Origin of the sequence: Streptomyces sp. NPDC006711, assembly GCF_042869775.1 — a bacterium.
GTDB lineage: Bacteria > Actinomycetota > Actinomycetes > Streptomycetales > Streptomycetaceae > Streptomyces.
Map to the genome: position 1 here is coordinate 201,832 of NZ_JBIAGO010000003.1, position 55,648 is coordinate 257,479.

General features: G+C 71.0%; 52 protein-coding genes, 1 tRNA gene and 1 pseudogene. 25 read left to right on the plus strand and 29 right to left on the minus strand.

Annotated elements, in window-relative coordinates:
• Positions 1–411: 411 nt before the first annotated feature.
• A complete protein-coding gene (locus ACFYM2_RS08600) occupies positions 412–1,209 on the minus strand; it encodes a SigB/SigF/SigG family RNA polymerase sigma factor (protein ID WP_388834529.1) in 798 nt (265 codons plus the stop codon).
• A gap of 265 nt (positions 1,210–1,474) precedes the next feature.
• On the opposite strand from ACFYM2_RS08600, the gene ACFYM2_RS08605 reads away from it, so the two are divergent.
• The gene (locus ACFYM2_RS08605; protein WP_358994283.1) at positions 1,475–1,813 is read left to right on the plus strand and encodes a hypothetical protein; all 339 of its coding nucleotides are present in this window, start codon (positions 1,475–1,477) and stop codon (positions 1,811–1,813) included.
• Positions 1,814–1,884: 71 nt separating this feature from the next.
• Here the strand turns inward: ACFYM2_RS08605 and ACFYM2_RS08610 are convergent, their stop codons facing one another.
• Positions 1,885–3,075 carry a fused response regulator/phosphatase gene (locus tag ACFYM2_RS08610; RefSeq protein WP_358994286.1) on the minus strand — a complete coding sequence of 397 codons (1,191 nt, stop codon included), beginning with the start codon at positions 3,073–3,075 and terminating at the stop codon, positions 1,885–1,887.
• Positions 3,072–4,676 carry a CHASE3 domain-containing protein gene (locus ACFYM2_RS08615; protein ID WP_388834533.1) on the minus strand — a complete coding sequence of 535 codons (1,605 nt, stop codon included), beginning with the start codon at positions 4,674–4,676 and terminating at the stop codon, positions 3,072–3,074. The genes ACFYM2_RS08610 and ACFYM2_RS08615 overlap by 4 nt, the downstream gene beginning before the upstream one ends.
• A 113-nt stretch (positions 4,677–4,789) precedes the next feature.
• Here ACFYM2_RS08615 and ACFYM2_RS08620 point away from each other — a divergent pair, with 113 nt between their 5' ends.
• The gene (locus ACFYM2_RS08620) at positions 4,790–5,566 is read left to right on the plus strand and encodes a response regulator (RefSeq protein WP_358994291.1); all 777 of its coding nucleotides are present in this window, start codon (positions 4,790–4,792) and stop codon (positions 5,564–5,566) included.
• Between the two features lie 119 nt (positions 5,567–5,685).
• Positions 5,686–5,958, plus strand: coding sequence for a DUF3253 domain-containing protein (locus tag ACFYM2_RS08625; RefSeq protein WP_358994294.1), 273 nt, complete (start codon positions 5,686–5,688; stop codon positions 5,956–5,958).
• A 70-nt stretch (positions 5,959–6,028) separates the two neighbouring features.
• Here the strand turns inward: ACFYM2_RS08625 and ACFYM2_RS08630 are convergent, their stop codons facing one another.
• The 6 genes from ACFYM2_RS08630 to ACFYM2_RS08655 form a co-directional block, all read right to left on the minus strand.
• Positions 6,029–6,655: a DUF6629 family protein gene (locus tag ACFYM2_RS08630; RefSeq protein ID WP_388834535.1), complete on the minus strand. Its 627-nt coding sequence runs from the start codon at positions 6,653–6,655 to the stop codon at positions 6,029–6,031.
• Positions 6,656–6,918: 263 nt separating this feature from the next.
• Positions 6,919–8,523, minus strand: a complete 1,605-nt coding sequence (locus tag ACFYM2_RS08635; protein ID WP_358994299.1) for a diacylglycerol kinase family protein — start codon at positions 8,521–8,523, stop codon at positions 6,919–6,921.
• A gap of 190 nt (positions 8,524–8,713) precedes the next feature.
• Complete coding sequence (locus tag ACFYM2_RS08640) at positions 8,714–9,145, minus strand: STAS domain-containing protein (protein WP_358994301.1); 432 nt, start codon at positions 9,143–9,145, stop codon at positions 8,714–8,716.
• On the minus strand, positions 9,142–10,266 hold the full coding sequence (locus tag ACFYM2_RS08645; RefSeq protein ID WP_388834538.1) for a B12-binding domain-containing protein: 1,125 nt from the start codon (positions 10,264–10,266) through the stop codon (positions 9,142–9,144). Before ACFYM2_RS08645 ends, ACFYM2_RS08640 begins: the two co-directional genes overlap by 4 nt.
• Positions 10,263–11,867, minus strand: coding sequence for a PP2C family protein-serine/threonine phosphatase (locus ACFYM2_RS08650; RefSeq protein WP_388835106.1), 1,605 nt, complete (start codon positions 11,865–11,867; stop codon positions 10,263–10,265). The genes ACFYM2_RS08645 and ACFYM2_RS08650 overlap by 4 nt, the downstream gene beginning before the upstream one ends.
• A 384-nt stretch (positions 11,868–12,251) precedes the next feature.
• Positions 12,252–13,016: a polysaccharide deacetylase family protein gene (locus ACFYM2_RS08655; protein WP_388459117.1), complete on the minus strand. Its 765-nt coding sequence runs from the start codon at positions 13,014–13,016 to the stop codon at positions 12,252–12,254.
• Between the two features lie 490 nt (positions 13,017–13,506).
• On the opposite strand from ACFYM2_RS08655, the gene ACFYM2_RS08660 reads away from it, so the two are divergent.
• A complete protein-coding gene (locus ACFYM2_RS08660; protein ID WP_388834540.1) occupies positions 13,507–14,874 on the plus strand; it encodes a lipase family protein in 1,368 nt (455 codons plus the stop codon).
• A gap of 84 nt (positions 14,875–14,958) precedes the next feature.
• Here the strand turns inward: ACFYM2_RS08660 and ACFYM2_RS08665 are convergent, their stop codons facing one another.
• Positions 14,959–15,819, minus strand: a complete 861-nt coding sequence (locus tag ACFYM2_RS08665; RefSeq protein ID WP_388834542.1) for a Rieske 2Fe-2S domain-containing protein — start codon at positions 15,817–15,819, stop codon at positions 14,959–14,961.
• Between the two features lie 265 nt (positions 15,820–16,084).
• Here ACFYM2_RS08665 and ACFYM2_RS08670 point away from each other — a divergent pair, with 265 nt between their 5' ends.
• On the plus strand, positions 16,085–16,690 hold the full coding sequence (locus tag ACFYM2_RS08670; RefSeq protein WP_358994314.1) for a phosphoribosylanthranilate isomerase: 606 nt from the start codon (positions 16,085–16,087) through the stop codon (positions 16,688–16,690).
• A gap of 174 nt (positions 16,691–16,864) precedes the next feature.
• A complete protein-coding gene (locus ACFYM2_RS08675; protein WP_388834545.1) occupies positions 16,865–18,409 on the plus strand; it encodes an arabinofuranosidase catalytic domain-containing protein in 1,545 nt (514 codons plus the stop codon).
• A gap of 5 nt (positions 18,410–18,414) precedes the next feature.
• On the opposite strand, the gene ACFYM2_RS08680 is transcribed toward ACFYM2_RS08675, so the two are convergent.
• Positions 18,415–19,194, minus strand: coding sequence for an endonuclease/exonuclease/phosphatase family protein (locus ACFYM2_RS08680; protein WP_388834547.1), 780 nt, complete (start codon positions 19,192–19,194; stop codon positions 18,415–18,417).
• 31 nt (positions 19,195–19,225) lie between these two features.
• Complete coding sequence (locus ACFYM2_RS08685) at positions 19,226–19,639, minus strand: ATP-binding protein (RefSeq protein WP_358994319.1); 414 nt, start codon at positions 19,637–19,639, stop codon at positions 19,226–19,228.
• 310 nt (positions 19,640–19,949) lie between these two features.
• On the opposite strand from ACFYM2_RS08685, the gene ACFYM2_RS08690 reads away from it, so the two are divergent.
• Both ACFYM2_RS08690 and ACFYM2_RS08695 read left to right on the plus strand, forming a co-directional pair.
• Positions 19,950–21,185 carry an aromatic acid exporter family protein gene (locus ACFYM2_RS08690; RefSeq protein WP_388834549.1) on the plus strand — a complete coding sequence of 412 codons (1,236 nt, stop codon included), beginning with the start codon at positions 19,950–19,952 and terminating at the stop codon, positions 21,183–21,185.
• 106 nt (positions 21,186–21,291) lie between these two features.
• Positions 21,292–21,738: a hypothetical protein gene (locus ACFYM2_RS08695; RefSeq protein ID WP_388834552.1), complete on the plus strand. Its 447-nt coding sequence runs from the start codon at positions 21,292–21,294 to the stop codon at positions 21,736–21,738.
• A 1-nt stretch (position 21,739) separates the two neighbouring features.
• Here the strand turns inward: ACFYM2_RS08695 and ACFYM2_RS08700 are convergent, their stop codons facing one another.
• The 3 genes and pseudogenes from ACFYM2_RS08700 to ACFYM2_RS08710 all read right to left on the minus strand — a co-directional run.
• Positions 21,740–22,381: a beta-glucanase gene (locus tag ACFYM2_RS08700; RefSeq protein ID WP_358994429.1), complete on the minus strand. Its 642-nt coding sequence runs from the start codon at positions 22,379–22,381 to the stop codon at positions 21,740–21,742.
• A 605-nt stretch (positions 22,382–22,986) separates the two neighbouring features.
• Positions 22,987–23,060, minus strand: a tRNA-Met gene (locus ACFYM2_RS08705).
• A gap of 530 nt (positions 23,061–23,590) precedes the next feature.
• Positions 23,591–24,352, minus strand: a pseudogene (locus ACFYM2_RS08710) (aminoglycoside phosphotransferase family protein); the annotation flags it as partial.
• Positions 24,353–24,585: 233 nt separating this feature from the next.
• Between ACFYM2_RS08710 and ACFYM2_RS08715 the strand changes: the two are divergent.
• Complete coding sequence (locus ACFYM2_RS08715; RefSeq protein WP_388834553.1) at positions 24,586–25,626, plus strand: vWA domain-containing protein; 1,041 nt, start codon at positions 24,586–24,588, stop codon at positions 25,624–25,626.
• Positions 25,627–25,689: 63 nt separating this feature from the next.
• On the opposite strand, the gene ACFYM2_RS08720 is transcribed toward ACFYM2_RS08715, so the two are convergent.
• Positions 25,690–26,496, minus strand: coding sequence for a haloacid dehalogenase type II (locus ACFYM2_RS08720; RefSeq protein WP_388459129.1), 807 nt, complete (start codon positions 26,494–26,496; stop codon positions 25,690–25,692).
• Between the two features lie 317 nt (positions 26,497–26,813).
• Here ACFYM2_RS08720 and ACFYM2_RS08725 point away from each other — a divergent pair, with 317 nt between their 5' ends.
• The gene (locus ACFYM2_RS08725) at positions 26,814–28,067 is read left to right on the plus strand and encodes an MFS transporter (RefSeq protein WP_388459131.1); all 1,254 of its coding nucleotides are present in this window, start codon (positions 26,814–26,816) and stop codon (positions 28,065–28,067) included.
• Positions 28,068–28,088: 21 nt separating this feature from the next.
• On the opposite strand, the gene ACFYM2_RS08730 is transcribed toward ACFYM2_RS08725, so the two are convergent.
• Together ACFYM2_RS08730 and ACFYM2_RS08735 are read right to left on the minus strand one after the other, a co-directional pair.
• Positions 28,089–29,672: a PH domain-containing protein gene (locus tag ACFYM2_RS08730; protein WP_388834555.1), complete on the minus strand. Its 1,584-nt coding sequence runs from the start codon at positions 29,670–29,672 to the stop codon at positions 28,089–28,091.
• The gene (locus tag ACFYM2_RS08735; RefSeq protein WP_388834557.1) at positions 29,669–30,190 is read right to left on the minus strand and encodes a PH domain-containing protein; all 522 of its coding nucleotides are present in this window, start codon (positions 30,188–30,190) and stop codon (positions 29,669–29,671) included. The genes ACFYM2_RS08730 and ACFYM2_RS08735 overlap by 4 nt, the downstream gene beginning before the upstream one ends.
• A gap of 177 nt (positions 30,191–30,367) precedes the next feature.
• Between ACFYM2_RS08735 and ACFYM2_RS08740 the strand changes: the two genes are divergently transcribed.
• Positions 30,368–31,000 (plus strand): TetR/AcrR family transcriptional regulator, encoded by a 633-nt coding sequence (locus ACFYM2_RS08740; RefSeq protein ID WP_358994345.1) that lies wholly within the window; start codon positions 30,368–30,370, stop codon positions 30,998–31,000.
• A gap of 63 nt (positions 31,001–31,063) precedes the next feature.
• Here ACFYM2_RS08740 and ACFYM2_RS08745 read toward each other — a convergent pair whose 3' ends face one another.
• A complete protein-coding gene (locus ACFYM2_RS08745) occupies positions 31,064–32,608 on the minus strand; it encodes an ArnT family glycosyltransferase (RefSeq protein WP_388834559.1) in 1,545 nt (514 codons plus the stop codon).
• 421 nt (positions 32,609–33,029) lie between these two features.
• Between ACFYM2_RS08745 and ACFYM2_RS08750 the strand changes: the two genes are divergently transcribed.
• Complete coding sequence (locus ACFYM2_RS08750) at positions 33,030–33,371, plus strand: beta/gamma crystallin domain-containing protein (RefSeq protein WP_388459139.1); 342 nt, start codon at positions 33,030–33,032, stop codon at positions 33,369–33,371.
• A 258-nt stretch (positions 33,372–33,629) separates the two neighbouring features.
• On the opposite strand, the gene ACFYM2_RS08755 is transcribed toward ACFYM2_RS08750, so the two are convergent.
• Positions 33,630–33,935 carry a hypothetical protein gene (locus ACFYM2_RS08755; RefSeq protein WP_358994353.1) on the minus strand — a complete coding sequence of 102 codons (306 nt, stop codon included), beginning with the start codon at positions 33,933–33,935 and terminating at the stop codon, positions 33,630–33,632.
• Between the two features lie 73 nt (positions 33,936–34,008).
• Between ACFYM2_RS08755 and ACFYM2_RS08760 the strand changes: the two genes are divergently transcribed.
• Both ACFYM2_RS08760 and ACFYM2_RS08765 read left to right on the plus strand, forming a co-directional pair.
• The gene (locus tag ACFYM2_RS08760; RefSeq protein ID WP_388834563.1) at positions 34,009–34,650 is read left to right on the plus strand and encodes a hypothetical protein; all 642 of its coding nucleotides are present in this window, start codon (positions 34,009–34,011) and stop codon (positions 34,648–34,650) included.
• A 231-nt stretch (positions 34,651–34,881) separates the two neighbouring features.
• Positions 34,882–35,139 carry a hypothetical protein gene (locus tag ACFYM2_RS08765; RefSeq protein ID WP_388834566.1) on the plus strand — a complete coding sequence of 86 codons (258 nt, stop codon included), beginning with the start codon at positions 34,882–34,884 and terminating at the stop codon, positions 35,137–35,139.
• 14 nt (positions 35,140–35,153) lie between these two features.
• Here ACFYM2_RS08765 and ACFYM2_RS08770 read toward each other — a convergent pair whose 3' ends face one another.
• On the minus strand, positions 35,154–35,651 hold the full coding sequence (locus ACFYM2_RS08770; RefSeq protein WP_388834568.1) for a hypothetical protein: 498 nt from the start codon (positions 35,649–35,651) through the stop codon (positions 35,154–35,156).
• 509 nt (positions 35,652–36,160) lie between these two features.
• Between ACFYM2_RS08770 and ACFYM2_RS08775 the strand changes: the two genes are divergently transcribed.
• From ACFYM2_RS08775 to ACFYM2_RS08790, 4 genes are all read left to right on the plus strand, one after another.
• A complete protein-coding gene (locus ACFYM2_RS08775) occupies positions 36,161–36,415 on the plus strand; it encodes a hypothetical protein (RefSeq protein ID WP_358994363.1) in 255 nt (84 codons plus the stop codon).
• A complete protein-coding gene (locus ACFYM2_RS08780) occupies positions 36,402–36,878 on the plus strand; it encodes a Clp protease N-terminal domain-containing protein (RefSeq protein ID WP_358994366.1) in 477 nt (158 codons plus the stop codon). Before ACFYM2_RS08775 ends, ACFYM2_RS08780 begins: the two co-directional genes overlap by 14 nt.
• A 212-nt stretch (positions 36,879–37,090) precedes the next feature.
• Complete coding sequence (locus ACFYM2_RS08785) at positions 37,091–38,251, plus strand: serine hydrolase domain-containing protein (protein ID WP_388459158.1); 1,161 nt, start codon at positions 37,091–37,093, stop codon at positions 38,249–38,251.
• A gap of 308 nt (positions 38,252–38,559) precedes the next feature.
• A complete protein-coding gene (locus tag ACFYM2_RS08790; protein WP_388834571.1) occupies positions 38,560–39,564 on the plus strand; it encodes a hypothetical protein in 1,005 nt (334 codons plus the stop codon).
• 68 nt (positions 39,565–39,632) lie between these two features.
• On the opposite strand, the gene ACFYM2_RS08795 is transcribed toward ACFYM2_RS08790, so the two are convergent.
• On the minus strand, positions 39,633–40,445 hold the full coding sequence (locus ACFYM2_RS08795) for a TioE family transcriptional regulator (protein ID WP_388834574.1): 813 nt from the start codon (positions 40,443–40,445) through the stop codon (positions 39,633–39,635).
• A 58-nt stretch (positions 40,446–40,503) separates the two neighbouring features.
• Here ACFYM2_RS08795 and ACFYM2_RS08800 point away from each other — a divergent pair, with 58 nt between their 5' ends.
• Positions 40,504–41,709, plus strand: a complete 1,206-nt coding sequence (locus tag ACFYM2_RS08800) for an erythromycin esterase family protein (RefSeq protein ID WP_388834577.1) — start codon at positions 40,504–40,506, stop codon at positions 41,707–41,709.
• 98 nt (positions 41,710–41,807) lie between these two features.
• Here ACFYM2_RS08800 and ACFYM2_RS08805 read toward each other — a convergent pair whose 3' ends face one another.
• The 4 genes from ACFYM2_RS08805 to ACFYM2_RS08820 all read right to left on the minus strand — a co-directional run bounded on the left by ACFYM2_RS08805 (position 41,808) and on the right by ACFYM2_RS08820 (position 45,520).
• Complete coding sequence (locus tag ACFYM2_RS08805) at positions 41,808–42,146, minus strand: STAS domain-containing protein (protein WP_358994380.1); 339 nt, start codon at positions 42,144–42,146, stop codon at positions 41,808–41,810.
• Positions 42,143–43,435 carry a PP2C family protein-serine/threonine phosphatase gene (locus ACFYM2_RS08810; RefSeq protein WP_388459165.1) on the minus strand — a complete coding sequence of 431 codons (1,293 nt, stop codon included), beginning with the start codon at positions 43,433–43,435 and terminating at the stop codon, positions 42,143–42,145. The genes ACFYM2_RS08805 and ACFYM2_RS08810 overlap by 4 nt, the downstream gene beginning before the upstream one ends.
• A complete protein-coding gene (locus tag ACFYM2_RS08815; protein ID WP_358994385.1) occupies positions 43,432–44,235 on the minus strand; it encodes an alpha/beta hydrolase in 804 nt (267 codons plus the stop codon). Before ACFYM2_RS08815 ends, ACFYM2_RS08810 begins: the two co-directional genes overlap by 4 nt.
• 157 nt (positions 44,236–44,392) lie before the next feature.
• The gene (locus tag ACFYM2_RS08820) at positions 44,393–45,520 is read right to left on the minus strand and encodes an ABC transporter permease (RefSeq protein WP_388459381.1); all 1,128 of its coding nucleotides are present in this window, start codon (positions 45,518–45,520) and stop codon (positions 44,393–44,395) included.
• Between the two features lie 240 nt (positions 45,521–45,760).
• Here ACFYM2_RS08820 and ACFYM2_RS08825 point away from each other — a divergent pair, with 240 nt between their 5' ends.
• Positions 45,761–46,024, plus strand: coding sequence for a GlsB/YeaQ/YmgE family stress response membrane protein (locus ACFYM2_RS08825; protein WP_358994388.1), 264 nt, complete (start codon positions 45,761–45,763; stop codon positions 46,022–46,024).
• Between the two features lie 962 nt (positions 46,025–46,986).
• On the opposite strand, the gene ACFYM2_RS08830 is transcribed toward ACFYM2_RS08825, so the two are convergent.
• From ACFYM2_RS08830 to ACFYM2_RS08840, 3 genes are all read right to left on the minus strand, one after another.
• Positions 46,987–48,231: an FUSC family protein gene (locus ACFYM2_RS08830; protein ID WP_358994390.1), complete on the minus strand. Its 1,245-nt coding sequence runs from the start codon at positions 48,229–48,231 to the stop codon at positions 46,987–46,989.
• A gap of 80 nt (positions 48,232–48,311) precedes the next feature.
• A complete protein-coding gene (locus ACFYM2_RS08835) occupies positions 48,312–49,199 on the minus strand; it encodes an SDR family oxidoreductase (protein WP_388834581.1) in 888 nt (295 codons plus the stop codon).
• Positions 49,200–49,616: 417 nt separating this feature from the next.
• Positions 49,617–49,847 (minus strand): DUF6479 family protein, encoded by a 231-nt coding sequence (locus ACFYM2_RS08840; protein ID WP_358994395.1) that lies wholly within the window; start codon positions 49,845–49,847, stop codon positions 49,617–49,619.
• 324 nt (positions 49,848–50,171) lie between these two features.
• On the opposite strand from ACFYM2_RS08840, the gene ACFYM2_RS08845 reads away from it, so the two are divergent.
• From ACFYM2_RS08845 to ACFYM2_RS08865, 5 genes are all read left to right on the plus strand, one after another.
• Positions 50,172–51,800 (plus strand): cytochrome bc complex cytochrome b subunit, encoded by a 1,629-nt coding sequence (locus tag ACFYM2_RS08845; protein ID WP_388835108.1) that lies wholly within the window; start codon positions 50,172–50,174, stop codon positions 51,798–51,800.
• Positions 51,797–53,500: a cytochrome c oxidase subunit I gene (gene ctaD / locus ACFYM2_RS08850; protein ID WP_388834584.1), complete on the plus strand. Its 1,704-nt coding sequence runs from the start codon at positions 51,797–51,799 to the stop codon at positions 53,498–53,500. Before ACFYM2_RS08845 ends, ctaD begins: the two co-directional genes overlap by 4 nt.
• Positions 53,501–53,512: 12 nt before the next feature.
• Positions 53,513–53,905, plus strand: coding sequence for a cytochrome c oxidase subunit 4 (locus tag ACFYM2_RS08855; RefSeq protein ID WP_358994400.1), 393 nt, complete (start codon positions 53,513–53,515; stop codon positions 53,903–53,905).
• A gap of 207 nt (positions 53,906–54,112) precedes the next feature.
• Entirely contained in the window at positions 54,113–54,301 is a 189-nt protein-coding gene (locus ACFYM2_RS08860; RefSeq protein WP_358994403.1) for a DUF6381 family protein, read from the plus strand.
• A 197-nt stretch (positions 54,302–54,498) separates the two neighbouring features.
• Complete coding sequence (locus tag ACFYM2_RS08865; protein WP_388834587.1) at positions 54,499–55,602, plus strand: glutamate--cysteine ligase; 1,104 nt, start codon at positions 54,499–54,501, stop codon at positions 55,600–55,602.
• The last annotated feature ends 46 nt before the right edge of the window (positions 55,603–55,648 follow it).

Here is a 55,648-nt window from a genome sequence, read left to right on the forward strand (position 1 = left end):
TTCTTGTTTTGCGCCCCCCGCGGGGGGGGGGGGGGGGCCGGGGGTTGGGGGTGCACCCCCCCCCCCCCCCCCGGGGTCACCGGGGGGGGGCCCCCCCCCGGGGGGGGGCCCCCGCCCCTGTTTCCGTCTCGGCCGTCGCGGCTTCTGTCGCGGCATCTCGGCCTGTGCCACTCCCCCGCGGGTGTCCGATTTCATTCCCCTGGAGACACCGCCGCGAAAAGACGCCCATGATTTCCGGAATGCCGGGTAGGGGCCAGGTGTGGCCAGGGTCGCTCCTGCGAGCGCAGGGAACCGCGCACCTCCATCGCCAGGTAGGGCCCTGGCCCGCCCCCTCCTTTTGGCGTCCCGATCGCATTTACCCGCGACGCACTGCCCCTGAGTACTGTCCCCACGGGGCGGACGGCGCGGAGTTCAGGCCGCCTTCGCGGCATTGTCGGTCATCGCCCCGAGCATGCCCGCACGGAGTTTGGCGACCGTTCGCGTCAGCAGGCGCGATACCTGCATCTGGGAAATGCCCAACTCTTCGCCGATCTGGCTCTGAGTGAGTTCGGCGCCGAAGCGCAGCCGGATCAAAAGGCGTTCGCGGTCGGTGAGTTCGGCCAGCAGCGGAGCGAGCGTCGACACATCATCGACCAGTTCCATCGCGGGGTCCTCGGCCCCGATGACGTCGGCGAGGGCGGCCTCGCCGTCCTGGGCCTCGCTGGTGAGTGCGGCGTCGAGGGAGGAGGAGTTGTAGCCGTTGGCCGCGATCTGCGCCTCGACCACCTCGTCCTCGCCGATCCCCATCAGAGCGGCCAGCTCCTTGACGGTGGGCGAGCGGTCGAGGCGGCTCTCCAGCTCTTCGCGTGCGCGGATCAGCTCACTGCGGCGCTCCTGAAGTCGCCGTGGCACATGGACGGCCCAGGTGGTGTCGCGGAAGAACCGCTTCATCTCGCCGACGATGTACGGCACGGCGAATGTCGTGAACTCGGTTTCGCGGGACAGCTCGAATCGGTCGATCGCCTTGATCAGCCCGATCATGCCGACCTGGGTCACGTCTTCCATCTCGTCCGCGAACTGCCGGAAGCGGCGGGCGGCGAACCGTACGAGCGACATGTTCATCTCGATCAGCGTGTTCCGCGCGTACTGGTACTCCGGCGTACCCTCCTGCACCTGCGCCAGGCGCTCGAAGAACTGCCGTGACAGCTCCCTGGCGTCGGCGGGCGCCATCCGCGCGGGCTCCTCGACCAAGGGAAGTACGCGCGCTCCCGCCGCGCCGTCCTCCCGCGTGGTCCCGGTACCAGTCGCTACGCCCTTCACAGCCACTCCCCTTTCTCCTCGACCGGCGCGGCGCGTGGTCCCCACCCGGCCAGCAGGAAACCTATCATGACGACAGTAGAAATCAGGTCTCCACTGGCTCAGTGTTTCTGTCATGGCCAGTGGGCTCGGGCGTGTACGCGTCGCCGTCCCCAGACCCGGCGTTACGTTGCGTCCCATGACCACAGAGACGGAACACGGCGGATCCGAATCGGCCGATGCCCAAGAGGCGCGCGCCGCGATCGACGCCTATCTGAGCCGTACGTCGGCGCGCCCGGCCGGGGCGGAGGCCGACGACCATGTCGCCGAGAGCGTCGCACGGGAAGCGTGGGACGCCGTGCAGGATGCCACTCCGCCCCCGCCCGACCCCGGGGCGGGCCCGGTCGAGAAGACGGAGCCCTCCCCGCAACGCGCGGAGCTGCACCGCAAGGCGGTGGCCATCGCGCGCGGCCTTCGGGAACTCGGCTATCACCTCGACGAGACCCTGCTTCCCGGGCCGGACATGGCCGCCGGGTGAACAAGCCGGAGTGCGCACCGGCGTGACGGCCGGCTTAGCGCTCCCCCGCTCATCGGCCGGCCGCCGGTTCCTCAGCCGGCCCCCCAGTCGAGACGGAGCACGGCGAGGTCGTCGGAGTGGCGTCCCGCGTTGAGCGCGTGGGTCTCCTTGATGAGCCGGTCCACGTGCGCGGCGGGGTCGGTCGGCGGGAGCTGGTCTATCAGGCTGAGCAGCCCCTCGACGCCCAGGCGTCCGTCCGCCGTACCGTTGTGCCCTTCGGTGAGGCCGTCGGTGTAAAGCGTCAGGGCACCGGACTCAGGAAGCGGGATGACCGTGGCCGCCCAGCTGCGTACCTCCGGGGCGATGCCCAGGGCGATGCCGAGCTCGGCGGCCACCTCGCGGGTGCCTTCCGGCGTGGTGAGCAGCGGCTCGTGGTGTCCGGCGAGGTGCAGGGTGGCGGTGCGCGCCTTTTCGTCGAGGGTGAGCAGGGCGCAGGTGGCGAACAGGGTGTGGCTGCCGCGCTCGGCGATCAGGATGCGCTCCATCAGGTGCAGCAGATCCGGGCCCCGGTGCCCGCCGAGCACCAGCGAGCGCCAGGCGATGCGCAGGCAGACGCCGAGGGCGGCCGCGTCGGGGCCGTGGCCGCTGACGTCGCCGACGACGGCGCGCAAGAGCCCGTCGTCGCACTCCACGACGTCCAGGAAGTCGCCGCCGAGCAGGGTCAGCTCGCCGCCCGGCAGATAGCGGGAGGTGACCGTGACGGTGGAGGTGTCCAGGATCGGCTGGGGCAGCAGACCGCGCTCCAGGCGGGCGTTCTCCTCGGCGCGCAGCCGGGCGGCCTGCGCCTCGGCGCTGGCGCGTTCGGTCTGGCTCCGGTAGACGGCGTACCGCAGGGTGCGGCGCAGCAGGTCCGCTTCGACCTTTCCCTTGACGAGGTAGTCCTGGGCGCCGGCGGCCATGGCCTCGGGGCCCGCCTGGGACTCGGAAAGGCCGGTCAGGACGATCACCGCGGTGTGCGGGGCGAGGCCGCGGACGGCGGTGACCGCGTTGGTGCCCGAGACGTCCGGCAGGTGCAGGTCGAGCAGGATGCAGTCGATGAGCGCCGAGGCGAGTTGGGTGCGGGCCTCGGCGAGACTGCTACAGGTGGTGAGTTCGAAACGCAGCCCGGTGTCGTGGAGCAACTCCTCCACCAGCAGGGCGTCGCCCTCGTCGTCCTCGATCAACAGGACGCGGTAGACCGTTTCGGCCGGTCTCGTGTGCGGGGTCCCCGACGCTGTGATCATGTCGTGGGCTCCGCGTGGTCGAGATCTGTCACGGCGGCCGCCGCGTCCTCGCTCCCCTCGGGCGCGTCGGCCAGGGTGAAGGTGATGCGGGTGCCACCGGTGTATTCCGGGTCGACCGCGATCGTACCCCCGTGGAACTCGACGATCTTCTTGCACATCGCGAGGCCGATGCCACTGCCGCTGTAGACGTCCTTGGTGTGCAGCCGCTGGAAGATGACGAACACCTTCTCCGCGTACTCGGGCTCGATGCCGATGCCGTCGTCGGTGACCGTGAAGCGCCACAGCGGCCCCTCATGGTCCGCCGTCACATGGATGTGCGGCTGCTGGTCCGGGCGGCGGAACTTGACGGCGTTGCCGATCAAGTTCTGCCACAGCATGCCCATCTGCGTGGGATCGGCGACCAGGCTCGGCAGGTCGTCGCTCGTGATCTGCGCGCCCGTCTCCTCGATGCTCACGCTCAGGGCGGACAGGGTCTGTTCCATGACGGCGTCGAGGTCGACGCTCTGGTGGGCGTGGTGGACCCGGCCCACGCGGGAGAAGTCGAGGAGGTCGTTGATGAGGACCTGCATGCGGTTCGCGCCGTCGACCGCGAAGGCGATGTACTGGTCCGCCTTGTCGTCCAGCTGACCCGCGTACCTGCGCTGGAGCAGCTGGGTGAAGCTGGAGACCTTGCGCAGCGGCTCCTGGAGATCGTGCGAGGCGACGTACGCGAACTGTTCGAGCTCGGAGTTGGAACGCTGAAGGTCCGCGGTCTGCGCGTCGAGGAGGCGGCGTGATTCCTCGCTGACGTCGAGTTCCTGGACGAGCCGTCGGCGCATGACGTCGATCTCCCCGCTCAGGCGCCGAAGGTCAGCGGGGCCCGTCGGGGTGATGGGACGGTTGAAGTCGCCCTCGGAGATCGCGCGGGCGTCGGCCCCGAGCCGGCTGAGCGGTTGGGTGATGCCGCGGCGCAGGCCCTCGAAGACCAGACCCGCGAGCGCCAGGATGACCACCGCGATCGCGGCGAACACCCAGTTGCGCAGCCGCATCGTGGCCGCCAGGCTGTCGCGTGCCTGGCTCTGCTCGCTCCGCAGCCGCTCCTGCTGGTGGGTCAGGGCGCTCCGCAGCTGGTCGAAGGAGGCCTTGCCCTCCGTCGCGCGCTCGGCGGCCAGCGGCGACGGCGCCCCCGCAGGGGCCGCCGCGATCGGCCGGGCGATCCTGGCCTGCCACTTCTCCACCGCGTCCCGCACCCTGCGCAGATCGGCGAGGCCTTCGGGGTCCTTCTCGAGCATCTGCGACAGGCGCGTGGTGTCGGCCGCCTGCTCGGTGAGACCCTGCTGGTAGGGCGTGAGGAATTCGGGGTTTCCGGTGAGTCCGTACCCGCGGATGCCGGTCTCCTGGTTGAGCAGGGCCGACTCCAGGCGGACCGCGGTGGTCACCGCCTGGGACTTCGCGTCCACGAGGTCGTCGCTGAGGGACGCGGTACGCCCCAGAACCCAGGCTCCGGTCACGCCCAGCACGGTGAGAACCGCCAAGGACACGGCCACGCCCACGCGCAGCCATCGCGAAGTCGTCCACGCGGAAAACCCTCGCGCGCGCGACAGCGTCTCTTCGCCGGCCATCTCCGAACCTCCGCCTCCGCCCTGTGACACTTGGAATAGCGCCGCGCATACTGTAGAGGCTCTTCGACAACGAATGTTGTCGCGGGGTCGGGTGGGGGCCTAGGCTGCCGGGTATGCCTGGCAAGAACTTCGCACTGCGGAACACTCCGCAGGAGATGGCCGAGGCCACGGACGTGGCGGTCGGCGACCTCGCGCGGCGCATCGCCCAGCGGCTGCTGGAGGACCCCGGGCATCCGGACACCGACGGTTCGGTGCCCGCGCTGACACTGCTGCACGTCCTCGTCCAGCTCCAGCGCTCGGCCGAGCGGCTTCAGCGGTCCGCCGCCCAGGACGCGGCGCGCGCGGGTGCCGGGTACCCCCAGATCGGCGAAGCAAGCGGCCTCACCCGCCAAGGCGCCCGACGGCGCTGGCCAGGGCTGTTCCACCACTCCTCTGAAGCACCTACGGAGCAACCGATGAATACCGTTCCCGCCCACCCCAGCGCCGTGCTGCTCGTCGAGGACGACATCGCCGATGCCATGCTGATCGAGGAAGCCCTCTCCCAGCGCGGGGCCCGCAACCTGGTGCAGGTCACCGACGGCGTGGCCGCTCTGGAACACCTGCGGGCCCCGGACAGCGTCCGCCCCGACCTCATCGTCCTCGACCTCAACATGCCGCGCATGAACGGCCGGGAACTGCTCCGGGTGCTCAAGTCCGATGAAGACCTACAGACCATCCCCGTCGTCGTGCTCACCACCTCCGCCGCCCCCGACGACGTCACGGGTGCCTACACCAGCCACGCCAACGCGTATGTGACCAAGCCGGTCAACCTGGAGGAGTTCGAGCAGGCGGTCCAGAGCATCGACGCCTTCTACCTGGAGACCGCCACCCGCCCGCCCCACACCACCTGAGCGGCCCGCCACGACGTGGGGGGTCCGCCGGGCGCGGACCCCTTCGGGGGTCGGGACGCGCTCGCCCGCTCGGCGGCGGTCCGCACGTGCCGCACGGCCGCCGGGGTGACACTGGCACCGTGACGGACACCGAACGACAGAGGGACCAGCGTCTGGAACGGGCCATCCTGGAGCTGCTTGACTCCCGTGACCCTGCCTCGTCGATCTGCCCGTCCGATGTCGCGCGAGCGGTGTACGACGGCGATGACGACGGCTGGCGCGCGCTGATGGAACCGGCCCGTCGCGCCGCCCGGCGGCTGGTGGACGCCGGCGAAGTGGAGATCACCCAGTCGGGGCGGGCGGTCGAACCGGCGACGGCCCGTGGCCCGATCCGTATCCGCCGCCCACGCTGATCCGCGCCCCCCTCGACGTCCCCAGCGCCCGCGCTGTCAAGGCGCGGGACCCGTCAAGGCACCCGGCCCGTCAAGGCGCGGGGGCCGGACGGCGCCTCCTGGCCCGGAGCAGCAGGACGACCGAGCACAGCGCGGCCCAGGCGCACCAGGTCGAGACGTACTCCTGGCGCCACAGGCCGAAGGTCACCGCGGCCCCAACGGCGACCAGGACGCCGAACGCCACCAGGCCCCGGTCACCGGACAGCAGCAGGGAGCCGACGGTGGCGAGCAGGTACCCGAGGACGACGAAACCGGCCGCTGGAAGGCCGAGGGAGTATCCGACCGTGTGCCCCCGGATCTCGGCCGTCACGGTGCGCGTCGCCAGCGCGTGTGCGAGCACCGCACTGGTCGTGATCCCGCTCGCCAGCGGAACGAGCAGACGGCGCCGGGCAGTTGGCGGCGCCGCGCACAGCACCGCCGCCGGCACCCACAGTGCCAGCAGGGGCAGCGCGATGACCGCCCAGAGGAGTGTGGCGGGCCCCGGGCCACCCCCGTGGTGCCAGACGGCGGCCTCGACGATCTGGTGCGCCCCGAGGACCAGGGGCAGCGCGGCGAGCGGCACATCGCCGGGGCGGCGGGCCGCCGAGCCCACGGCGGCGACTCCCACGATCGCGATGCCCGCGCCCGCCACCAGGTCGGCCGTCGCACTCCAGCACATGACAGGAACGCTACGACCGGTCCGCTCGACGGGCCCGCCGGACAGCCCGGACGGGGCGGGGGGCGTACGCGGCCGACGTGGGCCGGACATACGGCGGCCCCGCGCATCCCCGGGGGAAGGGGATGGCGGGGCACGCGAGTCCGGGTCGGGGAGGGGGGAGCCCCGGCCGCGCGGACCGTGACGTCCTTGTGCCCCCGCATTCTCACCTCATGCGTGTGAGCTGCGCGACACCGCAAGCCCGGGCGCCGCGAGCCCGCTCGCGCTCAGCGCAGCCACTGGTCCTGGTCGGCGGGGCGGTAGAGGGTGACCGCCTGGGGCAGCTTGTCGAGTATCAGATGCCGATAGGTGGCGTCGGTCACCTCGCCGTCGTACGCGAAGTGCGGCTCGCCCTCCAGGACTTCGAGGTCGAGCCGGCGCACCTGAGCCGTCGTCAGCACGCGGGAGCTGTGCAGGGTGCCGGTCAGGACGGCGAGCAGCAGCCGGGTGCGGGCCAGCGGGGTGCCTGCCTCCACCGCGCGTACGTCGAGGAGCCCGTCGTCGAGCTGGGTGCGGTAGGTGGGGGCGAATCCGGCGGGATGGTAGATCCCGTTGCCCGCGAAGAGCAGCCAGATGCGGCGGGGGCGGCCGTTGATGACCACCGAGAGCGGGCTGCCGGTGGCGAGGACCTTCGCGAGGCCCACGACGAGCGCGGGCCACTTCCCGATGCGCTTCTCCAGGCGCTCCCTGGCATGGACGAGCTCCGAGTACACCCCGATGCTGAAGGTGTTGAGGAAGAGCTGCTGCTCACCTTCGCCCGGGGACGCATCGGCCGGACTCGCGGACTTCTCCGCCGGCGCTTCCGTGCCGGGGGCCGTGCCGGGACGCGCGGGCGAGGAGGCGCGGCCCACGTCGGCGCTCACCGCGTCACCCGCCCGGATCGCGCGGGCCACGTCCTCCATGGTCTGGTTGCCGAGGTCCACGGCGAAGTGGTTGAACGTGCCGCCGGGGAAGACGGCGAGCGGCACATGGTGGCGGGCGGCCGTGGCGCTGCCCGCGTTGACCGTGCCGTCGCCCCCGCACACGCCTAGCGCCCCGCCCTCTGCGGCCGCGCGTGCGGCCGCCTCGTCGAGCAGGGCCAGCAGGTCGTCACCCGGTTCGAAAAGGGTGATGACTGCCTCGGGCAGCAGGGCGCGCAGCGTCTCGACGGTGTCCTTGGACCAGGCGACACCCGAGGACGGGTTGACCACCAGCTGGAGGCCCTTGCCCTCCTTGAGCGCGGGCGCCGGCCTGCGCGGAGGAGCGGCGGCGGCCGCCGCCTGCGGTTTCACCGGCCACCATCGGCACGTCAGGAGCGCGGCGCCGATCCCGACGAGCGCCCCGGCGGCCGCGCGGCGCCGGTGATCGAGGCTGCCCCTGGCGCGGACATAGGCGAGGCCGGTCGCGAACGGCAGCGCGGCCAGACCGTACCGGGGAGACTCCAGGACGACTCCCGACGCGAAGGCGGCGGCCGAGGCCATCGTGCTGGAGGGCAGGGAAGCGGTGCTCGGGCGGGGGAACACTCCGGGCAGGGCGTCCAGGACGGGCCGGGAACTGCGGGCGGCCGGCTTCGCAAGGGCGTGGTTGATCGCGGCGACGATCGCCACCGAGCCGACGCCGCGCAGCGCCGCCCTGCGCGCGCCGCGTCCGCCCGAGGCCCCGAGGACGGCGGCGGCGCCCAGCCAGACGGCATCGTGCTCGGCCGCCTTTCGTACGAGATGGGCAACGGAGCTTGCCCTGCGGGGAGTTGACCTGGTGAGGGCGGCGCCCAGGCGGTCGCCCAAGCCGGAAGACGCCGTGCGTCCAAGCGCCGTGCGTCCAAGCGCCGTACGCAGCCGTCCGAGTCGCTTCATGCGCTGGTCACACCTCTACAGCTAGGGGTTGGTCGCGTGGGACGACGGGGCCGGGCCGCGTCATTGCCCCACCCTACCGGGGGCGGTGAAGGCGCTCCGCAGTGCGCCGAGCTCGGTGGCCGGCGCCCCGCGGTCCTCCTGCGGCACGGCCTCGATCGCCAGGGTCAGTGGCCCGAGGCCTCGGATCCGGTCAGGCACGGCTGTCCGGTCCTGTGGGGCGGGCCGGTAGGGCTTCCTCCGTGTCCGCCCGGGATTCTCCCGGGCCGGAGGTCTCGTGTACGCCACGGGTGGCGCCCCCGGTGAGGTAGTCCAGACTCCCCGTGATCGTCAGGAGCCGGTCGAGCGCCGCAGTGCGGTCCTCCAGGTGCAGGGAGACCTGTGCCGCGTCGGTGCGGCGGCGGATCATCAGCAGGACGGAGAGCCCCGTCGAGTCTACGGAGCCGAGGCCCGCGCAGCCCAGGTGCAGGTCACGCAGGCGGGGGCGTTCGCGCAGCTTCTCGGTGACGGCGTCAAGGACGATGTCGGCGTTGTCGTAGTCGAGGTCGCCGTGCAGCTCTATGCGCACGGTGGTCCCGGTGTCCTCGGCCGTCAGCCTGAGGTGACTCGAGGGGTAGGTACTCACGGATGGTTCCTGGCGGGGGCTGAGGGAACGGCGAAAGGATCTGCGAGCCGGTCGGCGCCCTGTCGGAGCAGACGTCTCGCGCGCGGAAAGTCCTTGAGCTCTTCGCCCAGGAGGACCAGGGCGGGCGGCAGGCTCTGGGCGGGCACACCGCGTGCGGTGAGGATGGCGGCGGTCCAGGTGAGGAAGCCGGTGAAGAGGTCGGTGTCGTCGAGGTAGAGCGCGGTGGCGAGGAAGTCCACGATGTGGGCCAGGTCCTCCGCGGTGCGTTCGCGCTGGAGGTCGCTGTACTGGCGGACGGCCGGGAACGCCTCTTCGAGGCCGCGCAGCACGGCGCGTACGAGGGTCGTCCTCGTCCGCGTGACCAACGTGTACTCCTGGTCCTCCAGGTGCGGCAGGTCGTCCAGTTGCTGGTGGCCGGGGTGCGGCCGGGCGAGCGGGCCCTTCGCGATGTGGTCGGCGGCCGAGCGGGCGTCCCCGGCCCAGGCGTCCGCGCCGAGCAGCCTGGCGTAGCGTCCGCCGGGCCCGAAGGCCGCGCCGCCGGCCAGGACGGGTACGCCCGTGGCCTGGCAGGCGGTGATCGTGGCGTGGGCCGTGGGCAGCCGGGTCGCGATGGAGCTGGAGAGCGCGACGAGTTCGGGCCCGGTGCGGTGCAGATGCGCCACGAGGTGGGACACCGGGACCTGGGCGCCCAGGTAGTCGACGCGCCAGCCACGCAGCCGCAGCACCTCGGCGAGGAGCCGGGCGGGCAGCGCGTGCCACTCGCCGTCCACGCAGGCCACGGTGATCCGCCCGCGTTCGATGGTGGCGCGGGCCGCCGGATGTGTCGAGAGCGCGGCCACGGCACGGTCGTTGATGGCGGTCGCCGCGTGCTCCTGCGCGACGCTCATCCGGTTGGCCGCCCACTCCTCGCCGACCTTGGCCTGGACCGGGGCGATCACGTCGAGCAGGACGCACTCCGGGTCGTACCCCTCGTCAAGGGCCCCCTGCACGAGACCGGTCGCCGTGTACTCGTCGCCCGCGAAAACGGCGTCCCACAGCGCCTCGGCCAAGGGCACCGTGTCCAGCGGTGCCGTGTCCGGGGGCGCTGTGTCCGGGGGCGCCGTGCGGAGTTCGGTCGTCATGCGGTGAACCTGCCCCGTGTGTGGCCGTTCACCGCGCTCAGGTGGTGGTTGCGGGGCGCCGAGACGACCACGACCGCCATGTCGTCGTGGCACCCGTTGCCGACCCAGTGGGAGGCGACCATCTGGACCCGCTCCACGATGCTCTCGGCGGGCATGCCCGCGCATTCGGCCAGGACGCGCCGCAGCCGCTCCTCGCCGAACATGGCGTCTCCCATGGGGCCGCCCCGGGCTTCGGTGAATCCGTCCGTGTACAGAACGCACGTCTCCCCCGGCGCCAGGGACAACTCCGCCGATTCCGCCCGCACATCGGGCATCGCACCGATCAACGTGCCCCGGGTGTCGGCCTCTTCCACCTCACCGGTGGCGCGCACGATCATGGGGGCGGGATGGCCCGCGCTGGTGACCCGCATCCGCACCGAGCCTCCCTCGCGTACGGCCGAGGCCAGGACGAGCGTGGCGAAGCGGGTGTGATGGGAGTTCAGGAGCGCCATGTTCAGCAGGCCGAGCATGCGCTGGTGGTCGTCGGCCAGCGGCAGCAGGGCGTGCAGGGTGTTGCGGATCTTCCCGGTCAGGACCGCCGCTTCCAGACCCTTGCCGCACACGTCACCCAGCACCACGAGCGAGGGGGCACCCTCGTTGATGGCGGGGTGGACGTCGTAGAAGTCCCCGCCGATCCGCTCGTGGTCCTCCGACGGGCGGTAGCCGCCCGCGAAGTCCACGCCGGACACCTGATGCAGGGAGGGCGGAAGCAGCTCGCGCATCAGGACGTCGGTGATGGCGGACTGGTCCGCGTACAGCCGGGCGGCCGACATCGCCGCTCCGGCCCGGGCCGCGAACAGCCGCGCGAAGACCTCTTCCTCGGGGGTGAAACCGGCACTTGCCGCGCGGCGCAGCAGGATCAGCGCTCCGGCCGGTACGCCGTGTCCGGGCAGCGGGGTGACCACTATCGACCCGGCGGGCCCGAACCCCTCGGGGAGCACCCAGTCCGGGACGTTGGAGGGCTCGACCCAGCGCGTGGGCACCGGCGGGAACCCTTGCAGCGCCTCGGCGAGGCCCGGCACCGACTCGGGATCCACATCGGCGACGGACGCGACGGGGGCGCCGTCGCGCAGGCACGACACGAGGGGCAGCCGGGCGCCGCGCACGGGGGCGACGACGACCGCCGCGTCGGCGAGGTGTTCGGCGGCCATCTGCGCGGTGACGTGCGTGCAGCGGTCCAGATTCAGCGAGGACAGCAGCAGGTTGGACGCCTTGCCGAGGAACGCCGTCCGCTCGCGCTCCCGGCGCAGCGCTTCCTGCGCCAGGCGATGGTCGGTGGCGTCGACGAGCCACCACAGTACGGTGCCGCCGTCCTCCACCGTGGGGTGCGCCTCGAAGACCCGGTCGCCCACGCACCCGGACCGCACAACGGGGCCCTCGCCGTCGCCCTGCCGGGGCACGCGCAGCGCCGCGTGTGCCGACGCCAGCCAGGACGGAACCGCGTCGGCCAGCCGCACACCGGGCCGCGCCTCGGGCAGGACCTCGCCCGCCGCCTCGTTGACCAGGACGATCAGGCCGTGCAGGTCAGCTATCAGGACGGGATAGGGAGCCCTGCTCCACAGGGACCCACTGCTCGTGTCGACGTCGGTTGCCGCGCCGGTGGAAGACCTCAATTGTCGAGGATCCGCTGTGCGAACCCCTCACCTCACACCCTCATAGGAAACGTTGCCGTCCGGCAACCATCCCCCATTCCCCGGCCCTTGACAACCACGCCCGCCACCAGCAAGGCGCCCCATTACCCCGCAAACCGGACAGCCGGTGGCCGCGATTCCGCTGCCGCGACGGCGCTCTTTCAACAGCCCACAGCGAGACGGAAGATGACCACCGGGCCCCCCGATGGCCGGGCGCGGAGCCCCGCAACACCGCGCGCGTCGCGGACACCGGGGCCGGGTGTCAGGCTTTTCGGCGAGACACCCGTCACGTGAACCAGGCCCGGCGCGCGGGGCTCAGTGCACCGGGAACCCGAAGGTGTGCCCCTGCGACTTGAGTCGGGGAAGCAGACGGCGCAGGGCCTGGAGGGTCTGCGCGCGATCGCCGCCCGCGTCGTGGAACAGGACCGTCGGCCCGCTGGGCAGTTCGCGCTCGACGGTGGCCACGATGGCGTCCGTACCGGGCCGCTCGAAGTCCTTGCTGTCCACGTTCCAGCCCAGCGGACGCATGCCCCGGGAGGCGGCGAGGTGACGGCTGTAGGGGGTGAAGGCCCCGCCGGGCGCACGGTAGTACATCGGCCGCACCCCGCCCGACGCCTTGGTGATCATGTCTTCGGCGTCCAGGATCTGCTGCGACTGGTACGCCTCGGGCTTCTTGTCCATGGTGGTGTCGTGCGAGACCGTGTGGTCGCACAGCCGGTGCCCCGCGGCGACGACCTTCTTCACGAGGTCGGGGTGGGCCTTCGCCTGCGTCCCCACCATGCAGAACGTGGCCTTCACCCCGTACTCCCGCAGTACGTCGAGGACTTGGGGGGTCCAGGTGGGGTCGGGGCCGTCGTCGATGGTGATGTTGACGCCGTGCGGGCCCGCGTCCGAGGAGTGGGCGATGGTCTCCTCCACGGGGTTCGCGGCCGCGGCCGACGCGGTCCCCTCGGGCGAGGGGGTGTCCGCGGTGCCGGCCTGCGCCGACCACACCGAAGCGCCCGTCGCGAGCAGTGTCACCCCGACCGCCGCCCCGGCCACCTTGCCGTACCAGCCCCGCCCACCGACGTGCCGTGCCATGACCCGCCCCTTTCCCGCAGTCCCTCACCGAACCCGGTCGCCGTCCGACCACCCCACAGGACGAGCCACCCGGGCCGGGGGATGCCTCCGTTACCAACCACGGACAATTTCGTGAGCACTCCCGGACAACGACGATCAACAATGCCCGAAATGCGGCGAATTGACCGAACCTCACACCTTGTCATTCGCCCAGGGATTCGCGTCGTCCCGAGCGCCCGCGACCGACACCCTGCGGCGCGACGACCCCATGCCCGGTCCGCGTCACCACCCCCGTACACCCCATGACCGATCCGGGCCACCCACACCCCCAGACCGCCCCCACAGCCCCATCGGCGCGCTCCGCGCCACACCTCTCCCGCGCCTGGTAAACCACAAACGCCTGCCACATCCCTGTGCAACAGGGCTACCTCTTGGTAACTTACAACGCCGTTACCTCCAGTAACACGTGCGTCGCTCATCCCCGTGGTTCAACCAGCGAGCCGAGGTATTCATGCACACACCCGCCGTACGACACCTGGCGACCGTGGCCATCACGGCCCTCACCCTCGCCGCCCTTCCGGCCGCGACCGCCGCAGCCGCCCCCACCAGCCCCTCCGCCCCATCTGCGGCCGCGAAGGCGGCGGGGGCGTCAAGTGACGCGTTCTACGCCTACGACGGCAGTGAACCGCTGTCGTCGTTCACGCCCGGAACCGTACTCAAGACCCGGACGCTCCAGTACCACGTGCTCGGCATCCCCACGCCGGTCAAGGCGGTTCAACTCCTCTTCCGCACCACCGACGCCCAGGGCCGGCCCTCCGTCGGCGTGACCTCGGTGGTGCGCGGTGTGGGAAGCGACGGCACCAAGGCCGTCTCCTACCAGTCGGCCTACGACTCCCTCAGTCCCGGTGACGCGCCGTCCCGGGCGATCGCGGGCAACGTCAGCCTCGGCGGCGTACTTCCCAACGCCGAATCCCTGGTCCTGGTGCCGTTCCTGCTCCAGGGCTACGACGTCGTCGTCCCGGACACCGAGGGCCAGAGCGCCGACTTCGCGGCGGGTCCTGAGTACGGCACCACCACCCTCGACTCGCTCCGGGCCGTCGGCAATTCCCCGGAGACCGGCATGAACGCCGAGACCCGCTTCGGTCTGATCGGCTACTCGGGCGGCGCCATCGCGACCCAGTGGGCCGCCACCATGGCGCCCGCCTACGCGCCGGACATCAACCGCAGACTGGTGGGTTACACCGAGGGCGGTCTGCTCGTCGACCCGGCGCACAACCTCAAGTACGTGGACGGCAGCGTCGTTTGGGCCGGTGTCATCCCCATGGCCATCATCGGCGTATCACGCTCGTTCGGCATCGACCTGAAGCCGTATCTGAGCACGTACGGTCTCCGTGTGTACGGCAAGCTCGAACACGGGTCGATCGTCAACGCCCTGGGCCAGTACCCGGGTCTGACGTGGAAGAAGATGGCGAAGCCCGAGTACGCCGATCCCAACTCCGTGCCCGAGTTCCTTCAGGCCGTCAACAGGCTCAACCTGGGCTCCGCCCCCACGCCGACCGTTCCCGCCTTCATCGCGCAGGGCAACGGCGGCGTCCTCGAAGGCACCTTCAGCAACCTGCCGGGCATCGGCACCGGCGACGGTGTCATGGTCGCGGGAGACGTGCGCACGCTGGCGCGGCAGTACTGCGACACCGGCAACAAGTCGGTCAAGTTCCAGCAGTACGGGGCGTTCAGCCACGTCGGCGCGATCGTCCCCTGGGCTCCCCAGGCCCTCGGCTGGCTGAACGACCGCTTCGCCGGCCGGGCCGCGCCCTCCGACTGCGGCCGCATCCCCGCGGGCAATTCGCTCGCGCCCGAGAAGCCGGCCCGGGCCTCCTGACGGCACGCCACGCCCGCGCGCGCCCGGGCACAGCCCGTGGCGCGAGCGGGCGTGGCGCACGCGCCCGTCGACGTCCGGGCGGGCTCAGACCGCCTCCGGCAGCCTGACCTCCAGAATGCCGTCGTGGGTCAGCCGGGTCTCGAAGACGGGCTGGGGCGCGGTCGCCGGGCCACCGACGTTGTGGCCGTCGGCCAGACGGAAGACGCTGCCGTGCCAGGGGCACTCCACGCACCCGTCGGCGACCTTGCCCTGCGACAGGGGCCCCGCCATGTGACTGCACCGGTCGACCAGCACATGGAAGGCGCCGTCCGGCTCCCTCACCACCAGCAGCGGAACCTCTCCCAGCATTCGCCGGGCCCCTTCTCCTTCGGAGAACTCCGTGACGCTGCCCACCGGATGCCAGCCCGGCTCGACCAGGTGATCCACCGGCTCCGTCTTGTTGGACCCCACCGCCTGCCGGAAGGCGAGGTGGCCGCCGATCATGCCGCCCACACTGGCCGCGGTGAGTCCCGCGAATCCGAGCAGCCGGCCGAGCACCGGCTTCCCCCGGCCCCGCACCACCCAGGAGCCGGCGTACAGACCGATGGCCACACCGTTCGACGCCGCGTGCACGAGGCCCGTACGCAACTGTCGCTCGGGCTGCTCGGCCCAGTCCACCCAGCCCGCCCAGGCGGCCGGCACGGCCGAGAGCACTCCCATGCCCACCAGGAGCCGCGCATGGCGTCCGCCGCTCGGCAGGAGGTCGAGAACCGCCGCGGACGTCCACGCGCCGATGGGTACCTGCACCAGTACGGGATGCAGCGGATGGCCGATCGGCCTGCCCTGGAGGACGGCGCGGTACGGTCCGAGCGGCAGCGCCTTGACGGCCTTGCGCACCGGGGTCGTGAACCTGTCCAGCTGCTTGAGTTCCCCGAGCGAGTCCAGCGCCTTCACCAGGGACCGCAACGTGACATCACACCCTTTTCCATCGCCTCGTTCCGGGGCGGCCGCCCCGGCGGGCACCGGCTTCGCTGACAGGAATCGCATGGGATCCGGTTAACCCCTGCGCGCCGGGGCCAAACGGCCGGCCGGTCACTTCTACCCGGACACGAGCCCCGTCGGCGCACCGGCCCCCGCCCGCTGGTGGGTTCGGCGGCGAGCTGGTAGACGAGGCCGGGGCGGTGGGGTTCCCGGCGCCGAAGGGGCCCGGGGGGTTTGGTTGACTCGGGGTATGAGCGATCTCTTCGTCAAGATCTGCGGCCTGCGGACCGCGCGGGACGTCGACACCTGTGCCGAGGCCGGGGCCGACGCGGTCGGCTTCGTCTTCGCCTCCGGAGCGCGGACGGTGGACGCCGCCACCGCACGGCGGCTCGCCGCGCGTGTGCCGAGCCATGTCCTCACGGTCGGGGTCTTCCGCGGTCAGTCGCCGCGCGAGGTGCGTCGGCTCACCGAGGAGAGCGGCATCAACACCGTTCAGCTGCACGGGGACGAGGGGCCGGAGCACTACGAGGCGCTGCGGGCACCGGGGCGCCGCCTGATCCGCGCCACGGCCGCCACCGGGGCCCCGCCCACGCTCGGCGACTTCGGCGAGGACCTGCTGCTCCTCGACGCTCCGGACCCCGGTTCGGGCACGCCGTGGAACTGGGCCTCCCCCGCCTTCGTCGCCCCGGCCGGCCGCTGGCTGCTCGCCGGGGGCCTGCACCCGGGAAACGTCCGCCACGCCGCCGAGGTCACCGGAGCCTGGGGCGTGGACGTCTCCAGCGGCGTGGAGAGCGAACGCGGCGTCAAATCGGGCGAGTTGATCCGCTCGTTCATCGCGGCGGCCCGCTCGGCATGAGTGAGCCACCACCACTCCGGACAAATCCAAAAGTTCTCCGCCCCTCACCACAGGGCGAAGCAACAAACATTGACGGAACCAAACATCCGGTCTAGGTTCCCGTCCTGTCGCGTCATGGCAACTCGCGTGTCACGCCCGCCTTTTGAGGCTCCATCACATCCTCAGGAGCACCGCATGCGCAGAACGCCCTTATCCCCCGCGAAGCCCCGCAACCGCCTTCTTCCCCTTCACGGCCGCGTCCATGGCCACGTCCACGTCCACGGCCGTGGCGCCCGCGCGCGCCGGGCCGTCCTGTCCGTCCTTTCCGTCCTGGCCGTGGTCCTCGGTTCGCTGCTGATCCTGCCCGGCACGTCCCAGGCCGCTTCCGCGCTGCCCTGCGACGTCTACGCCGGCGCCGGCACGCCGTGCGTCGCCGCCCACAGCACGACCCGCGCCCTCATCGGCTCCTACAGCGGCCCGCTGTACCAGGTGAAACGCGTCAGTGACGGGGCGGTCAGGGACATCGGCCCGCTGACACCCGGCGGATACGCCGACGCCGCCGCGCAGGACGCCTTCTGCGGGGCCACCACCTGCTCCATCGACAAGGTCTACGACCAGACTTCGCGCCACAACGACCTCTTCCCCGGTCCCGCCGGAACCGCCGGCATGGGGCCCGACCGGGGCGCCGACGCCTCGGAGATCGCGGTCACGGCCGGCGGGCACAAGGTCTACGGGATCTGGATCTCGCCCGGCGTCGGCTACCGCTCCGCAGGCCAGGCGTCCGGCACGGCGGTGGACGGCCAGGCCGAAGGTGCCTACATGGTCGCCAGCGGCACGCATGTGGGCTCCGCCTGCTGCTTCGACTACGGGAACGCCGAACGCACCCCCGCCGACACCGGCAACGGTCACATGGACGCCGTCTCCATCGCCACCACCTGCTACTTCGCCCCCTGCACGGGGACGGGCCCGTGGGTGGAGGCCGACCTGGAGAACGGCATGTTCCAGGGCGCCAACGGCTCCAACACCGCCAACCTGGGCAACAGCACCCCGTACGTCACCGCGATGCTCAAGAACGACGGGCGGACCAGGTACGCGCTCAAGGGCGGCAACGCCCAGGGCGGCGCCCTTTCGACCTGGTGGGACGGGGCGCTGCCCGACCGTGGCGGCTACCAGCCGATGCGGCAGGAGGGCGGCATCATCCTGGGCACCGGCGGTGACAACAGCAACTGGAACCGGGGCACCTTCTTCGAGGGCGTGATGGTCACGGGCTATCCGACGAACGCCGCCGAGGACGCCGTGGCGGCCGACATCGCCTCCGTCGGCTACACGGGCCAGACCGACGAGCCCAACGGCGACCAGCGTCGCTTCACCGGCCCCGGCGGCACCTGCGTGGACGTCGCCGCCGACGACACCGGGGGCAATGGCGCCCCGGTGCAGCTGTGGTCCTGTCAGAAGTACGCCGAGGACCAGCACTGGGCCCACCTCACCGACGGTACCCTGCGCACCCTCGGCCGCTGCCTCGACATCAACGGCAACGGCACGGCCCGCGGCACCAAGGTCGAACTGTGGGACTGCGACGGCGTCGGCGGCCAGAACTGGCTGGCCCGTTCGGACGGCTCGCTCTTCAACCCGCAGTCGGGCCGGTGTCTGGACTCCCCGAGCGGCGCGACCGCCAACGGCACCAGGCTCCAGATCTGGGACTGCAACGGCAGCCCGGCCCAGAAGTTCCAGCTCCACTGACCCGGTTACGGCGCGCCCGGATCCGAGGTGAGGTCGCAGACCACACCGAAGTGGTCGGAGGGCCACACCGTACGGCGCCGGGCGCGGACCGGTGCGGTGAACGCCAGCTCGGCGTGCGCCGCGCGCGGTCCGGCGGTGAGCACGAAGTCGATGCGCCGCGCGGGTTCCCGGGCCTTGCGCGCGAATCCGTTGGCGGGCGTGTACGTGTGGCCGGATCCCGAGCCGGCGCTCACCCACGCGTCCGCCATGCGGCCCGTCAGCCATCGGATCTCGTCGGTGTCCGGAGCGGCGTTGAGGTCGGCCAACAGGACGACGTCCCGTCCGCCCCGCCGCTCCGCGAGGTCGCTGAGGTCCGCGAGGTCCGCGAGGTCCGCGAGGAAGCGCACCTGCTGATGCCTGACAAAGGCGTGCTCCCACTCCCACGTCAGGTGGGTGACGAGAACCGTCGTCGCGCCCATTTCGGCGCGCAGCACCGACCGGGGCTCGACACCGCCGGGCACCGGCAGCGGGAGCACGTCGTACCGCGTGACGGGCTCCCGGGTCAGCAGGGCGTTGCCCTGGGTGGCGCACCCGCGCCGTGAGGAGGCGGCGCCATACGTCACGTGGTACCCGAGCCCGTCGGCGATCCGCTCCGCCTGGCACCCCGACCGCTTCCGCCACACCTCCTGGAGGCCGACGACGTCGGGGGCGAGCCGCACCAGCCCGTCCCTGATGAGCGGCAGCCGTCGGCGCCAGGCCGAACCCCGCCCCCAGACGTTGAGCGTGAGGACCCGCGTGGCGCTCATCCCCGCGTACGTACGCTTCTCGGCCGGCTGATCACGCCGCCCGGCGGTCGTCCGGGTCGTCCGCCAGGGCGATGGCGGTCTTGATGCGCTTGCCGACTGGTTCGCGGTGCACCTCGAAGCTGCGGCACACGGCCATGACGATCTCCAGACCGTGCTGGCCGACCCGGCTGGGGTCCGGCGCCAGGATCAGCGGCAACGTGGTGCTGCTGTCCCACACCGTCACCTCGACCGCTCCGTCGTTGACCTCAAGGGTCAGCAGGCACGGTCCCGGCGCGTACTTACGGGCGTTGGTCACCAGCTCACTCACGACCAGCTGGACCGTGCCCATGGTCCGCTTCCAGACCGGCAGCCCGTGCTCGGACTGCAAGGAGGTCAAAAAGTCCCGGGCCATCCCCCGCGCGGCAGCTATGTCCTCGGTGCCCTCAAGCACGGCGGAAACCGACATCGCGTGCTCCCTACAGCCCGCGGACGGCCGCTGCCCCTCATACTGCTCAGCCAGATTCATCCAGTTCGCCTCACTGCCGAAGCGCCACCATTTACCTGGTGCGCTTACCCCCGAAAAACCCCCGCACTCCTCCCTGTTTCAACAGCGTTTCCCTCACATGTCCCGTGCCTCGGCACGCTCCCGCGCGTCGAGCGCGGGCACCACTTTCTCAGGCCCCCCGCGACGCGCACCGGCAGGGTCCCCCCACTCGTCCGTACGCCCGCTCGGGCCGCCCCCCTGTGTGTGATTCCCCATGCGAGGGAAGGGGTGCATGGTGCGGGAGTTCACTCATCCTCTACTTGATTTCGCGCGCCGCCGCCGTGAACCGGCGGTGGTGCAGACCCTGCGTTCCACGGCGGCGGCCGTCATCTCCTATGTGGTGGCCCTGCGCCTGAGCAGCGAGCCCGCTCCCCTGACCGCGCCCCTGACGGCCCTGCTCGTCGTGCAGGTCACGCTCTACACCACCCTGGTCACCGCGGTGCGCAGGGTGAACTCGGTGGTCGTGGGCGTGCTGCTGGCCGTCGGTTTCAGCGCGCTGGTGGGCCTGACCTGGTGGAGCCTCGGGCTGATCATCCTTGCGGCGCTCGTGGTCGGGCGGTTCGTCAAGGTCGGTGAGTTCGTCCCCGAGGTGGCCATCAGCGCGATGCTCGTACTGGGCGTGACCCGGGTCTCGGCGACGGCGTGGGACCGCGTCCTGGAGACGCTGATCGGCGCGGGTGTCGGCATGCTCTTCAACATGTTGCTGGCTCCGCCGGTGTGGGTGGAGTCCGCGGGCGGCGCCATCGAGGAGCTGGCCGCGCGAATGCGGCGGCTGCTGCTCGACCTGGGTGACGAGGTCGGCGGCCATACGCCGGTGGCCCGGGCGGCGGCGCGTCTGCACGAGGCGCGGCGGCTCGATCACGACATCGTCCAGGTGGATGTCTCACTGCGCCAGGCCGAGGACAGTCTCCGGCTCAATCCTCGCGTAAAGGAGGGGCTGCTGTCCCGGGTGGTGCTGCGTACCGGGCTCGACACCCTGGAGATCTCGGCGGTGGTGCTGCGGGTCGTGTGCCGCTCGATCACCGACCTCGCGAAGGAGCGCACGCAGGAGTACCTGTTCGAGCCGGACGTCGGACGCGCCCTGCGGGACGTCTTCGAGCACCTGGCCCGCGCGATCGAGAGCTTCGCCGTGCTGATCACCACGCAGGTCAGCACCAACGCCGAACAGGCGGAGGAGCGGCTGGCGGCCGAGCTGACGGCCGGCCGGGCCAGCCGCGACCGCGTCGCCGACCTGTTCCTCGCGCAGGTTCAGCGCCACCCCCGGCAGTGGCAGCTGCACGGCGCGCTGCTCGCGGAGGTCGACCGGATCCTCAACGAGCTCGATGTGGAGAAGCGCTCGCAGCGCCTGGTCGAAGTCCTCGACCAGCAGTCGCGCAAGCAGCGGCGGCGCTTGCCCGATGTGCGCCGGACGCGCAGTCGGGTCCGTCAGATCCTGCGGCTGCCGGAACCCGGGGAACGCCCGCTCTGACGAGCCCCGGCACCATGGCGTGCGGAGCCTACAGCGCGCGGACCTGCCCCGTTGTCGTATACCGGAAGATCCCCACCCCCGTCGCACCCCGCGCCATGCTGGCCCCATGAGGACGAAGGGGCGGGGCACGGCCGCCGTGGCCTGGGGCGTGATCGCGCTGCTGTTCGTGGGGGCGACGGTCGGGGTGGGCGCCCTCGGTCTCGTACGGCTCGGACTGGCCGGGGACGAGGTCCGCGTCCGCCTCACGCACTGCCGGCTCACGGGCGGGGGACGGGGAGACAGCCACCTCGAATGCTCCGGCCGGCTCCTGGGCGATGTGCGCGCGGGCAGCGTGATGGTGCGCTACGACGGCCGGCAGGGCGAGGTGGTGCCGGCCGCGAGGACGCCGTGGGGGACCTTCGAGGTGCTGGACCGGAGTCTCACGTCCTGGGGGACGGCGGTCCTCTCCCCGCTCCTGCCTCTCACGGCCGCCGCTCTGACCGCCTGCCTCGCGTGGAGATCCGCTCGCCAGGACGCGCGGCGAGCCGGGCGGAGCGCCGCGTGGGGCCGGTGACTCAGTGACGTCGTACGCGCAGGGCGGACACCTCGTAGCTCAACTCCTTCAGGTCGGCCGGGGGTTGGGGGTGGTAGCGGCCGGCGCTCACGGACAGGTTCACGATCAGGTACGCCTGCCAGTTCCGCCCCACGCCCCCACGGTCCCTGAAGACGCGCGCGCCGTTCACCCACCAGGTGACCGACCGGGCCCCGAATCTGACCCGCAGGTCCACCGAGGCGCCGGGGGCGACGCGGGCGTCCCGGAAGTAGGACTGGCCCCCGTGGACATGGTTGGACAGTTCAAGGAGATCGGGGTTGTCCGGGTGGTACTCGAAGATGTCGACTTCCTGATCACCGTCCCGCCACGTCCAGATGGCGGGCCACGCCCCCACGCCGGTGGGCAGCCGCACACTGGCCTCCAGGACGTCCCCGGTACGGACCATGAACCCTTCGGCGCTGCCTTCCGTGGTCAGCAGGCCGCTGTTCCACGTCCCGTCGGTGTTCCGGGTCGCCCGGAACACCCCGCCTCGGCTGTACGACGGGTCCGCCACGAGATAGTCGAGTTTGTTGTCACCGGGATTGACCGGTCCGCCGTCCGGATAGGCCGACGAGCGCCCGGCGACCCACTGCGTGGTCGAGGCGAAATCGGCGGTGAACACGATCGGTCCGTCGTCCGAGAGGGCTCCGGCGCTCGGCCGGGGCAGGCGCAGATGGTCTCGGCACCATGCGAGAGCATTGGAGAGCACGATCGGATGATGCCCAGATACGTGCCCGAATATCCCTCGATGGGCGACATGGCGGCCATCGGCCCCTGTCCCAACAGGCCTGTCTGGCCGAGCTGTTCACGACTGACGGAACCGTGCGCGAAACGGATCGATTGCGTCGCTGATCGCCGGTGGCCCGAGCTCCATAAGCTCCGCCCTCCAGCCACAGGGACCGGGCCCGTCGTCACAGTGGAGGCGATGAGCGCGACCCAGCGCGCGGCTTCCATCGGGTCCTCCGCGCTCGATCGGGTCCTCTGCGCTCGGGTGTCCTCGTACGCCGCGTGGGAATGCGAAGCCGTCTCCCGAAGCCGGACTGTGCGACCGTCACGTCCCGGAGAACATACGGAGGCCCGGACCGGCCAACTGAGCTACCCAGCAGCGCAGTTGAGGCGAGAGACGTCGACGGACGGGGCCCCGGTCGGGACGTCGGGCCCGCCGCCCGGACGGGACGACGGGACATACGAAGGGCCCGGATCCATCAGGATCCGGGCCCTCGCGCACAGTAGCGGGGACAGGATTTGAACCTGCGACCTCTGGGTTATGAGCCCAGCGAGCTACCGAGCTGCTCCACCCCGCGTCGGTAGACACCACCCTACGCCATCGCGCGGGCACACGAGACCAGCCCGCGATCCGTCGCCGCCGAGGCACTGGGACCGGCGTGCTGCCGCGAGGCGGCAGGGGCAGAAGCGGCCGGAGCCGCCCGCGTCCACGGCGGCGAGGACGGCCATTGACTGCCGCAAGGGCCCGGGCGAGTGCGGCGACCGCCCCCGCGACAAACGCGCGTTCAACCGCCACTACGTCCAGAGCACCACCCACCGCCGGCGCGGCAGCACCACCTGGCTCCGGCCGCGCGACGGCAGCCGGGGCCGACGGTCCGCGCGGCGACGGCCGAGGCCGACGGTCCGCGTGAGCGGACGCGGGTCCCGGCGCGGCCGGCCCTCCTGAGGGCTCACCTGCCGCAGCTTCCACCCTCTCGCACGCCAGGACGCGACCGAGCGCGGCCCACCCCGCGCGCCCCCAGGTCGGCTGCCCACCCGGCAGCCCTCGGTCCCACGCCCGGCCAACGCCGACGAGGGACAGCCCACGAACGACCGCCCACCCGCGGGCGCGCCGGATCATCGCCTCGTCCACATGTCCGTACGCCGCGAAGAAGCTCGGCGCCGCGCAGGTAGGGAGCAGCAGCCAGGCGGCGGCGAGATCCGTCGCGGGATCCCCGGCGCAGAGTTCACCGAAGTCGATCACACCGGCGAGCGTGCCGCCTGAGATGACGACGTTGGCCGGATGCAGATCCCCGTGCAGCCAAACCGGCCGCCCCTGCCACCCCCCGGCCGCGACCGCCTGCTCCCACACCTCCCGGGCACCGTCGGCGACATCGCTGCCCGCGACGTTCCGCACGTGCGTCTCGAACTCCGCCGCGACGGACCGCAGGGGAACCCCGCGCCGACGATGGATGGGCGCCCCGGCGGGTGCGACGCGGTGCAACTCCCTTAGAAAGACGGCGAGTCGACCGGCCGCGTGCCGACCACGGGTGATCGGGGCGCGGTCCCCCGGTTCGCCGGGGACCCAGGTCGCGACGGTCCAGGGCCGCGGGAAACGGGCGGACGGCAGGCCGATCCGAACGGGGACCGGCACCGGGAGCGGAAGGCCCGGGGCCAGGGCAGGGAGCCACCGCTGCTCCTTGCGCAGGTCGCCGGGCGCGCTGGGCGTACGCGGCAGACGCACCGCCAACTCCTCGCCCAGGCGCCACATCTGGTTGCTCCAGCCGGAGGCCACCTCGCGCAGGGTGAGGTCCGCCAGATCCGGGTGCTGCTCCCGCAGCAGGGACCGCACCAGTTCTTCGCCCGCGTCGACCATGTCCGTCTCACACATGTGCGGCGACCCTACCGGGGCCGGAAAGCGTCACGACGGCTTCTCCGGAACAGAGTTGACGCGCGCGACGGCGCCCGGGCCCCCGGGGGCAGGTCGCGGCGTGCGGCAGGGTTCGTCCTCCGGCGCGCGATGCGTGCTCCCCCGCCGGAGCCCCCTCCGCTCCCGCGCCCGAGGTCGATTGTCAGTGGTGGGTGCGACGATCGGAGCATCGAATCGCACGAGGGGGAGCGGCCATGTCCGGAGACCAGAACTACATCAATCACGTTGCTCTTGTACTGGACGCGAGTTCGTCCATGTCCCACCTGAGCCGCAAGGTCGTCGAGGTGGCCGACCAGCAGATCGCGTATCTGGCCCGCCGCTCGAAGGACCTGGACCAGGAGACGCGGGTCACCGTGTACGTCTTCGCCGACAAGGCGGAGTGTGTCATCTACGACAAGGACGTGCTGCGGATGCCGTCCTTGCGGGAGTTGTACCAGGTGGGCGGGATGACGGCGCTTTTGGCGGCCACCTTGAAATCGCAGCGGGAGCTGGCGCAGACCGCCCAACTCTACGGCGACCACAGCTTCTTGACGTTCGTCCTGACCGACGGCCAGGAGAACGCGAGCCACCGCTGCCCGGACGCCCCGGCCGATGATCCGCGTGAACTGGTGCGGGCAGTGGCCGAGTTGGTAGCCACGCAGCAGGACAACTGGACGCTGGCCGTCCTGGTGCCGGACCAGATGAGCAAGCGCGAAGCCATGCAGTGCGGCTTCCCGAAGGACAACATCGCCATCTGGGACGCGACGAGCACCCGAGGTCTCGAGGAGGCCGGGCAGGTCATCCAGCAGGCGACCGAGAAGTTCATGGTCGGCCGCACCAAGGGCATCCGGGGATCGCGCGCGGTGTTCTCCACGGGAGCCGACGCGGTCAACAAGGAGACCATCGCGGCGGCGGGGCTCACGCCGGTGGATCCGTCCGCGTACCAGCTGATCCCGGTGGCCCGGGACGCGGCGATACGGGAGTGGGTCGTCGAGTGTGGACACACCTACCGTACGGGCTGCGCGTTCTACCAGCTGAGCAAGCCGGAGAAGATCCAGGCGCGCAAGCAGATAGCGGTCCTGGAGAAGAAGACCGACCGGGTGTACACGGGGCCGGAGGCGCGGGCCCTGCTGGGCCTGCCCGACACGGAGGTGCGCGTCAAGGCGGACCACAACGACGACTTCACGATATTCGTGCAGAGCACGAGCGTGAACCGGAAGCTCGTCCCGCACACGCGGCTCCTCCTGATGATCTGAGGCCTCTCCTCATGATCTGAGGCCCCTCCTCGTGGACTTGGGCCTCCCCTCGTGGCCTGACGCTCAGGCGCTTCCCGGAGGCGATGGCACCAGGGCGGCCAGTTCGGCCAGGCCGTCCGCCCGCCAGTCGAAGGTGTCCGACGGCCTGGGGGGATCGCCCACGGGCCGGCGTACGTAGGCGGTCCTCATTCCTACTGCCTGGGCCCCGCGAAGGTCCCACGCGTGGGCGGCGACCATCAGGACGCGCTCAGGAGGGCACCCCGCCGCTCGCAGGGCGAGGCGGTACACCTGGGGTGCCGGCTTGTAGGCCCGGGCGTCCTCGGCGGACAGGGTCTGGTGCCAGCGCAGGCCGGCGTGCACGGTGAGCCGCAGGAGGGTCGCGCGGGCGGCGTTGCTCAGGCCGAGCACGGGAAACCGTTCGGCGAACCGGGCCAGACCTGCCCGGGAGTCATCCCAGGGGCGCAGCCGCTGACTGGCGGAGGCGAGGCGCGCGATGGCCGCCGGGTCGGTGACTCCGGTCCGGCCGGCCACGCGTTCGGCGGCTTCGCGGTCGAGGACAGCGGAGTTGACGTAGGCACGCGCGCCCTCGGCGATGCGGCGCTGCTCGTCCTCGACATGCCTCTGCCACATGATGACGAGCTGGTCCAGGAGTCGTTCCTGGGACCGTGTCCCCGGGGTCCCTCTCCCCGGGAGCCTTGCCCCCTGAGGACCGGGCATCCCGGCATCGGCCGTCGCGCCGGGCGCCGGGGAAGGCGCCTCGCGGGACTCCGCCAGCGCCTCGCGCACCGCCGCCCGGAGTCCACCCGGCTCGTCGACCATCGTGCCCAGTACGTCGAAGACCACGACGTCGATGGCGCCCGCCAGAGTCATTCGCCCTCCTCATCACAGGCGCTGCCTGGTCGGCAGCCAGAACGCCCGGGTGCCACACCGGTGTTGGCGACAGCGTAGGCCGCGCCCTGTGGTCCATCCCATGACACGCATCTGACGTGCCATGTCCGACGCCTGACATCACTTCCCTCATCCCCCGCCCCCGGTTATGCCGCCAAGCTGCCAACTGGCCTGGCCCACAACACCGTTCAGGGCATGGTCACAACTGACCGGACGTCCGGAGCAACCCCCTTGCCACGCCAAGTAATAAGCACCTATCCTTGCCATCCCTTACCTATGCCTCAGGATCGGGACCCTCGATGGCCTCCTTACTGCCGGCCCCCGGGGCCCGGCGCATCCTCGCGTTGTCGAACTTCGTCTACACCGTCGGCAGCGGCCTATACCTCACCGCCGGGGTGCTCTACTTCACCGAGGACCGTCACCTCCCCGCATCCCAAGTGGGCCTGGGACTCGGCATCGCCGGCCTGCTCTCCCTCGCCGCGGGCATCGCCGTGGGCCACCTAGCGGACCGGCATGGGGCGCGTGGCGTGTACATGGGCGCCCTAGTCGTCCAGGCGCTGGCCACGGCCGGTTTCGTAGGGGCGGACGGGTTCTGGCCGTTCGTCGTGGCGGTCGCATCGGCCATGGCCGCCAAGGGGGCGGGCAACGCCGCGCGCGGTCCGCTCATCCGGCACTACGGGGGCGACCGTCCCCAGGCGTTCCGCGGCTACCTGCGCGCCGTGACCAACGTCGGGATATCCCTGGGAGCCGTCCTGGCGGGCTGGGCCGTGCAAGTGGGGACCCATGACGCGTACCGGGTACTCGTCCTCGGTAACGCCCTCGCCTTCGTGGCGTCCGCCGCGCTTCTGCTCCTGCTGCCCCCGGTCGCGCCGCGGCCCGCCGCCGACGGCCCCCGCTGGATCGCCCTGCGGGACCGCCCCTACCTCGCGCTCACCCTCCTGGACGGCGTCATGGCCATCCAGTTCAGGGTGCTCACCGTGGCCGTCCCGCTCTGGCTGGTCGTCGCCACCACGGCGCCCCATTGGCTGATCTCGGGGACCATGCTCGTCAACACCGTCATCGTCGTCGCCTGCCAGGTGCGTGCGAGCCGGAACATCGACACCCCCACGGCGGGTGCTGTCGCCTACCGGCGCTCGGGTGTGGCGTTCCTCCTCGCCTGCGTGATCATCTCGCTCTCGGCGGGAGTGCCGGCCTGGGCGGCCGCGGTGCTTCTCCTGTCTGCGGTGGTCGTGCATACGATCGGTGAACTGTGGCATTCCGCCGCCGGGTTCGAGATCTCCTTCGCTCTCGCTCCCCCGCTCGCCACCGGTCAGTACCTCGGCGTCTTCGGGCTCGGCGCGGGCCTGGCGGAAGCCGTCGGCCCCACGTTGCTCATTTCGCTGTGCGTCACATGGGGCCGCCCCGGCTGGTACGTGGTGGGAGCGCTCTTCGTCCTGGCGGGCCTCGCGGCTCCTCTCACCGTCCGGTGGGCCCAGCGCCGTCACGCGGACAGTGCCATAACTAGCTCGGAAACACCGTCCGTTGAGGGCGCGACCGCGCCGACACCAGGGTGAGAGACGGCGTCCCCGAGAACGTCAGCTTCCGTGGGGATCGATCAGGAACTCGTCGAGGAGGCCCGGGGTCGCCGCGGCGGCGAAGCCTGGGGCGTCGGCAGCCGCCAGGTCGCGGATGGCATAGCCTTCCTCGCCGGCCGCGACCGCCGCCGTCAGCGTGACCAGCCCGTGCCGACGGGCGAACGGCGAGGTCGAGAACGTCCAGGCGGCGATGGCGTCGCGCCGCAGCGCGAGGGTGTCCCGGCTGAACGTCCCGGAGCGGGTGACCAGAAGGCCGTCCCGCATCCCGTGCCCCAGACTGCGGTACGCGTCCCGCGCCAGCCACAGCACGGCCGGTGTGGAGATCACCACGTACGTGACCGCGCAGTACAGCAGCACGGGCGTGCACACCACGCCGAGAGAGGCCAGGACGGCGGCGCCGGGCAGCACCACGAACAGCAGCCCGCGCGTCCGGCGCCGCCGCAGCGCCGCCGGAGGATGGGGCGTGAGCGCCACCCGTCCGGTTCCTGCGGGGAAGGGCGAGCGCAGCACCCCGTCGGCCACGCGCAACGCCTGGGCGCGCGGCGCAGGCGGCAGCAGTCCGCTGCGCTTACGGTTCTCCTCACGGTCGCCGAGGCCGCCGGCGACCGCCCGGACCAGCGCGCCGCCGCCGGCTCGCAACAGCAGGGGCTCACACACCAACACGCCCCGCAGCCGCGCCTGTTCGATGGTCACCGAACGGGTGGTGAACAGGCCTCGGCGCACCCGCAGCGTGTGCGCGTCGGTCCATTCCAGGCGGTAGTTCCACCAGTTCTCGACGTAGAGGGCGACGGAGCCGACCGAGCCGAGGGCGAGCACGGCCAGCAGCGCCACCGGGATAGTCAGCCAGAGCGCACTCGCGCCGAACTGCGCGAACGCCCGCTGGACGAAGCCGAGTCGCCACGGCTGGATGCCGACGCCGTCCAGCACCCGGTAGACCGACCCGGTCACCACGAACACCCCGCCGACGACCCAGAACGTGAGCGGGGCGTAGCGCGACCAGCGCCAGTCGATGCGGGCGAGCAGCGGGTCGTCGCGGTCGGCGCGCGCCATGCCCGCGCGGGACAGCAACGCGGCACGCAGCCGGTGCGCCTCAGTGACGGTGAGCGCGTCGAGGGACAGGTCGCCCCGGCCCTCGCCCGACCCCGCCGTACCGGCCCGCAGCACGGTGACGCCCAGCAGTCGGTGCAGTGGCGACGCGGTCAGGTCGACGGTGCGTATGCGGCGCAACGGGACGCTGCGCAGCCGCAGGTTCAGGAGACCGGTCCGCACCTCGAGGGCGTCGGAGGTGACCCGGTAGCGCGTACGGGTCCAACGGATCAGGCCGATGGCGGTGACGGCGGCGAATGAGGTCGCCACGACGGCGAGCGTGCGCCACGCGCCGGCGGTGACCCGGCCGCCGCCGGCCAGTACCGTGAGGAGCAGCGTAAGGAGCGGCGCCCCCATCCAGCCGCAGTGCACCAGCAGGGTACGCGGGTGCAGCCGGCGCCACCCCGGCGGCGCGGTCCCCTGCACACCTGGGGCCCCCAGCACACCTGCGGCCTCCTCCACCCCCGTGCCACCGAACTCCTCCCGTGACCCCCTCATACCGCGTCACCCAGCACGTCCTGGGCGGCTTCGCCGATGCGCCGGGACAATTCCTCGGCGTCCGCGTCGGACAGCCCCACGATCTTGATGTCGCCGGCCGTCGACGCGGTGGTGACGACGACCGTGGCAAGCCCGAAACGCCGTTGCAGGGGGCCGCGCACCGTGTCCACCGTCTGCACCCGGGACAGCGGCGCGATCCGCCGCTTGTGCCAGAACCAGCCCCCGGCGGCGTAGACCGCCAGTTCGCCGAGCTCCCAGGCGTGCACCCGGTAGCGCCAGCGCGGCATCAGCACGAGATAGCCGAGCGCGGGCAGTACGAGCACGACCAGCAGCAGCGGCCCGAGCCACGGCAGGGCGCCGGGGAAGAACAGCGACGCGAGCGCCGCGAGGACGAGCGCGGTCAGCAGCATCGGACCGCTGAGCGCCAGGAACGCCTGAAGCGTCCACCAGCGGCGGGCCCGTGGATCGACACGGCGGCGGGGTGGCCGCAGGAGCAGGGCGGCGGGCGTGGTGTGCATGAGGTCACCAGTTTCCAGGTCAAGCGTATTGAGTAGCCGTACGCTATAACGGTACAAGCGACTTGTAAAAGTGCTGGGCCGTGCATCTGCCCCACCAGGGCGACGGCCGCCCCGTTGGGGCAGAACAGGGCGACGGCCGCCCGAGCCCGCAGCACCCAGGAGAGGGAGGTCTCGTCCGTGCCCAAGAGGGTGGACCATGAAGCCAGACGGCAGGAGATCTCCGCCGCGCTGTGGCGGATCGCGAGCACGCGCGGACTGGACGGCGCGAGCCTGCGCGATGTCGCGGCCGAAGCGGGCATCTCGCTCGGCCGGCTCCAGCACTACTTCCGCACCAGGGACGAGATGCTGGTCTTCGCCCTCCGGCACATCAACCGGCTCGCCGCCCAGCGCGTCCACGAGCGGATCGAAGCCCTCGGCGGCGAGCCCACCCCGCGCGAAGTCCTGCGCGCCTGCCTCTCGGGCATGCTGCCGCTGGACGAGAGGAGCCGCACCGGACTTCTGGTCGGCGCGGCCTACTACGCGCGCGCCGTGCACGACGAAGGTGTGCGCGCCGAGGCGAAGTCCGGCATCCCCCACCTCCGGGAGTTCTTCGCCGGCCAGCTCCAACTGGCCGCCGAGCGAGGCGAGTTGGCGCCCGAACGCGCCACTGAGGACGAGGCGATGCTCCTCATCAGCGTGACGGACGGCCTCGCCACCCATGTCCTGCTCGACGTGCACGATCCGGAAACGGCACTGCGCCTGCTCGACCTCCACCTCTCGAAGCTGTTCGGCGACGACGCCCCCGCTCCGGCCGAGGGCACATCCCAGTAGGGCCCCGCGCACCGGCGTCACGCCCCGAGGTGCGGCGGCCCGGTCACTTCCTCATCGGCGATGTCACTGGTAGTGGCGCAGCGCGGGCCACATGTCGCCCCAGGGACGGCGAGGGCCCGTACAGACGTAGATGTGGCCGCCCCCTTCGACGGAGTGCACACCCTCGGGGTCGGAGAGGGTGGCCACCGGGCGCACGTCGGTGAAGTACTGGCGCAAGTGGGTCTCGTAGTCCGGCGCGTGCTCCGGCCCCGGGGCGATGGCGACGACGGTCGTGGCGTTCGGGTCGCCGGGGCCCCACCACCAGTCGGTGTTGTGGGCGCTCACGACGGTGGGCAGGCCGCTGCCCCGGCCGAGTTCGTTGACGGCGCCGGCCTCGCCGTAGTCCTCCGCGTAGATCACCGCGTGCGCCCGCCGTCCGGCCGGGAGCCCGTTCCACACCTGCCGTACGGTGCCGACCAGTTGGGGCCAGCCAAGGGACTCCCCCGAGTTGGAGCTTACGGCGTAGGTCCAGGCCACGTCGGAGGGCGGCAGCACCGGCAGCACGATCACGGCGAGCAGCGCGGTCGAGACGGTGGTGCCGATCATCAGGCCCCGCAACCGCCCCGCGCGGGCGCGCAGCCATGTGTCGAGTCCCACCGCGCCGGCCGCGAGGAGACACACGTACAGGCCGCCCAAGTAGTACACCTGCGCCCCGGTCGTCACGGCGAACAGCACGAACAGGACGGCGTACGTGATCACAAGGGCACGCCACAGCGGTCGTCCCGACCGCCACAGGAACCGCAAGCCTCCCACCCACAGCGCCGCCATCGCGGGGCAGCAGACGGCGAGTTGTCCCACGATCCACGTGGGAATGTTCCGCGGGCCGCCGTTCTCGGCGTTCAACGCCCCTGTCATCTCGAACATGGCCCAGCCGTGCCGCGCCTGCCACCACAGGTCCGGCAGCACGAACAGCACGGCGATCGCGGCGCCCGCGAGTAGCCGGCGGTCGGCCAGGGCCTTGCGGGCCGGGCCGAGCAGCACGACGGCCAACAGGACGGCGCCGAAGATGCCCGCGAGGTGGTTGAACGCGGCGCCGAGCCCGACCAGCGCTCCTGCCGCCAACCACCACCGCGTGTCGCCCGTACGCCCGACGCGTACCAGCACGAGCGCGATCGCCGCCCAGGCCAGCACCTCGTAGGACGTGGTGTTGGCGACATGCGCGCCGCCGAGGAGTACGGGCATCGTGGCGGTCGCGAGCGCCGCGAGCAGCTGGGCCCGCCGTGCGCCGCCGAACTCCCGCGCGGTCAGCGCGCCCACGACCACGGTGGCGGCGGCCGCGAGCGCGGACCACAGGCGCAGGCCCGGCGCCCAGACACCGAACAGCGCGAGCGAGACCCGCGCGAGGAGCGGCGCCGGCGCGGGCTGGTCGACATAGCCGGTATCGAGGTGCCGGGCGCAGTCCAGGAAGTACAGCTCGTCGCGGTGAAAGCCGTAGCGCGGCGACAGCGCCATGAGCAGGGCGAAGACCGCGGCGGCGACGGCGAACACCCGCCGGTCAAGCGGGGGCGGTACCTGCGCGTGTTCTTCGGCCTCGGCCGCGCGACCCGTGCCCGCCCTGTCGTCTTCCACGCCAGCCCCCCGGCCTCGGCCCCGGTGGCGCTGTCCGCGCACCCGGGACGGTCCGGCGCTCGCGATCCGGGCCGCGCGCATCGTACCCGCCCGGCCTGTGCCCGCCGAAGGCTCGGCGGTCCGGCGCGGTACGGCCGTCGCCGCCCCCTCCACACACGACATCCCGGAGCGAACCCGGCAACTCCCCCCACCCCACTCGTTCCGGACATTCGCAGACACATTCCGGCCGGGTGTTTCTCAGACGATTGCCCTGTACATCAGCTTTACGGGAACGTTGCCATGCAGTCGCAAGACAGGAAAGCACGAAGGGTGCATTGCGCAGTTCTCCACCATCCTTTGGTGAGTGCGTCACAGATTGTCAGGGTGGCGTAATCAACCTCCAGTTCGACCTTCGAATTGAGGAGTACTTGTGATCTCGAAAATGAAGAGGATCGCCCGGTCCGCGACGGTGGCCCTGGCGGCCGCGGCCGCGTTCACCATGGTGATGCCCACCGGCAACGCCTTCGCCATCGACCACGTCGAGTGCCGCGGTGGCGAGAACTTCCTGAAGATCTGGTCGCACAGCGGAGGACGTCAGAGCGTCGACTGCTACGCCAACCGAGGGCGGACCAACTTCGGCGGCTGGTGGGTCGACAAGATCTCGACGGGCAACAACGACCTGATCTACTACGACGCCAACGGGGACTCCGTCAGGATCGACCGGTGGCACGACATCACCTTCCCCAACCGCCCGCCGAAGGTGAACTCCATCGAAATTCTCTGACGAGAGAACGGTAAGGGGGTCAACCAGCTCGGCCCCTTTCTCTTTCCCTCCGCACTGAAATGCCCATGCTCCAATGCGCCTCGTCTGATTTACCTAACCTTGAATCGGATGAGGCCACACGACTGCCCCCGACCAGGCGTACGATCCGGCCAGACCGCTCGCGTCCCGGATGCGGCCCGGGCCCCGAACTGCCCGCGTCGGCCGAACCACCTGTCGGGTGCGGCGGCGCGGCGATCGGGGCCGCCCCCCGACCCGGACCTACTGGCCCAGCCCGAACGCACGCATGGTCGCCAATCGTGCGCGGCCTTCTGTGCGGTGATCACGTGCCCGCAGAACGAGTACGCCGTGCTGCAACCGCTCCTCCCCGAGCAGGTCGAGCGCTCCGTCGCGGCTGCGACCACCCCGGGTGCACAGCTCATCCTCGCCTGCGCGGCAATTCACGCCGGCCGGGTCGCCCAGATCGCCACTCTCATGCTCAACGGCGTCGATCTCGGCAACCGCCAACCCGACCAGGCGGGCCGTCAGCCACTGGATCGGTGCCTCGATGCGCGGACAGGACGCCACCCCGCGGCTCCTCGTTGGCCGATAACTCGCAGAAGTCCTGACCCACGGGTCCGACCCACAGCATCTTCCCGAGGTGTTCGGTCTCGACGAGAAGACCGCCATGCGTTACGCGAACTCCGCACGAGCCCTGCTGGAACAGGCCACGAACAGCACCCTCGATGAAATCTGCTCGACCAGGACGCAGCGTGAAAGGAATCATGGACGAATGACGTCGACCGAAGCAGCGGCGATCGCGCTACAGGACCATGCCGCTCTCTGGAGCATGGGGGAGATCCGCGCGAGCGACGTGGTGAACGCCGCCTGTGATGCGCTCGTCGCCGGACTCGACACCCCCGGCCTTCGAATGCTCGCCGCCTGCACGCGCGCCGAGGCGGACTACTACGTCCACGAGTTGCTTCCCGCCGCACTCGACGAACTCGACCTCGCCTTCTATCCGGTGGGTAGCGAGGCCGGTCAAGAAGCCGCCGCCCGAGCCCTCGCACACCGCATGCTCGCCGGAGAGCTCACGCCTCGGGAGTTCACCTTCCGGATTCACCAACGCCACGGACATGCGCTGCCCCTGACCGAGCGGCTCGCTGAACTCGCCGACGAGTACGACATCCTCGAATACGGCAACAGAACCGTGGATCAGGTCAATGCCGAGGTCACGGCCGAAGCTCGCCGCCTCGCAGCCCACCCCACAGTTCCCGTCGAACCCACGGATTCGCCCAGCTGACGCACACGGACCGACCCGGTGAGTTCCGGCTGAACAGACTTTGCTCTCCCTGAAGCCACGGGCCTCCTCGGCACCGGGACTGGTCTGGTACACCCACGTGTTGATGGGTCGCGTATTCCTCGGTGAGGTCAGTCGTGGTGTCACCGTGTGTGTTCGTCGAAAGTGCCATCATGTGCTGGCACAAGACCCCCGGTCGTCCGCTACCCGTGGGCCGTTCCATACCATTCGCTGGTGAAATCCCGTCTTTTCTCCACGCCGCGCCGCCGAGTCACATCTGTGCTCACAGTGATGGCCGCCGTCGTCGCGTTCGGGTCGTGGGCGCTCTGGCCGGTCTACGACTCGTCGTGCGTCGTCTACTCGGGGGCCTACATCCCCATGAATGCGCCGAAGGCCGAAACCGACGCCGCCGCGCAGCGGGCTTACGACAAGGCCCTCGCCGACGGCGCGTGCGGTCCCAAGCGTGCGCGCTTCCACAATTGGACTCAGTGAGGTCAATTCTGACGTCACCGTGAGCGGTCGCCAGGAGCAAATCGGCTCCAGATTCCTCCGGCTTCGGTAAGCAGACGGATGGCTGTCTTGTCGTGGTAGCCGAGAGCCGTCGCGACGACGGGTGCCGGGGCCTGGAGGACGAGTTGGCGGATCGCGAAGGCCCTGCCGCCCTGCGGCGGGGCGCCGATCACGCCGTGGTTCCGGGCGAGGGCGGCGATGGACCCGCTTTCCGGGTACGCGGCGGCGCGCACGTCGGCGTTCGTCTCGCCCATGAGGGCCGGGCGGCGTCCGCCCTTGTTGGCCTTGGCCTCGGCGCCCCGAAGCCCGTCGTGTGTCAGCTCATGCTTTAGCTCGCGCTGAACTTCGCCGACGGCCGCGAGGATCTGCACCCTGAATTTCCCGGTGGACATCAGCTCGCCGGTGCGCGGGTGGCGTGCGGTGAGGTCCATCGCGGAGAACGCGCCGTCGCCGATGCGCAGAGCGAGACGGTCGTGGTGGAGGACGTCGAGCACGTCGGGAATCTGCCGGATGCCACGTACGAGGGCGGGCCCTCTCGGAGATGTGCACGGTGTCGCCCGGCCACGCGTACGTGAGTAGCTTGCTGAACTTCGGTCGCTCAAGCGGGCGGAGGCGGCCGGAGGTCGCGGTGTCCTCCTCGGAGACGACCGGATCGTCGACCCTGGCCTCATCGAGGACGAGGCTTTGACGGGCGGTCGGCTGCTGGTCGGTCGAAATCCGCTCGTAGACCGGCCGGCAACGTCGTTCCCCGTTGGGGTGGTCGCGTGCGACCCCCACGGTCAACAAGCCCTGGCATCAGGCGCCATCGGAGCTGTTTGGTCCCCGCCACAGACAGGCCCCAAAACGTCCGGCCCCGTTGCATGCCGACCGCACCTGTCGTCTTTCGATCGTTTGCCGACATGGAGGCCCGTGATCACGAGCCTCCCCGACGGGACCGTCGCTTCCTGCCCCGCCGTTAGCAACTAGGGTTGACTATCCTCATAAGTCAATTAAGGTTGCTTACATGTCGGTCGGCGAGAATTCCCTTCCCCCTGCGCCCACTGAACCCGCGGACGCCCTGGCGGCTGTCGTCGCGTTGCGGCGGCTCGCCGATCAACTGGAGGACGCCGCCGTCGAGCAGGCCATGCGGGCGGGCTGGAGCTGGCCGCAGGTTTCCGAGGCGCTCAACGTCACCCGCCAAGCCGTCCACAAGAAGCACGCCAAGCGGCTCATCGCCGCCGGAGTCAAACTGAGGAGGCGCGGCGATGAGCGCGTTTGACCAGTATCTGCATGCGGTGATCGTGCGGGCGATGGACGAAGCTCAGGATGATGGGTCGGCGACGATCGACGCGCACCATCTCCTGTTGTCGCTCGCCGCCGATCAGGGGTCGACCGCTCGCCAGGTCCTGGTCTCGGTCGGGCTCGACCGTACTGCCGTCCGCGAGGCACTGGATCGAGAATTCGAGCACAGCCTGAGCATGGTTGGAGTGTCTGCGGCCACCTATGACCTCCCCAGGCCGAGCCAAGCTTCCCGGCAGCCCAAGATGGGTGCGTCCGCCAGACTCGCGCTGGAGCGCGGTTTCGCCTCCGCCCGCAAGAAGGACCTGCGGTCAGCGCATCTGCTGCTCGGGATCCTGCACGCTCAAATCGGCACTGTGCCACGCGCTCTCGCCTTGGCCGGCATCGATCAGGCCGAGCTGGTGAACCGCGTACGGCAGACGCTCACCAGCCAGGAGCAGTGACCACCGGGGCCAGCTGACACGGCCAGTTCACCCCGCGGCCGTGCCGCTTGCCGTGATGGGCAGTGGGTCCTGGGGGTGTGCGCGATGCTTCGCACGCTGCGCCAGGAGCCAAGCCCCTGGTGCGATCCGGCGAGTGGGCCGGCCGGCGCATCACTCCGTGGGGAGGGGGCGGGGCCGGTCATCCATGGGTTACGCACGACGAGGAGGACTCCATGCACCAGCACACCGCTCATCCAGACACCGGACGACCGGGCGCCGACCGGGCCACAGCAGGGGGCGCGCCATCCGAGCCCGGGCCGGCCTCAGGGGCCGAGGGCTACGCGGCGGTCCAGCGCTTACTTCAGCGAGCTGTGATTCAAGGCGGCCTCCCCGGCATTCTCGTCGAGGTCCGCGATGGCGACCGGCAGTGGTTCGGGACCGCAGGAATGGCCGACACCCGGACCGGCCGCACGCGTACACAGCGGGACCGGTTCCGCATCGGCAGCATCAGCAAGACGTTCATGGCCGCCGTCGTGCTGCGACTGGCGGCGGAAGGCAGGCTCAGCCTGGACGACACCGCGGAACAATGGCTGCCCGGGGTGGTGAAGGGCCATCACCACGACGGTGCCAAGGTGAACGTCAGGATGCTGCTCAACCACACCAGCGGGATCTTCAACTACACCGATGACCAGGAAGCACTGAACCGTTACGAGACACACCCGCCCGAGTCACTGGTGCGGGTCGCCATGTCTCATCCCCCCGCCTTCGCACCGGGTTCGGGCTGGGCGTATTCCAACACCAACTACGTCCTCACCGGCATGATCGTCGAAAGGGCCGCCGGCCGAGCGCTGAGCGAGGTGATCACGGAACGGATCTGCCGCCCCTTCGGCCTGGCTGATACGTACCTGCCGCACGGCAGCGATCCGACGATCCACGGGCCACACTCCCGGCACTACACGAAGCTGTTCCGGACCGACCCCGCCGCTCCGGTCCACGACGCAACCGAGCTCGACTCATCCATGTTCTGGGCAGCCGGCGGCATGATCTCCACCGCCGGGGACCTCAACCGGTTCTTCCGCGCCCTGCTGGGGGGCCGGATACTGCCACCGGACCAACAACGCGAGATGTTCACCACCGTGCCCACCCGCGAATGGATTCCCAACGCCGCCTACGGTCTCGGCGTTTCCTCGGTGAGGCTGCCCTGTGGGGAAACGGTCTGGGGCATGGGGGGCGCGCTCTTCGGATCGTGGTCCTACGCCTATGGTTCTCGCGAGGGCGAACACATGGTCACCACCAACGTCAACGGGGACTGGAGCAACGGCGGTTGGGACGACCCCATCGGTATCTTCACCGATCTGCTTGAGGCGAAGTTCTGCCACCGGAGCGACACCTGAACACCGGTCACGGGCCGGACCCAGCCGACGTCAATTCTCCTCTACGGGTTCGTCGAGGTCAGCCAGCAGCTTCTCGATCCTCTGGCTGGTGCAGCGGTGCCGTTCGACCTCTCGGTCCCAGCTGCGGACGCGGTGGCTCATCACAGCCCCCGTCATCGACGCGCCGCCCGGGGCGGGGGCGCGCTGGATGAGATGGGGGCCATTGCCTCGGTGGAGGGCATCGGTGGTGGAAGCGACAATTCCGCCCCTTTCATGATCCCCTTGCGCACATCGCGCCTCATTGGGCGCTTTCGATGTCGAGGGATCACATGCTCACCACTCTGACTCAAGCCGTGCGGGCGACCACCGGTCTGACGTACACCGCGACCGTCGTCGGCCTCATATGGGTCCTGGGTATCGACACCCAGCCGGCGCCTCACACCGGCGTACTCGTCTGCTTGTGGGTGGCGACCGGCGCGATCACGGCGCGGGCCGCGCTGCTGTGGATCCGGCAGGTGTACGGGCGGCGCCGGGCGCGGCGGGGTTCCAGCGGTGTCAGGCTCACCAAGGAACCCGATGACGCCGTGGCCACCTGGGACGCCCTGTACCGGGTGCCCGACGCGTCGGAGGGGTGGAGCAGGGCACGGCAACTGCTCGCCAACGCGGCGCTCGTCGCGGCCGCCATGACGGCCGTCACCCTCCCCTTCCTGCCCGGGCGGGACAGCCTGGTCGCCGCCATCCAGCGCGCGGACGCCGAGGTCATGACCGCGACCGTGAGCGAACGGCCCCAGGTCGTCAAAAAGGTGCACGATGACGACGACAACGAGAAGGTGGTGGGTTACTACAGCAAGCTGCGGGTCAGCGTGCCCGGAGCCACCGGGCCCTTGTCCGTCGGACCGGTCCGGAGCGACAAGCCGTTCGAGGTGGGCGCGCGGCTCCCCGTGATGTGGTCCCCGAGTCACCCCGGGCTCGGGGCGTACACCAACAGTCCGACCGAACTGAAGCGGCTCGCGCAGGGCAGTTGGGTGGTCGATCTCACCAGTAGCGGCGCCAGCGGCCCGGGGGCGATGGGGCTGGCCTTTGTCTTCGGACTGTGCATGCTCCCCTGTGTCACCCTCTTCGCCGTGGGGTTCGACCCCGACACGCTGCACGGGCTTGCGTGGTCACCCATCAGGCAGACCGTCCACGCCCTCGTCCTGCTGGGCGCGGCCTACGCATACACGCCGGCCCTCATGGGACTCCCGCACGGCGGCCTGGTGGGCTTGTGCCAGCTGGGCGGCTGGCTTCCCATCGCGGGCCTCGTCCTCACCCCCATCTGGGGGAAGGATCGGTGAGCTTCGGTGCGGCGCGCGGCGAACACCGGTCCCTGCGGAGAACTCCCTGTCCCGCCGCGCGTCACGGCTCACCCGCGCGCGTCTAGGTACGCGTTCAGCGCCGCGGCTCCGCTCAGCAGGGCCCGTCCTCTGGTGGCGAGGCGGGCGTGCCAGGCGGTGAGGGCGGCCGCGAGAGGAGCCACCCCTCCGGCGGTGCGGACCTGCGCGATCAACGGCGCGATCTGCTCCAACAGGTAGCCCCCGCGCCGGAGTTGATGGGTCAGGCGCGCGTCCCGTACGGCGGTCGCGTCGTACACGCGGTAACCGGTCAGCGGGTCACGGCCGGGGGTCACCAGTCCGGCGCGCTCCCACTTGCGCAGTGTTGCCGGCTGGATGTCGAGGCTTGCCGCCAGCGGCCCGATGAACAGGGGTGCGGGCGGCGCCAGTTGGCCGGACGTGCCAACCTTGGGCACATCGCGCCCAGGCCCTCCATCGGCCTTCCCGGACGCCGTGTCCGGTGCCAGGTCGCGCAGAGCCCGCTCGGCCCCTTGGAGGGCCCTGCGGTCGTCGAGGAACTGCGCGTGGCTCTCGTCGATGAGCCGGAACGCCTCGTCCGGAGACCCCTCGTTCACCCGCCGCATGATGGCCGCCGCCGTCCCGTGGCCGTGCCCCGGCACCAGGGCGAGGAAGGCCGCCAAGGCGTCCCCATGCAGCGCCGTGTATACGCGGTAGCCGTGCGGGGTGCGGTCCGATGCCGGGAGGATGCCGGTCTCCTCGTAGTTCCTGACCGCCTGCGTCGACAGACCGTGCGCGCGGGCCAGGTCGACCGGCCTGAGCCGTCCATGCCGTCGTTCACGCTGCCAGTCATGCCCCTGATCATGCCTTTGAGACTTCTGCGCCATGGCCCGGACTCTATCGGGGAGAAGTTTCCATCGAAGGTTCAACGATACCGTTGAGGTCATGGCAATCGACATCAAGGCCACTGCCCACGCCGTAGAAGCGTCCTGCGTCATGAAACTGCTCCCGGGCCGCCCCCGGGTGCTGGCGCTCGGCGAGCCCACTCATGGCGAGACCGCCCTCCTCGGCCTGCGCAACGAACTCTTCCGGCAGCTGGTCGAGCAGGAGGGCTACCGCACGATCGCCGTGGAGAGCGACTGCGTGCGGGGCCAACTCGTGGACGATTACGTCACCTCGGGGACGGGCTCCCTCGACGACGTCATGGCGCGCGGCTTCAGCCACACATGGTTCAACGCCTCGCCCGCCAACCGCGAACTCGTACGCTGGATGCGGGCGTTCAACGCCGGCCGGCCCCCGTCCGAGCACGTCCGCTTCGCCGGCTTCGACGGGCCGCTGGAGATGGAGAGCGCGGAGAGCCCCCGCCAGGCTCTCGTCGCCCTCCACGACTACCTGGCCGCCCACACCGACCCGGAGCTCCTTCCCCACACCGCTCGGACACTCGACCGTCTGCTCGGCCCCGACGAGCGATGGACCGATCCCGCGGCCATGATGGAACCGGGACGGTCCGTCGGCCGGTCGGCGCAGGCCGGTCAACTACGGCTGCTCGCCGACGACTTGGTGGCGCTGCTCGACGAGCAGACCCCTCATCTGATCGACGCGACGTCACGGGAGGCATGGGAGCGGGCGCGGCTGTATGGGCGCACCGCCGTCGGACTGCTGCGCTACCACTGCGCGATGGCCGACAGCTCGCCGTGCCGCCTGGCACGGCTGACGGGGCTGCGGGACCGGATGATGGCGGACAACCTGCTCGCCCTCGCCGCGCGCGGCCCGGTGCTGGTCCACGCCCACAACGCCCACCTCCAGCGGCCGAAGAGCACGATGCGGATGGCTGACCGTGCGGTGGAATGGTGGGGCGCGGGCGCCCTCGTGAACGCCGAGATGGGTGGGGGCTACGCCTTCCTGGCCACGGCGCTCGGAACGCTTCCCCACCAAGGGGTGGACGCCCCGCCGGCGGACACCGTCGAGGGGCTGCTGTACGCCCTGCCCGAGAGCCGTCAGCTCTTCAGCGCTCCCCAACTCGCCGCCGCCCTGGGGGACTTGAGGGTCCAGCCCCGGGTATCGCCCTGGTTCGGCTACGCCCCGCTCGACCCCGCCGGGCTGGGCGCGGCGGACGGGATCGCGTTCGTGAGGGACGTCCTGCGCGGCTGATGTCCGCCAGGCACAGGCTGTGCGTCCAGGTGCGGGAGACCGGTATCGATATGGCCCCCGAGCCCCCCAACTCGCCTGCTGACAAGGCCCATTGGGCCTCAGGGGCGAGTGGCGGTCTCGCTGTCGGGGTAGAGCGAGAAGATCTGGTCGAGTCCGACGATGCGCAGGATGCGCAGCGTGTTGGCGGGCACGGCCGCGAGTGCCGCCTCGGCCTCGGCGGCGTGCGCGTGGTTGCGGGCCACGATCAGGGCGCTGACTCCGCTGGAGTCGCAGAAGTCCATGCCGCCGAGGTCGAGGACGAGACGCTGACCGGGCCGCAGGGCGATCGCGGGGATCAGGTCTCGAAGGCGTGCCGCGCTGGCGTAGTCGAGGTCGCCGGAAATCTCCAGCACGGGACCGGTGGGGGTGTCTCGGGTGGTGATCGTCAGGGGGTTCATGCGGGGCTTCTCGTCTGGGGTCCGGTGGTGGGAACGCCGAGGGCGAGCAGGGCGGTGTCGTCGTCGAGGCCGTCGCCGAAACTGGTCAGCAGGCCGGTCAGGGCGTGGATGACGGCGTCGGGCGGCTTGCCGGCGTGCCCGGCGGCGAAGGCGAGCAGCGCCTCGTCGCCGAACAGGGTGGTGCGGTCCTTGCCGGTACGGGCCTCGGTTATGCCGTCGGTGTAGAGCAGCAGGGTGTCGCCGGGGGTGAGCACGGTCGTGGCGGCCGTGAAGCGGGCGGAGGGCAGGATGCCCACGAGGAGGCCGCCGGGGGTGGGCAGGAAAGCGGCGCCGCCGTCCGCTCGCACGACGACGGCCGGGGGGTGGCCGCCCGAGGCGAGGCGCACGGCGACATGGCCCGTCGCCGGGTCGGGTTCGAGCGTGCCGAAGATGGCGGTGCAGTAGCGCGGGTCGCCGCTGCCCGCGTAACGCTCGTGCAGCACCGTGTTGAGGGTGGAGAGCGCCGACAGCGGGTCCGGATTGTGCAGGGCGGCGGCGCGCAGGGTGTAGCGGGTCAGCGAGGTGACCGCGGCGGCCTGGGGGCCCTTGCCGCACACGTCGCCGAGGAAGAAGGCGAAGCGGTTCTGGCCGATGGGGAAGACGTCGTAGAAGTCGCCGCCCAGCCGCTCGGGATGGGCGGTGTGGTAGTAGGCGGCCGTCTCCATCCCTGCCACCTCGGGGAGCATGTTGGGCAGCAGCGACTGCTGGAGCACGGCGAGGGCGTCCTGGAGGCGGGCGCGGTCGGCCTCCGCCTGTCTGCGCGCCTCCTCCGCCGCCTTGCGGCCGCGCAGGAGTTCTTCTTCGTAGGCGCGGCGGTCGCGGGCGTCGAAGACGGTGGTACGGATCAGGAGCGGTTCGCCACCGCCGCCGCGCTTGAGCGAGGACGAGACGAGTACGGGTATGCGGCCGCCATCGGACTGCTTGAACTCCAGGGCGATGCCGCCGAGTTCGCCCTGCATGCGCAGCAGGGGCGCGAGGTGTGTCTCGTGGTAGAGCCGGCCGCCCACGGTGAGCAGGTCGGTGAACCGCATCCGGCCGACGACCGCCTCGCGTTCGAGGCCGAGCCAGTCCAGCAGCGTGTTGTTGATCTTGGCGATGGTGCCGTCCATCAGGGTGGAGAGGTACCCGCACGGCGCGCACTCGTAGAGTTCGTCCGCGCTGTCTTCGAGGAGCGCGGCGAACGCGGCGCCCGAGATCTTGTCCTCATCGGTCTCGTGCGAGTCGGGGTGATCTCCCTTGCAGCCTGTCATCGCAGGCCGGCCAGGAAGGTCCGGATCGCTTTGTTGGTGGCTTCGGGCGCGGAGAGATGCGGGCAGTGTCCGGTCGCGTCGAGGGTGACCAGCGTCGAGCCGGGGACCGCCCGGTGGACGTAGGCGCCGACCTCGCGCGGGGCGATCGCGTCCTGGAGGCATTCCAGGACGAGCGTCGGCACCGTGACGCTCTTCAGGTCGCCTCGGGAGTCCGAGAGGAACGTGGTACGGGCGAAGACGCGTGCCATGTCCGGGTCGGTGGCGCAGAAGCTGTTCTTCAGCTCGGCGCCGAGCTCGGGCCGGTCCTCGTTCCCCATGATCACCGGCGCCATCACTGCCGACCAGCCCAGATAGTTCGACTCCAGGGACGTCAGCAGCTCGTCGATGTCCTCGGCGCTGAACCCGCCCCGGTATCCGTCCTCGTCGATGTAGCACGGAGAGGGCGCCACCATCACCAGCGCCCCGATCCGTCCGGGGGCGAGCCCGGCGGCCAGGACACCGATCATCGCGCTCACGGAGTGGCCCACGAACACGGCGTCGCGCAGGTCGAGCGCTTCGCACACCTCCACGACGTCCTGCGCGTAGCCGCCCAGCGACCCGTAGCGGTCCTCGGAGAACGCGGCGGCGTCGGAACGGCCCGCACCCACGTAGTCGAACAGCACCACCCGGTAGTCGTCGGCCAGCGCGGGCACCGTGAGCCGCCACATGTTCTGGTCGCAGCCGAAGCCGTGCGCCAGCACCACCGTGCGCCCCTGCGGATTGCCGGTGACGGTGACGTTGTTGCGCCGTGCGATATCCATGAACACCACTTCCTCAATTCCCCCCTGCTCCCCCGCCTCCCCCCATCGCCCCGTTCCATGTCTGCGCGGGCGTGCTGATCAGCTCATCGAGTGGACCACGCCGAGGGGCCCAAAAGCGAACGGCGTCGCACTTCGGGCGGCCCGGACGTCCGCCGGGTCAGGCCGCGGCGGACGCTCCGTGTGCCGGGGCACTCCTTTCGCGGCCGCCGGGGTGACGGTGGCGCCAGAACCAGAACACCGCGCACGACACCAGGGACCACCCGGCCAGCACGAGGAAGGGGAAGGCGTGCTGGGCGTCGGCGAAGTAGACGGCCGTGTGCTGCGCGTTCACCGAGGCGCCGGGCGGGAGCCAGCGCCCGACGTGCCCGAGGACGGACGGCAGCAGGGGCCAGGACACCGCGCCGCCGGATGAGGGGTTGCCGAGAAGCACCATGAGCCCCCAGGTGGGCGCCATGGCCCAGCGCCCGATCAGGGTGTTGAACATGGTGAAGACCATCCCCGACGTGAACATCGTCAGCGCCAGGATCATCCAGGACTCGAAGAACGGCAGCCGCACCGCGCCGAGCCCCCAGTCCACCACGGCTGCGATGGTGAACCCGCCGAGCAGCGAGTACGCCACCGTGAACGCGATCCGCTCCAACGGGTTCAGGGTGCGGGCGTGCACGCTCAGCTGGATGGAGCCGACGAATCCGAGCACCACGGCGGCCAGTGAGATGTAGAAGAGCGCGAGGCCGCGCGGGTCGCCCCGTTGGAGAGGCTTGACGTCGGTGATCGTCACCGGTACGCCGATGGCCTTCGCCACCGGTGGCGCGGCCTGGGCGAGCACCTGCGCCACGGAGGCCCCGGCGGCGCCCGCCACGTCCAGGTGGACCCCGTCAGGACGCACGTCGACGATGGCGAAGACGGTCTGCTCCTCCATGGCCTGGCGGGCCGCGCGCTCGTCCCCGTAGGGACGCGGCGCGAGTGACGTGTTCAGTGCCTTGTCCAGGCCGGCCACGAACTTCTTCGCCTCGACGGAGCCCTCTACGGAGCCGGAGGGCGCGACCAGCGCGGTGGGGATGTGGTGCGGCGTCGGATTGGCCATGGAGTACGTGTAGGAGCCGGCGAACAGACCGGCGGCGGCGGACAGGATGAAGACGAGCACGACCGCCGGCATGAACGGGGAGTTCCGGAAATCGCTCCACGCCTCGCGTGCGCCCCGCTTCCTGGCGTGCGTGCCGTGTCCGCCATGTCCGCCGGGCGCGGCGCGCTCACCGGCCGGGCGGTTGCCTTCGTCTTCTTCCATCGTCATGTGCGACCACTCGTCCTGTGCGAACCACTGCGGGACCAGGCATGTCTTGCACGCCGCGTACCCCGTGCCGGGCGGCGTGACCAGGACTTTCGGCCCTGGTCTCGGGACCCGAGGTCCCGTGGGCGCGCCTTCGCCGGGGGTAGGGCGTATCTCGCGAACGGGGGCCCGCTCCCCGGTGTCGCCGCCCGGCCGGTGTCACGCCGGGCCACGCAACGAAAGGAAGCAGGTCTCCTCATGGGCATCATCGCCTGGATCGTCATCGGACTCATCGCGGGAGCGGTCGCCAAGGCGCTGACTCCGGGCAAGGACCCCGGTGGCTGCCTGGTCACCATCGTGATCGGCGTCGTGGGCGGTCTGCTCGGTGGCTGGCTCGGTCAGCTCATCTTCGACGTGGACGGTCTGAAGGGCTTCTTCCACCTGTCCACGTGGATCACCGCCGTCGTGGGTTCGGTGATCGTGCTCCTGATCTACCGCCTGATCGCGGGGCGCCGAGGCTGAACCGGCAGGGGACCCTCGGGGCGGGGGGGGGGGGGGGGGCCGGCGCCCCCCCCCGGGGGGGGGGGCCCCGGGCCCCCCCCGGGGGGGCCCCCGGGGGGGGGGCGGGGCCCCCCCCCCCCCACGCCCCGAGGGTTTTCGCCCCGTTGGGCCGTCCAGGCGACGCGGACCGAAGCCACACGCCGGAACCGACCGCCACCGCCGGGCCCGAGCCAGGACGCCCGCCGTGGGCGCGACACGGATGCCCCGGCGTGAGAACCCGCACCGGAAACGGATGGGCTGGGTTGAGACGTCGGATCCGGCACGGCCCTGCGTTCTGCTCGACACGGGCGGGGTCGTGGTCGGGCCGGCGGACGTGCTCTTCGCTGAGCTGCGGGCCTGTTCGACGCCTGCGCTTTCGCGACGGCGTCGTCCCCGTGTCAAGCGGTTCGAAGAACGGGGTCGGTCTCTGCCAGGATTTCGTGCGGCTGTCGAGCCCCTAGGGAAACGCGGCCGTCAGTGCCCAGCGGCCTCAGAGAACACTCACTGGATCAGGACGGTGTGCGAATGGCACTGCGGGCAGACGTAGAGCTGAAGATTGTTGCCCCTGGAGATCTGGACGGCGGGTGGGTTTGCCACGTGGGCGTCGTCCAGTGCCGCGAGGGCTTGATCCTCCTGGTGATGAGCTCCGGCGCGAGCACGCAGGGCACCGGCACATAGCCGTCGTACTCCACCTCGGGCGGCGCCGGAGGCGTGGCGTCGCCGGCCGCCTCTGACAATGAGCGCGCCGCCAGTCCTCGCGGCCATGGGTGCGAGCAGCGAACCACCACGCTCGCCACGTCAAGTGCCGCCGCGCTGGGCCGAGTTGGCGAGTTGGCGAGCGATCGGCGGCGGGAGGCCACGCGAAACGAGCGGCGACAGGGGGCTGGCGTAGGTGGGGAGTGCCGATGCCTTCGCGCGCGGCTCCGCCGTCCCGGGTCGTCGCGCTACTCCCCGCTCCCGTGCTCCTTCGGGGTGCTCGTGCGCCCCTGGTCCGTCGCGTCGTCCGGGTCGGGTCCTGCGAGTTCCGACAGGTCGCCGATCAGCCGGATCGTGTCCGCGGTGACGGCGGCCAGGGTGTCCTGCCAGGCATCGCCCCGCTCGCGGAACACGGAGGTCAGCTCGTTCTCGGCGGCGTACGCGCGGCGCAGTGCCTCACGGCGCTCCTGAACGCGCTCCCCGGTCTGCTCGTCGCTGCCGCGCTCCGTGGCCTGTGAGCGCTCCACCGTGTCGTCGAACGCGCACACGTCCGAGGCGGCCCGCAGGAGCTCGGCCACGACGCCGGGCGCAGGGCCGGGCAGGACCGGCTGGTCCGCGTCGTTCGCGGCCGCCGTCGCGAGCGTCCGGGTGATCGCTTCGAGGTGGCTGGTGATCCGGTCCCAGGTGAAGTCCCATTCGGCGGCCGGCGGCAGCGGGGCCGAACGGCGCAGCCGGTGCCCCGGGTTGAAGCGGTAGCTCTCCTGCGACCAGCGGCGGGCGGTGCGCAGATCGGTGACGCGGTCGGTCAGGCGGCGCGCCCGGTCGTGCCAGGCCTGCGCGTCCTCCCGGGCCACTTTCCCCTCGCCGAGGCCGTCCGCGACGGCGCGCAGAAGACCGGCACTCTCCTCGGGCAGCCGTCCGCGAAGGTGACGCACGCTGCGCGAGTGCACCGGCGGCAGCACGAGGGCGTTGACCGCGAGCCCGATGGCGGCGCCCAACAGGGTCTCCAGGAACCGGTGCAGAATGTCGAAGCCCGAGTACGTGCCGTAGACCAGGACGAACAGCGCGGCGGTCGGCGCGTTCAGGCCCTGGGTGCCGAACCGGGCGTAGGAGCCGAAGAGCATGGTCAGCGGCAGCGCGATGAGCATGGCGAGCATGGTGTCGCCGGTCAGTACGCCGGCGCCCGCCGCGAGCAGGGTGCCCACGACGACGACCACGAACTGCTGCAACGCCGTCTTCAGCGACCGGTAGACCGTGCTCTGCACCAAGAACAGCGCTGTCCAGGGTGCGAGCATCGCCATCGGCGCCTTCCACCACCAGCCCGCGAGCGCCCAGGCGATCAGCGCCGCCGCGGCCGCCTTCAACGCCTGGACCGCGGTGTCCCGTTCGGGGCCGGGGCCGCTCAGCGCCCGCCGCGCCGACCCCGCCACGGCCGTGCACTCCCAGCCCGCCCACTGCCTCCACTGGCCGAAGGCCTGGCCCAACTCTCTCAACGTTCCACTCCGTGCTCGCACCCGCCGCTCGTCGCGGCCGACGGTGACCTGAAGGTCCGTTCGCTCTCGTCGTGCACCCCCTAGGGAAGGGGTGAGCCGCCGGTGGCGTTCAGCACCTCGGCGGTGATGTAGCCGGCGTGTTCGGAGGCGAGGAAGACATAGGCGGGCGCCATCTCGGCGGGCTGCGCGGGCCGGCCAAGCGGGGCCTGCTTGCCGAATTCGGCGGTGTCGGGCAGCGTCGCCGGGATCAGCGGCGTCCACACCGGCCCGGGCGCCACGGCGTTGACCCGGATGCCCCGCTCGGCCAGCATCTGCGCCAGCCCCTTCGTGAACGTGACGATCGCGCCCTTGGTCATGGCGTAGTCGAGCAGGTGGGGGCTCGGCTGGTAGGCCTGGACCGAGGTGGTGTTGATGACGGAGCCGCCCGCCGGGATGTGCGGCACGGCCATCTTCGTCAGCCAGAACATGCCGTACAGGTTGGTGCGCAGAACGCGGTCGAACTGCTCGGTGGTGATGGCCTCGATGCCGTCCGGCTGGGACATCTGGTACGCGGCGTTGTTCACCAGCACGTCGACGCGGCCGAATTCCGCGATCGCCCGGTCGATCAGGTCCCGGCACTGCTGCTCGTCGCGGATGTCGCAGGCCACCGGGACGGCCCGGCGTCCCGCCTCCTCCACCAGCCGCGCGGTCTCGCGGGCGTCCTCCGCTTCCTCGGGCAGGTGGGTGAAGAGCACGTCGGCGCCCTCGCGGGCGTAGGCGAGTGCGACGGCCCGCCCGATGCCCGAGTCGCCGCCGGTGATGACCGCCTTGCGCTCGGTCAGCAGGCCGCTGCCCCGGTACGTCTGTTCACCGTGGTCCGGCGGCGGGTCCATCGGGCCGGTCCAGCCGGGGTGCTCCTGGTCCTGCTGCGGCAAATCCGGCCGGGGGTACTTGTCGGTCGGGTCCTGCGGACGGTTCGGGTCGGCCATGGGTTACGCCTTTCCGTGCGGGAGGGATGGAGGAGGCAGGAGGGCGTCGGCGCTGTCGCGTGCTGCTGCTGGGCCGTCGTGGGGGTGCGTCCCCTTGAGTCACGGGCCAGCCGCACGGCCGGGTTCGCCTCGCACCGTCCTGTCTCGGCGCGCCCCTTCGACGGCGGACGGCGACGGGGCGCGGGGTGCCGTCCCCGGGCCGGCTCGGCGCCGTCCTGCGTCCGTCTCGGTGGGTGCAGAGTGCAGGTAACCCCGATGGACGCAGGTATGCGCCGCTCGGGGTCAGTTGTCGCGACTGCGGGTTCGCGGAAGGCGAGTCGTCGGAGGAAACGAGTGGTTCGCGGGAGCGAGTGGTTCGCGCAGGTGAGTGGTTCGCAGGGCGAGTGGTTCGCCGGAGGCCGTGCCGCCGCCGCCGGGTCACCCTCGGTCGTCGCGGTCCCCTGGGCCGGGTGACGAAGGAGGGGTGTCCCAGGAGTCCGCCCCGGGCTGGGGCGCAGACGGTGGCGGCGGCTTGCGCGCGGCCCGGCGGCGGCCGGTCCAGAACATCGCGAGGAGTCCGCCCACCACCACCAATCCCACGATGACCAGGAGCAGCGTCGTGGCGGGCCCTGCAGCGAGGACCTGCGAAGTCGGGTGAGCGATGACCATGTGCTCGAACTCCTCTGCGTTGCTACCGAGGGCCGGCGCGCCCCCGCACGGCCGGTACCGGATGACATACCTCTGCTACCCGAATATGCCCACACATCTCGGACGCCTGCTCCATGGGGACCATCACCGGCCCCCTCACCGGCCCTGGCCGGCGGGCGGTCGCGCGCGGCCACAGCACGGGCCGGGGACCGCCACGGACGGCGGGCGCGAATGGGTGAAGTCTGTTTCGGCCGCCAAAAAGCGATGGTTTACGCCTATACGTCCGGTTGACTGTGAGCCGGCTGGTCCTCCGTACCCCTGACACCAGAGAGCGGTGCACGCATGCTGCTTTTTCGCAGGCGGCGAGAGCACGCCCGTGCTGTCGCGCGGGAGGCGGCACGGACCGGGTTCACGGCGGTGGACCGGCGCTCCCCGCTGGCCGAGGCGGCCAAGGCGCTGCTGCGGAAGGCGTTTCCCGACCACTGGAGCTTCCTGCTCGGGGAACTGGCGCTGTACAGCCTGGTGGTCCTGCTGCTCACCGGGACGTGGCTGACGCTGTTCTTCGAGCCGGGCACGAAGGACGTGCTGTACGACGGGGGTTACGTACCGCTCCAGGGGCTTCACATGTCGGCGGCGTACAGCTCCACGCTGCACATCACCTTCGACATCCGCGGCGGCCTCCTGATCCGCCAGATGCACCACTGGGCGGCGCTGGTCTTCATGGCCGCGATCAGCGTGCACATGCTGCGGATCTTCTTCACCGGTTCCTTCCGCAGGCCGCGTGAGTTCAACTGGGCGATCGGTGTCTCGCTGTTCTTCCTCTCGATGCTCGAGGGGTTCTGTGGTTACTCGCTCCCTGACGACCTGCTGTCCGGCACGGGGCTGCGCACCGCCAACACCATCGTCATGTCGATCCCCGTCGTGGGCACCTATCTGGCGTACCTGCTGTGGGACGGGACCTTCCCCGGCCACCTCCTGAACAACCGGCTGTACATCCTGCACGTGCTCTTCGTGCCGGGGGCCCTGATCGCCCTGGTCACCGTGCACCTGCTGCTCGTGGTGTATCTCAAACACACCCAGTGGAGCTCACCGGGCCGGACCAACCACAACGTCGTGGGCCAGCCGATGTTCCCGCACTTCATCGCCAAGTCGACCGGTCTCTTCCTCATGGTCTTCGCGGCGGTGGCCACGCTCGGCGCGGTGGCTCAGATCAACCCGGTGTGGAACTACGGTCCCTACCGCGCCGACGTGGTGAGCACGGGGGCGCAGCCGGACTGGTATGTGGGGTTCCTGGAGGGCGCCCTGCGCCTCATGCCGCGCTGGGAGATGCCGGTGGCCGGGCACACCATCATGTGGAACGTCCTGCTTCCGGCCGTCGTCCTGCCGGGGGTGCTGGCGCTGGTGCTCATCGGTTATCCGGGATTCGAGCGCTGGATCACCGGGGACCGGGGCGAGTACCACCTGTGCGACCGGCCGCGCGACCAGCCCACCCGCACGGCGCTCGGGGTGGCGGCCGTGGTCGCCTACGCCGTGCTGCTCGCGGCGGGCGGCAACGACGTGACGGCGTTCTCCTTCCGGCTCTCGGTGAACACCCTGACGTGGGTGTTCACCGCCGGCTTCTTCGTCTTGCCGGTACTCGCCTTCCTGCTCACCAAGCGGCTCTGCCTGGCGTTGCAGTCCCACGAGCTGCGGCTCCTGACCGAGGGCGAGGAGACCGGCCAGGTGACCCAGCGGGTGCACGGGGCCCTTGAGCCCGGCCACCGGCCGCTCGCCGCCGACCGGCTCTACCGCTTCCTCGTACGCGACCTGCCGCCGCTCGCGCCCGCCCCCGAAGCTGACGCGCCGCGCCGCACCCGCCTGCGCGCCGCCCTGAACCGCTGGTACTTCCGGCGCCGGGTCTCCCTGACCGCCTCCCCCGACCAGCGGCGCCACGTCGAGGAAGCGCTGGCCCAACCGGAACGGAAGACACCATGACGCAGACCGGCACCGAGGCGCGGCGGCCCGGGTCCACGGTGGGAGCGGCACGGGGCAGCGCGCTGGGCGGACGGCTCCTGAACTTCCTCACCACCACGGACCACAAGGTCATCGGCGCCATGTACTTCGTGACCGCCTTCGGCTTCTTCCTCTTCGCCGGGCTGCTCGCCATGGGCATGCGGGCCGAACTCGCCCGCCCCGGGCTCCAGTTGTGGAGCAACGCCGAGTACAACCAGCTGGTCACCATCCACGGCACGATCATGATGCTGCTGTTCGCGACGCCGATGTTCGCGGGGTTCACCAACGCCGTGATGCCCTTGCAGATCGGGGCGCCCGATGTGGCGTTCCCCCGGCTCAACGCGCTGACCTACTGGCTCTATCTGTTCGGCGGGCTCATCGTCGTCTCCGGCTTCCTCGTGCCGGGCGGCGCGGCGTCCTTCGGCTGGTTCGCCTACGCGCCCCTCAACAGCGCCGTCCGCACTCCCGGCGCCGGGGGCGATCTGTGGGCCATGGGACTGATCCTGACCGGGTTGAGCACCACCCTCGGCTCGGTCAACTTCATCGCCACCATCGTGTGCCTGCGGGCGCCCGGCATGACCATGTTCCGCATGCCCATCTTCACCTGGAACGTCCTGCTCACCTCGATCCTGGCGCTGCTGGCGTTCCCGGTGCTCACCGCGCTGCTGTTCGCCCTGGAGGCGGACCGGAAGTTCGGCGCCGTCGTCTTCGACCCGGCCTACGGCGGGGCCATTCTGTGGCAGCACCTGTTCTGGTTCTTCGGCCATCCCGAGGTCTACATCGTCGCGCTCCCCTTCTTCGGCATCATCTCGGAGATCATCCCGGTCTTCAGCCGCAAACCCACCTTCGGATATGTCGGCATGGTGGGCGCCACCATCACGATCACGGCGCTCTCGGCGGTGGTGTGGGCCCACCACATGTTCGCCACGGGCGCGGTGCTGCTGCCGTTCTTCTCCCTGATGTCGTTCCTGATCGCGGTGCCGACCGGGGTGAAGTTCTTCAACTGGATCGGCACGATGTGGCACGGCGCGCTGTCCTTCGAGACGCCGATGCTGTGGTCCATCGGATTCCCGGTCACGTTCCTCTTCGGCGGTCTCAGCGGGGTCCTGCTGGCCTCGCCGCCGCTCGACTTCCACGTCACCGACTCCTACTTCGTGGTCGCGCACCTGCACTACGTCCTGTTCGGGACCGTGGTCTTCGCCATGTTCGGCGGCTTCTACTTCTGGTGGCCGAAATGGACCGGCCGCATGCTCGACGAGCGCCTTGGCAAGATTCACTTCTGGACGCTGTTCGTCGGCTTCCAGACCACGTTCCTCGTCCAGCACTGGCTCGGCGCCGAAGGCATGCCACGCCGTTACGCCGACTACCTCTCGGCGGACGGCTTCACGCTCCTCAACACCGTCTCGTCCATCGGCGCGTTCCTCCTCGGACTCTCCACCCTGCCGTTCCTGTACAACGTGTGGCGGACCGCGGCGCGGGCACCCCTGGTCGGCGTCGACGACCCGTGGGGGTACGGACGGTCCCTGGAGTGGGCCACGTCCTGCCCGCCGCCGAGGCACAACTTCCACACGATGCCCCGCGTCCGGTCCGACTCCCCCGCCTTCGACCTGCACCACCCGGAAGCCGCGGCCCTGCCGGTCCCGGCCACCCCGCGCGGACAGGCGCCCCCCGACCCCCTCTAGGAGAGGCGTTCCATGAAAGCCGAGGCATATCTCTTCGCGGGGGTCGCGGTGTTCTTCCTTGGCACCGGCGTGGGCTACGGATGGTGGTCGGGGCGCGAACCGGCGGGCACCGCGGCCCTCACCGTGGCGTTCATCATGTCATCGCTGATCTGCTTCTTCTTCGCCCGCCATCACCAGCGTCACGGGGCGAGGCCCGAGGACCGGGGCCGGTCGGAGATCGCCGAACGCGCAGGACCCGTCGACTTCTTCCCCGGGCGCAGCGCCTACCCCGCCCTCGCCGGCTTCGGCGCGGCGGTCACGGCGACCGGCCTCGTCTTCGGACTGTGGCTGTTCGTCCTTGGCTTCGGGGTGCTGGGCGCCGGCGTGGGCGGTCTGGCCTTCCAGTACGTCCACCGGGGCGAATGACCGGGGCTCTGGCGGGCGGGGCGGGCCCGGACGCACCGGCGCCGGCCGGGCCCTTCGCGCATGGCCGAACCCCGGATGCCGCCGCCCGCCCCGTCACCCAAGCTGACAGCGAAGGCGCGGCGTCCGCCGTGTCGTCCTGCGGCACGGAAGCGCGGTCATGGGCCCCTGGGCGGCTGATCCCTTCCCCCGCCCCATCCAGGAGTGACCATGAGCGTGGGAGACGAATACCGCAGCCGCGCCCGCGAGTTGGCGGCCCGGGCCAAGGAGTGGAAGGAGGCCGCCGAGCGGGCCACCGACCCCGAGCAGCGCAAGCGCCTGTCGGACAAGGCCCGCCGGGCCGAGGACCAGAGCGAGCAGGCGGGCCGCATGGCCGGGCAGGGCCTGGACCCGGTGTAGCCACCGCGCCCCGGGCGGCCCGCGCCCACACGCCCCGGACCGCGCCGCCCGGGGCCCGCGTGCCGCTCCTGTGCCGTGCGGGGGCCGCCGCCCGGTCTCTCCCGCCCCGACCTCCTGCGGGTCCCCAGGATCGTATGACCGCGCGTCGGCGGGGCACACGTTCCTGCGTGAGTACCGGCAGGAATCGGAGATCGCGCATGCGTACCGTCGGCGTGGAAGAAGAGCTGCTCATGGTGGGTGCGCGGACCGGTGAGGTCCTTGCGCTCTCCCCGGTCGTCGTCTCGCCCCCGGGGCCCCGGAAGCCGGGCGCGGACGACGGGCAGGAGTTCGAGAAGGAACTGCAACAGGAACAGGTGGAGTTCGCCACCGACCCCCTCACGGACATGGGTGAGATCGAGGACGAGATCGTTCAACGGCGCCGGGCGGCGGCCACCCGCGCCGAGGAAGCGGGAGGCACCGTCGCCGCCCTCGCCACCTCACCCGTGCCGGTGCGTCCCTCGCTCGATCTCGGCGAGCGCCACCTGTGGATGGCCGAGAACTTCGGGCTCACGGCCCGCGAGCAGCTGACCTGCGGCTGCCATGTACATGTGGTGGTCGAGTCGGACGACGAGGGCGTCGCCGTCCTCGACCGGATCCGGCCGTGGCTCTCGGTGCTCACGGCCATCAGCGGGAACTCGCCCTTCTGGCAGGGCGAGGACAGCGGCTACAGCAGCTATCGAAGCCGTGTGTGGAACCGGTGGCCCTCCGCGGGCCCGACCGAGATCTTCGGCTCCGCCGACCGCTACCACCACCACGTCGAGTCGATGATCGCCACCGGCGCCCTGCGCGACGACGGCATGATCTACTTCGACGCCCGCCTCTCCGCCCGCTATCCGACGGTGGAGGTCCGCGTGTCCGACGTCTGCCTCCAGCCGAGCACCACGGTGGCGATCGCCGCCCTGGTGCGCGCCCTGGTGGAGACGGCCAGCGGGGACTGGCGCGCGGGCCGGCCCCCGGCGCCGGTCAGCGCGGGGCTGCTGCGCCTCGCGTCCTGGCGGGCCGCCCGGTCGGGCCTGACCGGCGCTCTGGTCGACCCGCGCTCGATGCGCGAGAAGCCCGCGTCCGACGTGCTCGGGGCCCTTGTGACCCATGTCGAGAGCGCGTTGAAGGACAGCGGTGACCTGGAGCGCGTACGGCGCACACTGGAGCAGTTGACGCGGGGCGGCACGGGCGCCGAGCGCCAGCGCGAGTTCTACCGGCAGCACGGGAGCATGGAGGCGGTCGTCCGGGAGTGCGCCCGCGTCACCTCCCTGGCCGACTGAGCCGCCGCGCGACTCGCCGCGCAGCCCTGTAGCCGCGCCATCCGAC

Coding starts and splice junctions, on each gene's coding strand:
- ACFYM2_RS08600 (WP_388834529.1), bottom strand. CDS start 1,209: ATGGCGCCCGCCGACGCCAGGGAGCTGTCACGGCAGTTCTTCGAGCGC.
- ACFYM2_RS08605 (WP_358994283.1), top strand. CDS start 1,475: ATGACCACAGAGACGGAACACGGCGGATCCGAATCGGCCGATGCCCAA.
- ACFYM2_RS08610 (WP_358994286.1), bottom strand. CDS start 3,075: ATGATCACAGCGTCGGGGACCCCGCACACGAGACCGGCCGAAACGGTC.
- ACFYM2_RS08615 (WP_388834533.1), bottom strand. CDS start 4,676: ATGGCCGGCGAAGAGACGCTGTCGCGCGCGCGAGGGTTTTCCGCGTGG.
- ACFYM2_RS08620 (WP_358994291.1), top strand. CDS start 4,790: ATGCCTGGCAAGAACTTCGCACTGCGGAACACTCCGCAGGAGATGGCC.
- ACFYM2_RS08630 (WP_388834535.1), bottom strand. CDS start 6,655: ATGTGCTGGAGTGCGACGGCCGACCTGGTGGCGGGCGCGGGCATCGCG.
- ACFYM2_RS08635 (WP_358994299.1), bottom strand. CDS start 8,523: ATGAAGCGACTCGGACGGCTGCGTACGGCGCTTGGACGCACGGCGCTT.
- ACFYM2_RS08645 (WP_388834538.1), bottom strand. CDS start 10,266: ATGACGACCGAACTCCGCACGGCGCCCCCGGACACAGCGCCCCCGGAC.
- ACFYM2_RS08655 (WP_388459117.1), bottom strand. CDS start 13,016: ATGGCACGGCACGTCGGTGGGCGGGGCTGGTACGGCAAGGTGGCCGGG.
- ACFYM2_RS08660 (WP_388834540.1), top strand. CDS start 13,507: ATGCACACACCCGCCGTACGACACCTGGCGACCGTGGCCATCACGGCC.
- ACFYM2_RS08670 (WP_358994314.1), top strand. CDS start 16,085: ATGAGCGATCTCTTCGTCAAGATCTGCGGCCTGCGGACCGCGCGGGAC.
- ACFYM2_RS08675 (WP_388834545.1), top strand. CDS start 16,865: ATGCGCAGAACGCCCTTATCCCCCGCGAAGCCCCGCAACCGCCTTCTT.
- ACFYM2_RS08680 (WP_388834547.1), bottom strand. CDS start 19,194: ATGAGCGCCACGCGGGTCCTCACGCTCAACGTCTGGGGGCGGGGTTCG.
- ACFYM2_RS08685 (WP_358994319.1), bottom strand. CDS start 19,639: ATGTCGGTTTCCGCCGTGCTTGAGGGCACCGAGGACATAGCTGCCGCG.
- ACFYM2_RS08690 (WP_388834549.1), top strand. CDS start 19,950: ATGGTGCGGGAGTTCACTCATCCTCTACTTGATTTCGCGCGCCGCCGC.
- ACFYM2_RS08695 (WP_388834552.1), top strand. CDS start 21,292: ATGAGGACGAAGGGGCGGGGCACGGCCGCCGTGGCCTGGGGCGTGATC.
- ACFYM2_RS08715 (WP_388834553.1), top strand. CDS start 24,586: ATGTCCGGAGACCAGAACTACATCAATCACGTTGCTCTTGTACTGGAC.
- ACFYM2_RS08720 (WP_388459129.1), bottom strand. CDS start 26,496: ATGACTCTGGCGGGCGCCATCGACGTCGTGGTCTTCGACGTACTGGGC.
- ACFYM2_RS08725 (WP_388459131.1), top strand. CDS start 26,814: ATGGCCTCCTTACTGCCGGCCCCCGGGGCCCGGCGCATCCTCGCGTTG.
- ACFYM2_RS08730 (WP_388834555.1), bottom strand. CDS start 29,672: ATGAGGGGGTCACGGGAGGAGTTCGGTGGCACGGGGGTGGAGGAGGCC.
- ACFYM2_RS08735 (WP_388834557.1), bottom strand. CDS start 30,190: ATGCACACCACGCCCGCCGCCCTGCTCCTGCGGCCACCCCGCCGCCGT.
- ACFYM2_RS08750 (WP_388459139.1), top strand. CDS start 33,030: ATGAAGAGGATCGCCCGGTCCGCGACGGTGGCCCTGGCGGCCGCGGCC.
- ACFYM2_RS08775 (WP_358994363.1), top strand. CDS start 36,161: ATGTCGGTCGGCGAGAATTCCCTTCCCCCTGCGCCCACTGAACCCGCG.
- ACFYM2_RS08780 (WP_358994366.1), top strand. CDS start 36,402: ATGAGCGCGTTTGACCAGTATCTGCATGCGGTGATCGTGCGGGCGATG.
- ACFYM2_RS08785 (WP_388459158.1), top strand. CDS start 37,091: ATGCACCAGCACACCGCTCATCCAGACACCGGACGACCGGGCGCCGAC.
- ACFYM2_RS08790 (WP_388834571.1), top strand. CDS start 38,560: ATGCTCACCACTCTGACTCAAGCCGTGCGGGCGACCACCGGTCTGACG.
- ACFYM2_RS08795 (WP_388834574.1), bottom strand. CDS start 40,445: ATGGCGCAGAAGTCTCAAAGGCATGATCAGGGGCATGACTGGCAGCGT.
- ACFYM2_RS08800 (WP_388834577.1), top strand. CDS start 40,504: ATGGCAATCGACATCAAGGCCACTGCCCACGCCGTAGAAGCGTCCTGC.
- ACFYM2_RS08805 (WP_358994380.1), bottom strand. CDS start 42,146: ATGAACCCCCTGACGATCACCACCCGAGACACCCCCACCGGTCCCGTG.
- ACFYM2_RS08810 (WP_388459165.1), bottom strand. CDS start 43,435: ATGACAGGCTGCAAGGGAGATCACCCCGACTCGCACGAGACCGATGAG.
- ACFYM2_RS08815 (WP_358994385.1), bottom strand. CDS start 44,235: ATGGATATCGCACGGCGCAACAACGTCACCGTCACCGGCAATCCGCAG.
- ACFYM2_RS08820 (WP_388459381.1), bottom strand. CDS start 45,520: ATGGAAGAAGACGAAGGCAACCGCCCGGCCGGTGAGCGCGCCGCGCCC.
- ACFYM2_RS08825 (WP_358994388.1), top strand. CDS start 45,761: ATGGGCATCATCGCCTGGATCGTCATCGGACTCATCGCGGGAGCGGTC.
- ACFYM2_RS08835 (WP_388834581.1), bottom strand. CDS start 49,199: ATGGCCGACCCGAACCGTCCGCAGGACCCGACCGACAAGTACCCCCGG.
- ACFYM2_RS08840 (WP_358994395.1), bottom strand. CDS start 49,847: ATGGTCATCGCTCACCCGACTTCGCAGGTCCTCGCTGCAGGGCCCGCC.
- ctaD (WP_388834584.1), top strand. CDS start 51,797: ATGACGCAGACCGGCACCGAGGCGCGGCGGCCCGGGTCCACGGTGGGA.
- ACFYM2_RS08855 (WP_358994400.1), top strand. CDS start 53,513: ATGAAAGCCGAGGCATATCTCTTCGCGGGGGTCGCGGTGTTCTTCCTT.
- ACFYM2_RS08860 (WP_358994403.1), top strand. CDS start 54,113: ATGAGCGTGGGAGACGAATACCGCAGCCGCGCCCGCGAGTTGGCGGCC.
- ACFYM2_RS08865 (WP_388834587.1), top strand. CDS start 54,499: ATGCGTACCGTCGGCGTGGAAGAAGAGCTGCTCATGGTGGGTGCGCGG.